Genomic DNA, 55,436 nt, shown 5'->3' with positions numbered 1-55,436 from the left:
TCCTCTCCGAGGCCGCCGGGGCCCCCGTGTCCGTCTCCGGCGCCACCACCGACGGACTCGGCTTCCCCGGCCGCGGCGAAGGACTGATGGCCGTCGCCACCGCCCTCGTCGTCCGGACCGACCGGGACTGACCGTCCTCCGCGCGGGACAGGGGCGCCGACCGCTCGGACCGCGGAACCGCCGTCCGCGCGGACCGGGGCGGTCATCCGTGTGGACCGGGTCGCCGTCCGTGCGGACCGGGGCCGCTGTCCGCGCGGGTCGTGGTCGCCGTCCGCGTCGACCGGGACGGCCACCCGTGTGGACCCGGACCGACCGAAACGCCGGGTGGGCACCGTGGGAAAGGGGCATGAGGCACCGCCCCGGGCCGACTACCCTGGAGGGGTGACTATTCGCCTGTACGACACCAGCGCCCGGCAGATTCGTGACTTCACCCCGCTCCGGCCGGGTTGCGTCTCGATCTACCTGTGCGGTGCCACCGTGCAGGCGGCACCGCACATCGGGCACATCCGCTCGGGGCTGAACTTCGACATCATGCGCCGCTGGTTCGAGTACCGCGGCCTGCGGACGACGTTCATCCGCAACGTCACGGACATCGACGACAAGATCATCGCGAAGTCCGCCGAGCAGGACCGCCCCTGGTGGTCCATCGGCTACGAGAACGAGCGCGCCTTCACCGACGGCTACCAGGCCCTCGGCTGCCTCCCCCCGACCTACGAGCCGCGCGCCACCGGCCACATCACCGAGATGGTCGAGATGATGCGCGGCCTCATCGAGCGTGGCCACGCCTACGACGCCGACGGCAACGTCTACTTCGCCGTCACCTCGTTCCCCGAGTACCTGGGGCTGTCCAACCAGGAACTCGACAACCTTCTCCAGCCGTCGGGCGAGGGGGAGACCGGCAAGCGCGACCCGCGCGACTTCGCCATGTGGAAGGCGGCCAAGCCCGGCGAGCCGAGCTGGGAGTCGCCGTGGGGCCGCGGGCGTCCCGGCTGGCACCTCGAGTGCTCGGCGATGGCGCACAAGTACCTCGGCACCGTCTTCGACATCCATGGCGGCGGCCTCGACCTGGTCTTCCCGCACCACGAGAACGAGATCGCCCAGGCCAAGGCCTACGGCGACGAGTTCGCCCGGTACTGGGTGCACAACGCCTGGGTCACCATGAGCGGCGAGAAGATGTCGAAGTCGCTCGGCAACTCGGTGCTCGTCGGTGAGATGGTCAAGCGCTGGCGGCCCATCGTGCTCCGCTACTACCTCGGCACCCCGCACTACCGCTCGATGATCGAGTACAGCGAGGAGGCCCTGCGCGAGGCGGAGTCCGCGTTCGCGCGGATCGAGGGCTTCATCCAGCGGGTCGGCGAGCTGACCGGCACCGCGGGCGCCGTCGAGCCGGCCGCCGAGGTGCCGCTCGCCTTCGCCGAGGCCATGGACGACGACCTCGGCGTGCCGCAGGCCCTGGCGGTGCTCCACACCACCGTCCGGCAGGGCAACAGCGCGCTGGCCGCCGACGACAAGGAAGCGGCCGTCGCCCGCCTCGCCGAGGTGCGTGCCATGCTCGCCGTCCTCGGCCTGGACCCCCTCGACGCGCACTGGGCCGGCGGCGCCGACCGCGGCGACGATCTGCACGGCGTCGTCGACACCCTCGTCCGCATGGTCCTCGACCAGCGCGAGGCCGCCCGTGCCCGCAAGGACTGGTCCACCGCGGACGCCATCCGCGACCAGCTCGGCCAGTCCGGACTGGTCGTCGAGGACGGTCCGCAGGGACCACGCTGGAGCCTCGGCCCGCGCTGACGCGGGCACACGGCCGAAGCACGACCGCGGCACAACCGCAAGATCGAGTGTGCCGTCCGGGCCTCCGGGCGGCACACTGCATAGACGTAACACCGACACGCCGGCACACCGGCGCGACACACGCGACACCGACGTGGGTACGCAGATCCGTACGCACGCACGACTTCATGGAGACGGGTACATCATGGCCGCGAACAACCGCCGCATGTCCGGCAAGAAGGGCGCGCAGGTCGGCAGTGGCGGCCAGCGGCGCCGGGGCCTGGAGGGCAAGGGACCCACGCCCCCCGCCGAGATGCGCAAGGGACACGCCAAGCAGCGCATCGCCCAGGCGAAGACCCGCCGGGCCGTCGGACGCGCCCCGCAGCGGCGCGGCGGCGGCCGTTCGACCTCCGAACTCGTCGTCGGGCGCAACCCCGTCGTCGAGGCGCTGCGCGAGGGCGTGCCCGCCTCCACGCTGTACGTCCAGCAGTTCATCGACAACGACGAGCGGGTGCGCGAGGCGCTCCAGCTCGTGGCCGAGCGCGGCGGCATCAACCTCATGGAGGCCCCCCGCCCCGAACTCGACCGGATGACCAACGGCCTGAACCACCAGGGCCTGGTCCTCCAGGTCCCGCCCTACGAGTACGCGCACCCCGAGGACCTCGTCGCGGGCGCCCACGACGAGGGCCAGGACCCGCTGATCGTCGCCCTCGACGGCGTCACCGACCCGCGCAACCTCGGCGCCGTCGTCCGCTCCGTCTCCGCCTTCGGCGGCCACGGCGTCGTCGTCCCCGAGCGGCGCGCCGCCGGGATGACCGCCGGTGCCTGGAAGACGTCCGCCGGTGCCGCCGCCCGTACGCCCGTCGCGCGTGCCACCAACCTGACGCGGACCCTGGAGGCGTACAAGAAGGCGGGGATCGCGATCGTCGGGCTGGCCGCCGACGGAGAGGCCGAGATCGGCGAACTGGCGGCGCTGGCGGGCCCCGTGGTGATCGTCGTCGGCAGTGAGGGCAAGGGACTCTCCCGACTCGTCGGCGAGACCTGCGACTTCCGGGTGCGGATCCCGATGCCGGGCGGCACCGAGTCCCTGAACGCCGGTGTGGCGGCGGGGGTCGTGCTGTACGAGGCGGCACGCCGCCGCGCCTGAACGAGCGTTCGGCATCTTCACTCGTACGGGGTATTCCGCGTAGTCCGGACAGGTGGGGGACATGCTTGACGCGGTCCGGACACATCCGGCGCGTCAAAACAGTGTCCTAACGTCACGTCACTCGGTTAGATGAGTGTGGACACCAGAACACCCCGCACGCCCACGGGGGACCGCTCGTCGGGACTCGACGACGCTCCCGCGCTGAGCATGGTGAAGGTGCCGAGCGATCCGGCGCAGGTCATCGTCAATCACGCCAGCTTCCGCGTGCAGCTGGGCGTCTCGAACCGACGCGTCCAGTCCCCGCGGATCGCACGGCACCTGATCGCGGCCGAGGACACGGCCCGCATCCCCGTCGTCACCACCGTGGGCACCCCGGGCCGGACCGCGGCCCGGCGGCGCCCCGTCGTCTGGAGCGGCCGCTCGGCCCCCGACGACACCGGCGCGCACCGGCTCCTCCAGGCCGTGCGGCACGAAGGCGTCCACCACACCGACGAACCGCTTGCCGACGCCGGCGCCACCCAGGTCATCCCCCACGTCGGCGACGGTTACGGCTACGCCGAGGACCCGGCGGCCCGGACCCTCGAGACCCCCGTCATCGGCCCCCAGCGCACCCACGGCGGCCGGCAGCCCCTGCTGCCCCCCCTGCGCACCGTCGGCAGCGCCTACGACGAACCGGCGTACGGCGGCCAGGGCTACGAGGACCAGGGGTACGGCCACCAGGGGTACGGCGAACAGGGCTACGAAGGCGACGAGTACGGGGACGCCGGCGGCCACCGGACCGCCACCGACCCGGGGGACACCGGCGGCCGCCGCGCCAGGCGCCACGGCGACGACCCGGCCCGGCACGCCTACTACCCCGGCCGCCGGATGAACCTCGGGGTCGTCCTGCTCCCGCTGCGGCTCTTCCTCGGCTTCATCTCCATCTACGCCGGCATGGGCAAACTCTGCGACCCGCTCTACTTCGACGGCGGCGAGCGCGGCTCCATGGTGAAGTGGCTCACCACCCTGCGCCCCTGGGACGTCGCCCAGCCGCTCCAGCAGTTCGCCCTCGAACACCCCATCGGCGCCGGACTCGTCATCGCCTTCCTCCAGGTGATCGTCGGCGTCCTCACCATCCTCGGCTGCTGGCAGCGCGTCGGCGCCGTCATCGGGGCCCTGCTCTCCGCCGCGCTGCTGGTCACCGTCAGCTGGAAGAGCGTCCCCGCCTACGACACGCCCGACATCATCTACCTCGCCGCCTGGTCCCCGCTGATCATCGCCGGCGCTCCCGTCTACTCCGTCGACGGCCGCCTCGCCGCCCGCGCCTGGCGCCGCCTCGGACCCGGCTCCGCCATCTGGGACCTGCGCCGCTACGTGCTGCGCCGCGGTGGCCTCGTCACCGTCGTCGTCTGCGGACTCACCCTGCTCGTCGGCTCGCTGCTCGGCGGTGCCGTGCGGGACGCCGACCGCGTGGTCGTCCCCGGCCCCGGAGAGGCCCCGCGCAACGAACTCCCCGGCTCCCCGCTTCCGAAGGAGCCCGGCGAGCGCCGGAAGGAGACTCCGTCCGCCTCCACCTCACCCACCCGGGGCGCCACGTCCGGAGCCGACGGCACCGATCCGTCCGCCGGCACCACCACCCCCGGCGCGACCAGCGACACCGGCGGTGGTGTCACCGGCGCGCCCAGCCAGACCCAGGGCACCACCGGTGAGGCCCCGCCCCAGCAGTCGTCCCCGGTGGAACAGGCCCCGAGCACCAGCTCCGGCCCCACCTCGAGCGGAGGCACCACGGGAAGCGGCGGAGGCGCCCCGGGCGACGGCGCAGGGGGCGGGGACGAGGGCCCGGCGCCCGAGGAGCCCGGCCGGCTCGTGGGCGGGCTCCTGGGATAGGCCGTCAGCCCGCCGCGCACATCAGGACGGACGCGGTCACCACGACGACGGGGTCCCGCACGCAGTGCCGTGCGGGACCCCGTCGTCGTGCCGGAGGGCTGGGACTCAGCGGCTCTGGGAGGCCAGCTCCTTCGCCGCCTCCCTCAGGTCCTTCGCGGTGTCGATCGCCCGCCAGTAGGAGCCCTGCGGGATCGGGAACCCGGCCAGCCGACGCTCACGGGCCAGCCGTGGGAACGTGGTGCGCTCGTGGTCGCCGCGCTCCGGCAGCAGAGCGGCGAACCCGGGGGAGAAGACGTACACACCCGCGTTGATCTCGAACGTCGACGGCGGCGACTCGATGAAGTCGGTGATGTGACCGAACCCGTCGGTCTGTACCGCCCCCCACGGAATGCGCGGGCGGGCCAGGGCGAGGGTGGCGACGGCGTCCCGCTCGGTGTGGAAGTCCGCCATGTCGCGCAGCGAGAAACGGGTCCAGACGTCGCCGTTCGTCGCGTACCAGGGCTGGTCCGGGTGCGGCAGCCGGGCTGCGGCATACCTCAGACCGCCGCCCCGGCCGAGCGGCTCCGTCTCGACGACGGTGGTGACGGAGAGCGGCAGATCGGCGGACTCCAGCCACTCCTGCAGCACCTCGGCGAGATGACCGCAGGAGACGACGACATCCGTCACCCCCTCCTCGGCGAGCCAGGAGAGCTGATGGCCGATGATCGGGGTCCCCGTACCGGGAATCTCGACCATCGGCTTGGGCCGGTCATCGGTGTACGGACGAAGCCGGGAGCCTTGGCCGCCGGCCAGGACGACGGCTTGAACGGGGCGCGACGCGGCACTCGGATGGGTCATGAGCGCACCCTACGTGGCGCCCGGAAGGCAGGACCGAGGGCCCCGGGGCGGGACGGGCCCCGGAGCCGACCGGGTCCGGCTCAGGAGGCGGCGGAGGGCCCGGCCGGGGGCCCGGCCGGGAGCCGGGTGGAGGGCCGGGAGCCGGAAACCGGGAGCCCGGCTGAGTCGCGGGCGTGGGCCGAGCCGAGGGCTCAGCCGTGGGCGGTGAGCACCCCGGAGGCGAAGGAGGTGTCGCAGACCGGACGGGAGTAGGACTGGGCCCGGGTGGGGCCGTACATCCGGACCGCCGCCCTGCCGAGGGAACGCGCGATCGACGTGCAGTGCCGCGCCAGCGACGGACGGTCGTTCACCGCCTGCTGGAGGTGGGTGAGGGCGACGCCCGGGTTCTCCTCCTGCAACTCGACCAGGAGCGTGTCCCGCAGGACCTCGTGCGGGGCCCGCTCGGCGGCGCGCGCGGACGCGTCGGACGAGGAGGCGTCGGACACGGCGGTGTCGGCGGCGGCGAGGACCGGACTCGAAGGGCTCCCCGACCAGTTGACCCGGGCGACCGCGAGAGTCCCGGAGAACACCAGGACGACGGGCAGGACGAAGGCGAGGGTACGGCCGACCCGGCGGGCGGGGCCCCGGCCGCGTCGCGTCTGAGGGGTAGTGGAGTGCTTCACGCGTGTGAGAGTAGCGTCCGGTAATGGCATGGAGACATTCAGTCACCGGTTCGGGTGACATGACGGGGAGGATTTCCGGGTGGCGCGTTGACGCACGGTGGCCGAAATGGCGGGTATACCGGGGTATTTGCCGCCAAGGGGACGCAACGAAGAGGGCCCCGCAGCGCGCTGCGGGGCCCTCTTCATCAACTCGGGTGAATTACCCGGGCCGTCGCGTTCGAAGGCGACGACGCCCGGCTCAGTCGGACAGGCGCGCGCCGGACGACGTCGCGAACACGTGGCTCTCGCCGGCCCGCGGCACGACGTGCAGCGTGCTGCCCTTCTCCGGCACGTTGCGGCCGCCGACGCGGACGACGAGGTCCTTGGTCTCGTCGCCGACCTTGGCGGTGCCGTACACGAACGCGTCGGAGCCCAGCTCCTCCACCACGTTGACGGTGACCGCGAGGCCCAGGTCGGACTCGGCACCGGCCACGTCGAAGTGCTCGGGACGGACGCCGACGGTCACGGTCTTGTCGGTGGCGGCGGCCAGCGCGTCGCGGTCCACCGGGACCACCGAGTTGCCGAACTTCACGCCGCCGTCGGCGATCGGCACCTCGATGAGGTTCATCGCCGGGGAGCCGATGAAGCCGGCCACGAAGAGGTTGGCGGGCCTGTCGTACATGTTGCGCGGGGTGTCGACCTGCTGGAGCAGACCGTCCTTGAGGACCGCCACGCGGTCGCCCATGGTCAGGGCCTCGACCTGGTCGTGGGTGACGTAGACGGTGGTGATGCCCAGGCGGCGCTGCAGCGAGGCGATCTGCGTACGGGTGGACACGCGGAGCTTGGCGTCCAGGTTGGACAGCGGCTCGTCCATGAGGAACACCTGCGGCTCACGCACGATCGCGCGGCCCATGGCGACACGCTGGCGCTGACCGCCGGAGAGCGCCTTCGGCTTGCGGTCCAGGTAGTCCGTCAGGTCGAGGATCTTCGCGGCCTCCTCGACCTTCTGCCGGATCTCCGCCTTGTTGACGCCGGCGATCTTGAGCGCGAAGCCCATGTTGTCGGCGACCGTCATGTGCGGGTACAGGGCGTAGTTCTGGAACACCATGGCGATGTCCCGGTCCTTCGGCGGCAGGTGCGTGACGTCGCGCTCACCGATGCGGATGGCGCCGTCGTTCACGTCCTCGAGCCCCGCCAGCATGCGGAGCGAGGTGGACTTGCCGCAGCCGGACGGGCCGACGAGCACGAGGAACTCCCCGTCCTCGATGTCGATCTCCAGCGCGTCCACGGCGGGCTTGGTCGAACCGGGGTAGATCCGGGTCGCTTTGTCGAACGTGACAGTGGCCATGGTGATGGGCCCCCTTCTACCGGCAGGAACGTGCCGGACGATCCGAGTAGGAAGGTGGTGCCACGACGGGATGTTCCGTTGTGGTTCCGTGTGGTGCAGTCCACAAGGGTGAACTGGCACAGGACGGTACCTGGCGTTCACCTGTCTGTCAGTACCCGCGGCCCTGTGAACTTCGCGGAAACTTTCGGATGCCGTCCGGTCGGGTCCGGGATCACCCGTCGGTCGCGTACCGTTTGGCCAGTACCGCCACGGCCGCCGCGACCGCCCGTCGCAGCTCCGCCGGGCCGAGCACCTCCGCCTCGGTGCCGAGCCGGAGCAGGTCGCCGGTCGCGATCGCCTCCGACTCGACGGACAGCCGTACCTCGACCCACCCCTCACCGTCCGGCGGTCCCGAGTCCGCGAGCGCCCGTACGCCCGCCGCACCGAACCGCATCGGCAGCAGCTTCTGTCCGCGGGGTGAGAGCCGCAGCCGGGCCGTGCCCTGTTGCAGGGCCGCCTCCAGCCGCCGGGAGGACTCCGCCCAGTACGCGGCGAGATCGAACCCGGCGGGACGGGTGAACAGGTCGCCCGTCTCCTCCACCGCCTGGAAACGCGACACCCGGTACGTGCGTACGGCGTCCTCCGCCAGCGCCACCAGGTACCAGATGCCGCCCTTCAGCACGAGACCCAGCGGGCGCATCTCCCGGCGGACCTCGCCGCGCCAGCGCCGGTAGTGGGTGCGCAGCACCCGCCGCTCCCACACCGCCCGCGCGACGGACTCCAGGAGCGGCACGGGGTCGGCGCCCCGGAACCACGCCGGCGCGTCCAGATGGAACCGCTCGCGCACCTGCCGTGCCTGTCCGGCCAGTTCGCCCGGCAGCGCGGCCTCCACCTTCAGCTGGGCGCTCGCCAGGACGGCGCCCAGTCCCAACTCCCTGGCCGGCCCCGGCAGTCCGGCCAGGAACAGCGAACCGGCCTCCGCGTCCGTCAGCCCGGTCAGCCGGGTGCGGTACCCGTCCATCAGGCGGTAGCCGCCCTCGGGCCCGCGCTCCGCCCGCACCGGCACCCCGGACGCGCCGAGCGCCTCGACGTCCCGGTAGACGGTGCGCACCGACACCTCCAGCTCCGCCGCGAGTTCGGGGGCGGTCATCCGGCCGCGGTTCTGCAGCAGCAGGAGCAGGGAGAGAAGCCGGTCGGCACGCACGGGGCGCATTCTCCCGCGTCCCGGCCGTACCTGACAGAGGGTGTCAGGTACGGCTCCCAGGATGTGTCGTGCCGGGCCGGCGCGGGACGGTCCTCGCCGGCGGCACGACCGAAGGAGCACATCCATGCCCACCCCCCGGACCACCTCCCGGACCACCGGCCACTTCACCTTCGCCGACTGGAAGGAGGTCCCCGTGGGCCCGGAGGACACCTTCCCCCGGCTCGCGCACGCCACCGTCACCAACGCCTTCACGGGTGGCATCGAGGCCGAGTCCACGACCTGCGACTACGCGATCTCCTACCTGACCGGCACGACCGGTTCCTTCGCGGGGATGGAACTCGTCCGCGGCCGTGTCGACGGCCGTGAGGGCACCTTCGTCGTCGAGGAGCGGGGGCGCTTCGCCCCCGACGGGAGCGTCCACTGTTCCTTCGAGGTCGTCGAGGGCTCGGGCACCGGAGAGCTGGCCGGGCTGCGCGGCACCGGCGAGTTCACCTACCGGCACGGGGAGACGAAGGTGCCGTACACCTTCGCGTACGGGCTGGAGTGAGCACGGCGGCAGCGCTCAAAGCGCGTGGCCGGGCGAAACCCGCTCTGTGTACAGTGGACCCGCCTCCGCGCGCTCCGCGCGGGCGCGGCGCCTCCTTAGCTCAGATGGCCAGAGCAACGCACTTGTAATGCGTAGGTCGTCGGTTCGAATCCGACAGGGGGCTCCAGCTCCCGGGCCGGCTTTCCCGGCCCGGGACTCTCATGCCCCACGGGCGCCCAGGCGGCGGGCGATCTCCAGTTGGCGCTCGTCCAGGGGGCGGCCGTCCTCGATGTCCCAGAGGCAGTTCTGCAGCAGCCGCCCGTACGTCCACGCGCGTGCCCGCTCGCGGTCCAGGCCGAGGACGTCGGTCATCGCGTCGAAGCGCCAGCGGACGTCGTCGGCGTCGAAGCGGTTGTCCAGGGCCGGCCAGAGGTCGAAGCCGGGATCCCCGGCCAGCGGCTTGGGGTCGATGGCGAGCCAGTCGGCGCGGTCGCAGGCCAGGACGTTCTCCTCATGCAGGTCCCAGTGCAGGAGGCGGTCGCCGGGATCGTCCACGACCTCCCGCAGGGCCGCCGCGCAGTGGGCGACGATGCGGCGGGCCGCCGGGTCCGGGACGCGGTCCAGGGCCCGGGGGGTCTGCTCCAGCATGGCCCCGGCGATGTCGCCGAGGCGGCGCAGGCCCGCCGGGGCGGGGGTGGCGGTGAGATGGGCGAGGAGGCGGGCGATCACCAGGACGGCCTCGTGGGTGTCCGGGAGGCGGGAGAGCATCCGGGAGGGGTCGAGACGTTCCAGGAGCATGGTGCCGGTGGACGCGTCGTGGTCCAGCAGGCGGACCGCTCCGTCGCCGTCCCAGATCCGCAGGGCGACCGGTTCGCCCTCGCTCTCCTCGTCCAGGACCTGGAGCTTCAGCACGGCCGGTGTGCCGTCCGCGCGGTCGACGGGGAGGACCAGGGCGCTCACGCCGTGCATCGGCGCGCCGGTGACGCGCAGGTCCCAGCGCTCCAGGAGGGTGGCGGCCAGAGCGGGCAGCCGGGCGATGAAGGCGCGGCCCGCCTTTCCGTTGAACTTCTCCTGCGCCGCGGCGAGTTCCTCGGGGACATCGATCGTCACGGCACGCACGGTAGCCGGTGGGAGGCCGCTCGGGGGTCGCGCGGGATTCCCGTACGGCCTTTTCCGGTGGTGAGCCGGCCCTCCGGGGCGTGGTGGGTGCCGGGGCGGGGCCCGCTGTTCGGCCTCAGGCCCGCTCGAGGCCGGACTCGTGCCGGCCGAGGGCGAGGGAGACGGCGGTGAGGGCGCTGTTGAAGGAGACCTCGGAGAGGACGCCGGGGGCGGCGACCTGGTCGCCGGCGAGGTAGACGCCGTCGCCGCGGTCGACGGCGGGACGGTCGCGCCAGCTGGCGCCGGGCAGGTCGACGGCGCCGGTCCGCCCGTTCGCCACCGCCTCCCGCCGCCAGGTGACGCGCTGCCGCCAGCCCGGGTGGCCCAGGTCCAGCAGTTCCTCGGCGCGGGTCACCCCGTCGGCCCTGGTCTCGTGCGGGGCGATGGGGATCTGGCCCTGGAGGAGCTGTTCGCCGGCGGGGGCGAGGGTGCGGTCCTGGGCGGTGAACCGTTCCAGCCAGCCGGGTGCGTCCAGGTCGGACACGACGAACGCGTCGCCGCGCCGGGTGCGCAGGGCGAGGTCGACGAGGACGGTGCGGCCGCTCGGCCAGGCGAGGGCGGGGTCGCCGAGGAGACGGCGGGCGGCGTCCAGGGAGGTGGCGACGACGACCGGGGTGCCCGTGGGGAGCGTGTCCACGCGGGACAGGGTCTCCGTGCGGACGCCCAGGTTCCGGGCACGGGAGGCCATGCGGTCGATGAGGCCGCCCCAGCCGCCGCGCGGGTAGTGGGCCTCCGGCGGCAGCCTGGTGGCGCGGCGCAGGCGTTCCTGGACGAAGGCGGCGGAGAGGGAGCCGGGGTCGTGATGGAAGAGGGCGACGGCGGAGTAGTGGGCGGCGGCGCGCGCGCCCTCCTCGCCGGCGACACCGGTGGCCCAGGTGCGGAAGTCGGTGTCGACGGGGGCATGGGCATGGGCGCGGCGCAGCAGCTTCAGCATGGAGAGGGGCGGGACGCGGTGCAGCGTGCCGTGGTGGCGGAGCCGGAGGCGGGCGGCTTCCAGGGGCGGGAGGGGAGCGAGGGGGCCGATGAGGTCGCGTCGCCGGAGCCAGGACCAGTGCGGGCCGCCGTCGTAGAGGGCGTGGGGGCCCTCGTTGGTCCGGTAGGGGCCTTCGGCGGTGCGGGCGCGGCCGCCGAGGGTGTGGTGCGCTTCGTGGAGGGTGACCTCGGCTCCTGCCTCGGCGGCGGTGATGGCCGCGGTCAGTCCGGCGAAGCCGCCGCCGACGACGGTGATGCGGTGCATGGCCGGGTTCTCCCTCGGTCGGGGTCGCGCCCGGCGGTTTCGGGACGGTCCCGTCTCCGATGGTTCCGGTCGCTCGTGGCTACGACGGCCCGTGGCCCCAGGATGTGACAGGTCCGAGGCCTTGGCAGGTCGGGCCGGTTGTCCGTGGTTGTCAGTGGGGGAGTGCAGGATGAGGGCATGGTGAGGCGAGCGGGGCCGGCGGGCGGTACGGGGGTGAGGGGCGCACGGCGTCCGGAGCTGCGGCTGCCGGAGCCCGAGCGGTACGAGGGGGGTGAGCTGGAGCCGGACGGGGATTACGACGGGCTGGAGTTCTTCGAGGCGGATCTCTCGGCGCAGGACGGCGCGGGGGCGCGGTTCATGGACTGCGTGCTGACGGGATGCGCGCTGGACGGGACGCGGCTGTCCAGGGCCCGGGTGCTGGACTCGGTCCTCGCCGGTGTGCGGGGCGTGGGTACGGATCTCTCCGGGGCGACGCTGCGCGACGTCGAACTGACGGACGCGCGTCTGGGCGGGACGCAGTTGCACGGGGCGGAGCTGGAGCGGGTGCTGGTCCGCGGCGGGAAGATCGACTTCCTGAATCTGCGGTCCGCGCGGCTCAGGGACGTCGTCTTCGAGAGCTGTGTCCTGGTCGAGCCGGACTTCGGCGGGGCGAGGCTGGAGCGGGTGGAGTTCGTGGGCTGCGCGCTGAAGGACGCCGATCTCAGCGGGGCCGTGCTGACGGACGTCGATCTGCGCGGTGCCGCCCCGCTGGAGATCGCCCGGGGGGTGGACCGGCTGGCGGGGGCGGTGATCAGTACGGGGCAGCTGCTGGACCTGGCGCCGGTGCTGGCGGGAGAGCTGGGGATCCGGGTGGAGGGCTGAGGCGCGCGGGGTGAGGTGCGCGGTGGGTTACTTCAGACGCGGGTAGCGGGCCTGGAGGGTCCAGACGGCCGGGTTCTCGCCCAGGTCCTCGTGCAGATCGGTCAGGTCGGCGAGCAGGTCGTGCAGGAAGTCACGGGCCTCGCGGCGGAGTTCTGCGTGGGAGAAGGTCAGCGGCGGTTCGGCCGCCGGCAGCCACTCGGCCTCGATGTCCACCCAGCCGAAGCGCCGTTCGAAGAGCAGCCGGTCGGTGGATTCGGTGAAGTCCAGTTCCGCGTACTGGGGGCGGGAGGCGCGGGAGCCCGCCGGGTCCTGGTCGAGGCGTTCCACGATGTCGCACAGCGCCCAGGCGAAGTCGAGCACCGGCACCCATCCCCAGGCTGTGGACAGCTCCCGGTCCTCCTTGGTGTCGGCGAGGTAGACGTCACCGCAGAAGAGGTCGTGCCGCAGGGAGTGGACGTCCGCACGGCGGTAGTCGGTCTGCGGGGGGTCGGGGAAGCGGTTGGAGAGGGCGTAGCCGATGTCGAGCACGGAGGTGATGGTGTCACGGCGGAGGCGGTGGAGGGACGGCGGCGGACGGTCCGGGGGAGGGGGCCCGACGACTGCGGGGCGGCCGGGGTCGTTCCGTGGTGTGCGGCCGGGTTCTTCCTAGGATCGCGGGGTGCGCCTCCGCTCCCGCCCCCGTGCCCCCCGCCGTCCCCGCGGCTCTCGTCCGCCTGCCGTCGTCGTCGCCGTCGTCGCCGTCGCCTGCGTCCTCGTGGTCGTGGCGGTGACGGCGGCCGGGTGCGCGGGCGGTGCGTCCGGCGGGCCCGGGGGCTCCGGTGGCCCGGGCAGCGCCGGTGTGGGCGACCCGTACTTCCCCGAGGCCGGCAACGGCGGGTACGACGTCTCCCACTACGCGCTCGACCTGGCCTACGACCCGGCCGCCCACCACCTCACCGGCACCGCGACGATCACCGCCCGCGCGACCGAGGACCTGACCGCGCTGAACCTGGACCTCGAAGGGCTGGACGTCGAGCGGGTCACCGTCGACGGCACCGCCGCCCGCTGGCGGCGCGCCGGCCAGGAGCTGACCGTCCGGCCGCCGGAAGGGCTGGAGCGGGACCGGACGTTCCGGGTGGTCGTCCGGTACTCCGGCGCCCCGGTGACCGTCACCGACCCGGACGGCTCCGAGGAGGGCTGGCTGCGCACCGCGGACGGGGCGGTGGCGCTGGGCCAGCCGACGGGCTCGATGGCGTGGTTCCCCGGCAACCACCACCCCTCCGACAAGGCGACGTACACCGTCACGGCGACAGTGCCCAAGGGCCTGCGGGCGGTGTCCAACGGCGAGCCCGCGGGGGAGCGGACGACGGGGGGCCGGACGGCCTTCACCTGGCGTACCACCGAGCCGATGGCGAGCTACCTCGCCGTGCTCGCCGTCGGCCGGTACGAGGCCCGCCGCACCACGACACCCGGTGGCCTTCCCGTCCACACCTTCGTCGACCCGCGGCAGGCGGCGGCGAGCCGTGCGGTGCTGGCACGGATCCCGGACGTCGTGGAGTGGGCGGAGGGCTGGTTCGGCCCGTACCCCTTCTCCTCCGCGGGGGCGATCGTCGAGCGTCCCGAGGACGCCGGGTACGCCCTGGAGACCCAGAACCGGCCCCTGTTCCCCGGGGCGCCCGACACGCTGCTCCTGGTCCACGAACTGGCCCACCAGTGGTACGGCGACTCCGTCACACCGCGGACCTGGCGGGACATGTGGCTCAACGAGGGGTTCGCGGTCTACGCGGAATGGCTGTGGCGGGAGGACCACGGGGGCGGCACCGCCCAGGAGACCTTCGACGCGATGTACGCCGGGACGTACTTCCCCGACGCGGCGACGAACGAGGCGATCTGGTCGTTCCCGCCCGCGCGGCCGCCCGGCGCGGCACACGTCTCCGGGGTCCCCGTCTACCAGCGCGGCGCGATGGTCCTGCACAGGATCCGGCAGACGGTCGGCGACGACGCCTTCCGCGCCCTCCTGCGCGGCTGGGCGAAGGACCACCGCCACGGCACGGCGGACACCGGCGACTTCACGTCGTACGTGGAGAAGGCGGCCCCGGACGAGGACTTCGACGGAATCTGGTCGGACTGGCTGTACGGGGAGGGGAAGCCCGCACACCCCTCCGAGCCGTAGGCCGAGCCCCGGGTCAGGCCCGTACCCGTGTCCGTACCCGCGCCCGCGCCCATGCCGGAGCCCCCGGCCGCCGGGGAGGCGGGCCGGGGGCTCCGGCAGCGCACGCGCGCGGCGTCGTCCGTCAGACGTTGACGCCGAAGTCCTGGGCGATGCCCGTCAGGCCCGAGGCGTAGCCCTGGCCGACGGCGCGGAACTTCCACTCGGCGCCGTTGCGGTACAGCTCGCCGAAGACCATGGCGGTCTCGGTGGCCGCGTCCTCGGACAGGTCGTAGCGGGCGATCTCGGTGCCGCCGGCCTGGTTGAGGATGCGGATGTACGCGTTGCGCACCTGGCCGAAGTTCTGGCTGCGGTTCTCGGCGTCGTAGATCGAGACCGGGAAGACGATCTTGTCGACGTCCGCCGGGAGACCGGCCAGGTTGACGTTGATCTGCTCGTCGTCGCCCTCGCCCTCACCGGTGCGGTTGTCGCCGGTGTGGACGATGGTGCTGTCCGGGGTCTGCTTGTTGTTGAAGAAGACGAAGTGACCCTCCGAGTACACCTTGCCCTGCGGGTTGACCGCGATCGCGGAGGCGTCGAGGTCGAAGTCCGTGCCGGTGGTGGTGCGGACGTCCCAGCCGAGGCCCACGGTGACGGCGGTCAGGCCCGGAGCCTCCTTGGTGAGCGAGACGTTGCCACCCTTGGACAGGCTTACAGCCATTGTTGGGAGTCCCTTCCCTCGTGTACGTACGGCTACGAAGCTACAGCTACCTCCTTGAACGCGAGAGGAGCACGCGAGGTTCCAGGTGGCTTTACTTTCTTTACCCGGGATATTCGGGTGACGCGGACCGGCCGGGGGAGGGACCATGGTCGGCATGTCCGGTCCCCATCGGGGGTCTGGGGGGCTGTCCCCCAGAGCTCTCAGTATTCGCGGCTCCGTCCTCCTGCCCGAGGCCGAGCTCATGTGGCGTTTCTCGCGCTCCTCGGGGCCCGGCGGGCAGCACGTGAACACCACCGACTCGCAGGTCGAGCTGCGTTTCGACCTGGCCGCCACCCAGGCGCTGCCCGAGGTGTGGAAGCAGCGGGCGCTGGAGCGGCTGGCGGAGCGGCTGTCCGACGGTGTCGTCACCGTCCGGGCCTCCGAGCACCGTTCCCAGTGGCGCAACCGCGAGACCGCCGCCGTGCGCCTCGCGGCGCTCCTCGCCGAGGCCACCGCGCCCCCGCCCCGGCCCCGCAGGCAGACCCGCGTCCCGCGCGGCATCAACGAACGCCGGCTGCGGGAGAAGAAGCAGCGCTCGGAGACGAAGCGGGGGCGCTCCGCGCGGGACTGGGGGTGACCCGCGCGGGACCGGGCGCTCCACGGGACGGTGACGGGGCAGCCGGCCGTCAGGCCAGGTCCAGTACCCCGACCGTCTCCCCCTCGACGACCTCCCCGTTCCTGCGGAAGCCCAGGCCGAGGTAGAAGTTCTCCGGGCCCCTCCCGCCGGGGTGCCAGCTGACGTGGCACTCCTTGCCGCCCCGGGCGCGGATCCGGTCGGCGACCGACTCCACGGCGAAGCGGCCGTAGCCCCTGCCCTGCTCCTCGGCCGCGATGTTCAGCCGCCACAGGCCCGAGCGCACGACGCTGCCGCCGTCGTCGTGCCAGTCGATGTCGAGGAAGGCCATCAGGAAGCCGACCGCGCGGTCGCCGTCCACGATCAGGCGGGGCCAGGCGGAGCCGGGGTGGACGTATGCCTCGGCGAGGGACTTCACGACCGGGGCGACCGCGAACTCCTGGTCGGGGCGGACGCGTATGCCGAGGGCGGCGTCGAGGTTTTTCGGGGTGATCTCTTCGAGGCGGGGAGCTGTGGTCTTCGTCACCCGGGCAGCGTAGATTCGCAATTCCCGTTCGGTAAAAGGAATTTCCGTTTCGGGAAGTTCGGGAAGTTCGGGGGCCTCGGGGGAGGGGCCGAGGAGCGCCCGGGCGGCTCAGGCCAGGTGCCGGTAGCGGCCCCGGAAGTAGGTCAGCGGCCCGCCGTCCGCGCTGGGCACCTCCGCCGCCAGGACGCGGCCGATCACCAGGGTGTGGTCGCCGGCCGGCACCCGCTGCTCGGTGCGGCACTCCAGGGTGGCGAGGGCGCCGCCGACCAGGGGGGCGCCGCTGTACTCGCCCCGCACGTACGGGATGTCCTCGAAGAGGAGGCGGTCGCTGATCCGGCCCTTCATCGCGAAGCGGCCCGCGATGTGCCGCTGGCTCTCGGACAGGACCGACACCGACCACAGCGGCTGCTCGTCGAGCAGGTCGTCCATGCGGGAGCCCTCGCGCAGGCTGACCAGCACCAACGGCGGGTCCAGGGACACCGACAGGAACGCGGTCGCGGTCATGCCGACGTCCTCGCCGGCCGGTGCCCGCGGGTCGTCCGGGTCCAGCGGCGGCTCCTGCGCGGTCACCAGGACCACACCGGCGGCCAGACGGGACATGGCTGCGCGGAACTCGTCGTTGCTCACCCCCTCAGCATGCCGGGCGGCGGACGCGGTGGTGATCGTGGACGGGGGTACGGGAGTCTTCGGCACACCGGAAACGCTAGTCTCCGCTCCGTACGCACCACATCGGGCCTCCGTCCGAGCGGGGACCTAGGACCAGCGGCGGACTCCGGCGTTCCACGGGCGTGGGCGGGCGGCCACGGGCCGAACTCCGTGGAAGGGCCGAGGAATTCACATGCGGCGCATGCCGCGCATTCGGCATTTCCGGTGAAGGAGCCGGATAAACCGCGGAAAGGTCTCTCAATTGTTCACGTTTGGTTGTGACTTGAGTCACAAGGGGAGATAATTGTTGACCCTGTGTACCGAGTGGGCAGCGCGCTGTGATTCAGTGGCGGGGAGACTGCCAGGACGATACGCCGATGAGAACGCCTGATTCGCCGCGAGGTCCCGGGGGGAGGGTGAGCATGGAGGCCGAGTCGGAGCCCTACGTCCGCCTTGCCTCCCTGCGGCAACTGCACCGGGGCATGGCCGACATGAACACGGCCCGCAGCCTGGCCGACACCCTCCAGACCGTCGCCGACGGCGTCGTCGACGCCCTCGGGTACGAACTGGCCTGCGTCAACCTCGTGCGCCCCGACGGCGACCTGGTCGTCGCCGCGTTCTCGGGCAACGCGGCCGCGGAGGCCCTCATCACCGGCCGGGTCGGTTCGCGCGAGTCCTGGGAGCGCCGCCTCTCCATGGGGGAGAGCTGGGGCGACCTGATATTCATCCCGCACACCGAGGGCTGGGTCCTCGACGACGACGACGTCCCGCAGTGGTACACCGACGGCCCCGCCCCGCGCTTCGAGGACGAGTGGCACCCCTCCGACCGGCTCTTCGCCCCGATGTACGCCCCCGGCCCGCAGGGCGGCGGGGCCGGCGAACTGGTCGGCGTGCTCTCCGTGGACCGCCCGCGCAACGGCCGGCTGCCCGGCGCCTGGGGCCGCGAGGCGCTCCAGATGTACGCCTTCCAGGCCGCCATCGCGATCAGCAACGCCCGGCTGCGCTCCAACATGCAGCGCGCCCTGGTGCGCCTGGAGCGCGAGCAGCAGGCCCTGCGCGCCAGCGAGGAGAGCTTCCGGCAGGCCTTCGAGTACGCCCCGTCCGGCATGGCCGTCGCCGAGATGGGCGGCGACCAGCACGGCCGCATCCTGCGCACCAACGACGCGCTGTGCCGGCTGCTCGGCCGCCCCGCCTCCGCGATGCGCCGCTACTCCTTCTCCGACCTCGTGCACCCCGAGGACATCGGCACGCTGCTGCGGACCTCCGCCGAGGGCGGCCGCGCCGAGCTGCGGCTGGCCCGCCGGGACGGCACCTACGTGTGGGTGTCCCTGCGCAACTCCGTCGTCGCCGACGCGGCCGACGGGCCGCGCTTCCTGCTCAGCCACGTCGAGGACATAGAGGACCGCAAGCGCCGCGAGCTGCACCTCGCGCACCGCGCCTCCCACGACTCCCTCACCGGCCTGCCGAACTCCGCCGAGCTGCGCGCCCGGCTCTCCGCCCGCCTGTGCCGGCAGCGCCCGGCGGTGCTGCCCGCCGCGGTCGACGAGGCCATGGCCGCCTTCGAGTCCTTCGACTCCCAGGACGCCGCCCACGGCCCGCCCGCCTTCGACCGCGGTCACGACTTCGACTTCCCGCCCGAGGCCGAGGGGTTCGAGGGCTACGACCACCATGTGCACGCCATCGCCCCCGACGGCGACCGCGACGACGGCGCCAAGGGCCTCGCGGTGCTCTTCTGCGACCTCGACGGCTTCAAGTCGATCAACGACCGGTTCGGGCACAACGCGGGTGACGCGGTGCTCATAGAGGTCGCCCGCCGGCTCGGCAACGGCGTCCGGGACGGCGACACCGTCGCCCGGCTCGGCGGCGACGAGTTCGTGATCCTCGCCAACGGGCTCGGCCGGGCCGACGCCCAGGACCTCGCCGTACGGCTGCGCAACGAGATCATCCAGCCCATCCGGGCCGAGGGCCGGGCCGTGCGGGTCGGCGCCAGCTTCGGCATCGGATGGGCCCATTGCGGGATGACGGCGGACGAAGTGCTGAAGTCCGCCGACGAGCGGATGTACGTCGAGAAACGATCTCGTCCCAAACAGCATCGACGGGCGGGATGAACCGCAGGTCAGTCGGTTGACGCGGTCGGAGCCACCCGTTCGGTCCACCCGAAGCGGGTAGGCTCGCTCTTCTCACCACCCGTACCGCATTCGATCCGCAGCTAGGAGTACCAAGGGATGACGCCCGGCAACAACGGCGCGAGCACGCCCGAGGACGACGACCCGTTCGGCTACCTCTACGCCGACGGGCAGGCCAACGGAGCCCAGCCGCCGTCCGGGGGCTACGGCTACCCGAACTCGGTCAACCGGGTGCGGGCGGTCGGCACGCGACAGTACGGCCAGCAGGGCCCCGCGGCGCAGGCGCCGCAGCAGCAGGGGACGTACGGCCAGCCGAACGCGAACTACGCGGCGCCGGAGACGCTGCCCGGCGGCTCCTCGCAGCTGCCCGGCAACCGCGGCGGTCACGGTGGTGGCCATGGCGGCGGTCGCGGTGGTGGCGGCCGGGGCCGCGGCCCGAACACCAAGGGCCTGCTCATCGGCGCCGTCGCGGTGGTCGCCGCGGTGGTCGTCGGTATCGGCCTGGCGATGATCGGCGGCGACGACGAGGACGACAAGAGCGGCAACCAGGCCGACTCGACGCCGACCCAGTCCCAGCCCACCGGGGAGAGCAGCCCTTCGGCGAGCGGTGACGAGCAGGAGGAAGCGGCCGAACTGCCGACGATCGACGCCAAGGCACTGCGCCTGGGCGGCACCGCGGCCCTCGCGCAGGACGTCGAGGGCGCGCAGTCCGACGGCGGCGTCTATGTGGCGAACCTCAACAATCCGGGTTCCTCGGTCACCTGGACGGTCGACGGCATCCCGAAGGACGGCACCTACACCGTCTTCGTGCGCTACAGCACCACCGACGACCCCCAGTCGATGACGCTCACCGTCAACGGCAAGGAGTTCGGCTCCAAGCTCAACATGGACAACTTCGCCCGTGCCGAGGACGGCGACTTCTCGAAGGGCTGGACCCAGACCTTCGCGTGGCCCACGCTCAACAAGGGCACCAACACCCTCTCGGTCTCCTGCGCCGACGGCGACAAGTGCAACGTCCTGCTGGACCAGCTGTCGCTGAAGGAAGGCCAGGTCAAGAAGTAGAGGCCGCCGGCACGGGGCGGAACCCGCCCCGGCCCCCGGGGGCAGACCCGGGGTCCCGCCCCGGCCTCGCTCGTGACCACCGCCCCGGGCGGCAGGTCCCGTAGGCCTCGTGGCCGGACTCGCTCGCCGCCGGGGCCAGTACGGCCACCGCGGGCAGGGCCGCCGCCCGGCTGGGACGGTCCGGCCACGGCAGGTGCCCCACCAGGCCCGACGGCAGGCACGCGACAGGTGATGTCGGGCGCGGTGTCCAGCGTGACCGTGAGGGTCGCCGGGCCGCCCCCCTTGGTGACTCCGGCCCGCGACCGTGCCGAAGAGACGCCCGTTTGGACCGCCCCGTCGGCGGCACCCGCCGGGGGCCCGGCCGGTGCCTCGAACCCGACAGGGGGCGGGTCAGCCCGGTTGGGGGGAGAGCACCCATTCGCCGCGGCGCATCACGCCCTTGAGGGTGAAGTCCGCGTCGAGGACCACGAGGTCGGCGTCCTTCCCGGGTTCCAGGGAGCCGATCCGGTCGTCCATGCCCAGCAGCCGGGCCGGGTTGGCGGACAGGGCGGCGACCGCGTGCTCGACGGGCAGCCCGTCGACGGTCACCGCCCGCTTCAGGGCGCGGTCCAGGGTGAGCGTCGAGCCCGCGATGGAGCCTCCCTCCACCAGCCGGGCCACCCCGTGAGCGACCTCGACCTCCAGCGGCCCGAGCATGTAGCGGCCGTCGCCGAAACCGGCCGCGTCCATCGCGTCCGTGACGAACGCCACCCGTGCGGGGCCCGCGTGATGGAACGCCAGCCGGAGGGCGGCCGGGTGCAGATGGGTGCCGTCGTTGATCAGCTCGACCGTGACCCGCTCGTCCTCCAGCAGGGCGGCGATCGGGCCGGGGGCGCGGTGGCCGAGTGCCGGCATGGCGTTGAAGAGGTGGGTCGCGACGGTGGCGCCCGCGTCGATGGCGGCCACGGTCTGCTCGTACGTCGCGTCCGTGTGGCCGACGGCCGCGATCACGCCGTGCTCGGCCAGCAGGCGTACGGAGTCGAGGCCGCCCGGCAGTTCGGTGGCCAGGGTGAGCATCCTCGCCCGGCCGCGGGCGGCGTCGATCAGCTTGCGGACCTCCGCCGGGTCGGGCTCGCGCAGCAGCTTTGGGGAGTGCGCGCCCTTGCGGCACGGCGAGATGAACGGCCCCTCGAAGTGGACGCCGGCGATGTCGCCCTGCTCGGCCAGTTCCGCGAGCAGGCCCGCGCGCCGGGCGAGGAAGTCCAGGCCGCCGGTGACGGTCGAGGCGAGCAGGGTGGTGGTGCCGTGCAGGCGGTGGGTGTGGATGCCCTTGAGGACCTCGTCGACCGTGCCGGAGGTGAAGGACGCGCCGCCGCCGCCGTGGTTGTGGAGGTCGACGAAGCCGGGCACCAGCCAGTGCCCGCTCAGGTCGAGGGTCTCGGCGTTCTCGGCGTTCTCGGGGGCCCCGGGAGCGGCGGAGGAGGTGTTCGCGGGGGCCGTGGCGACGATCCGGGTGCCCTCGACGGTCACGCGGCCGTCGTCCACGGTCCCGGTGGGCAGGACCACCCGGGCACCGGCGAGAACCTTGGTGGGGGCCATCAGGTGGTTACCTCCGAAGGGTAGGGAGAGGAGCCGGCCGAGGAGTCCGTGGAGGAACCGGTCGCGAGGGCGGTGAGGAGATCCCGGGCGAGGAGGCCCGCGCCCAGGCATCCGGCGGTGTCCCCGAGGGCCGCGGGGACCAGGGACGGCAGTTTCTGGAAGGTGACCCGTCGCCGGACGGCCTCCCGCAGCGGTGTGAACAAGGTTTCCCCGGCCCCGGCCAGCCCGCCACCGATGATCAGAGTGCGGGGGTCCAGCAGGGTGAGCGCGGTGACCAGCCCGTCGGCGAGCGCGTCGACCGCCTCCTGCCAGACCTTCCGGGCCCGTACGTCGCCAGACTCCACGGCCCCGGCGCAGTGGGCCGCGTCCGCGCCCGGGTCGCCGCAGGCCGCCGCCCACGCGTCGCCGACCGCCGCCGCGGAGGCGTACCGCTCCAGGCAGCCGCGCTGTCCGCACGGGCAGGGGACGCCCCCGGGCCGTACGACGACGTGACCGATCTCGCCCGCGAAGCCGTGCGCGCCCGCCTCCACCCGGCCGTCGATGCCGATGGCGCCCGCGATGCCGGTGCCCAGCGGCACGAACAGGAACCGGTCGGCGCCCCGGCCCGCCCCGATGCGGCCCTCGGCGAGCCCGCCGGTGCGCACGTCGTGGCCGAGGGCGACCGGGATGCCGCCGAGCCGCTGTGCGAGCAGTGCGCGCAGCGGGAGGTCGCGCCAGCCGAGGTTGGCGGAGTAGACGGCGACGCCCCGCGTCTCGTCGACGATGCCGGGGACGGCGAGGCCGGCGGCGGACGCGGGCTCGCCGAGGTGCTCGGCGCCGTGGGCGCGCAGATCGGCGGCGAAGCCCAGGATCCCGGCCACGACCGCGTCCGGACCGCGGTCGCGCGCGGTGGCCCGGCGGTCCCGGTGCAGCACCGTGCCGTCCGCTCCGACCAGGGCGGCCTTCATCCCGGTGCCGCCCACATCGAGGGCGATGACATGTTCCACGGGGGACAGTGTGACCCCGGGACCCGCAAGAGGTCTAGTCCACTCGCGTGGTGTAGACCTTGATCCGATTATCGGAAAAGTTGGAAAAGTTTTGGAACGGATGGCGCGGAGCGCCGGAGCGGGAGAGAACAGCAGTGCAGCGGCGGGTCTTGGCAAGGACGATCGCGGCGGTGTCCGCACTGGGACTGACGGGGGCCCTCGGCGGATGCGGCGTCGGCACAGGCTCCTCCGATGTCACCCTGGAACTGGTCGCCGCCGACTACGGCACCGGCGTGGACGACAGCACGGAGAAGTACTGGGCCACGCTGACGGAGCAGTACGAGGCCGAACACCCGGGCGTGACGATCGACGTCACCGTCCACTCCTGGAACGACGTCGACCGCGAGGTCAAGGAGAGGGTCGAGGCGGGCGACCCGCCGGACATGGCCCAGATCGGCGCGTACGCCGACTACGCCGCCGACGGACTGCTCTACAAGGCCGACGACGTGCTCTCCATCCCCGTACAGGCCGACTTCGTCGCGCAGCTGGCCACCGCGGGCCAGGTCAACGGCGTGCAGTACGGCATGCCGTTCGCCGCCTCCACACGCGTGCTGTTCTACAACAAGGCCCTGTTCGAGGACGCCGGCCTCACCCCGCCGCAGACCTGGGCCGAACTCGCCGCGAACGCCGAGGTCCTGAAGGAGGAGGGCGTGAAGTACCCCTACGCGCTGCCCCTCGGCCCGGAGGAGGCGCAGGCCGAGACCATGCAGTGGCTGCTCAGCGGCAAGGGTGGCTACACCGACACCATGGGCGCCTACGCCTTCGACTCCGCGCAGAACACCGAAACCGTCACCTGGCTCAAGGACGAGCTGGTCGGCAAGGGCCTGACCGGCCCCGTCGCGCCCGGCGAACTCGACCGCGCCGACGCGTTCGCAGCCTTCGCCGCCGGTGACGTCGGCATGCTGAACGGCCATCCGTCGCTGATCGGCATGGCCGAGCAGAAGGGCGTGGAGTTCGGCACCGTGCCGACGCCGGGGGCCGAGGGCGAGAGCCCGGCCACGCTCGGCGTCGCCGACTGGATGATGGCCTTCAACAAGAGCGGCCACCGCGACGAGATCGGCGACTTCCTCGACTTCGTCTACAGCGAGGAGCACGTGCTCGAGTTCTCCCGCGCGTACGACCTGCTGCCGGTCACCACCTCCGCGTCCCGTGTGATGGACGAGTCCACGGAGGACAGGAAGCTCCGGCCCTTCCTCGACCAGCTGCCGACCGCGGAGCTCTACCCGGTCGGCAACACCTCCTGGGCCGACGTCAACGCGGCCGTCAAGCAGCGGATCGGCAAGGCCGTGGCCCCGGGCGGCAGCCCCGAGGGCGTCCTGGGCGAGCTCCAGGCGACCGCCACGCGCGCGGAGAGCGCGCGGTAGGGCACGCCGGCCCGTAGGGCCCCGGTTGTCGGTGGCGGGGGCTACCGTGCGGGTATGGACCAGGGCATGGACGAGGAGCGGGAACGGGAGCAGGAGCCGCCGGCGCGGCGCGAGCGGGACATCATCGCGCTGGAGCGTCGCGGCTTCCTCGGCCCCGGCGCGAAGGAGCGGGCGATCCGCGAGGAGCTGGGCCTGGCCCCGGTGCGCTACTACCAGCTCCTCAACGCCCTGCTCGACGACCCCCGCGCCCTGGCCCACGACCCGGTCACCGTGAACCGGCTCAGACGCGTCCGCGAGTCCCGCCGCGCGCAACGCTGACGGAACGCGGGACGGCAGAGCCGGCGGGCGGCACACGCGGGACCGGCCGGCGGAGCAGGCCGGCCGACCGCCACGTCCGCGCGTTCCCGCGGCTTTGTGACCTCGTCGCTGCCGCCGCACACCAGCGGCCCGGGGACGCCGTCCGAGCGGAGCTTGCCGACGGCGGCGTCCCCGCGGGGCGGAGCGCTGGACGCGGGCCGTCAAAGCTTGGCGGTCGGCGTCGGCGGTAGCGGTGGCGGTGGCGGTGGTGGTGGTGGCGTCAGCCGGTCGTGTCGGTGCGTGGGGGCAGGGCCCGCGCCAGCGCCTCGAGCAGGTGTACGACCCCCTCGGGGCCGTCGACCACCACGTCCGCGCGTTCCCGCAGCTCCGTGACCTCGTCGCTGCCGCTGCACACCAGCAGCCCGGGGACCCCGTCCGAGCGGAGCTTGTCGACGGCGGCGTAGGCGGGGAGGTCGCCCAGGTCGTCCCCGGCGTACAGGACGGTCCCGGCGCCGATCTCACGGGCGTACTCCGCCAGGGCGACGCCCTTGTCCATGCCGGGCGGACGCAGCTCCAGGACCATGCGGCCGGGCTCGACGACCAGACCGTGCCGCTGCGCCAGGCCGGTCAGCGGCTCGCGCAGCGCCTCCAGGGCGGTCTGGGGGTCGGCGGTCCTGCGGGTGTGGACGGCCACCGCGCGGCCCTTCTCCTCGGTCCAGGTGCCCTCCGGGGCGCCGGCCCGGTCGAGCAGCCCCGGCAGTTCCGCGCGCACGGCGGCGACCCCGGGGTGCGGGGCGGGCGCGGTGATGTCGCCGGTGGCGGCGTTCCAGCGCTCGGTGCCGTAGTGGCCGAGGACGACGAGGTGCTCCAGGCCGGGAACGCCCGCGAAGCCACCGTGCCGTACCGCCACCGCGGGCGGCCGGCCGGTGATCACCGCCACGGAGGCCATCTCAGGGGCGAGCGCGGCGAGCGCGCGCACCGCGCCGGGATGGGCGCGGGCCTGCTCGGGGTCGGGCACGATCGGCGCGAGCGTCCCGTCGAAGTCGAGCGCGATCAGCGCCCTGCCCGGCCGCGCGAGCAGCGCGTCGAGTCCTTCCCGCCCGGCCCGCGTGGCGGGCACCGGCAGGGTGCCGGAGGCGTCGGAGTGCGTGGCGTTCGGGTCCGTGGAGTCCTTGGAGCTGCCCATACCGTCAACCTATCCACGTCCGCCCGCCCTCACGCATGCACGACCGGTCGTCCAAGGAGGACGGGAGACGCCGGGAGACGCCGGAGGGGAGCCGACGGAGGGCCGGCAGGTCTCCCCCGGCTCCGCGGGCAGAGGTGTCGCACGGGAGGTCACGCCGTCGTCCACAGCCCCGCAGCCCCGCGCACCGGCCCTCGCGCACCCGCGTCGGCCGGGGCCGCCCCGACCGGAGCCGCCACCCGCGGGCGGCGGGGCGGCGGCAGGCTTCAGTTGCCGTCCCGCAGGGCGTTCAGCTGCTCCAGGAACCACTGCTGCGGCGGCAGCGCGGTCGCCGCATCGGCCAGGCGCTTGGCGCGCTCGGTGCGCTCCTGAGGGCGCATCATGAGCCCCTCGTGCAGGGCCCGCGCCGTGTCGACCACGTCGTACGGGTTGACGGTGATCGCGTCCTCGCCCAGTTCCTCGTACGCGCCCGCCTCCCGGGACAGCACCAGCGCGCAGCCCCCTTCGGACAGGATCGGGATCTCCTTGGCGACCAGGTTCATCCCGTCCCGGATGGGGTTGACCAGCGCCACGTCGGCCAGCCGGTACGCGGCCAGGGAGCGCGCGAAGTCGTCCTTGACGTGCAGGACGACCGGACGCCAGCCCGGTGTCCCGTACCGCTCGTTGATCTCGTCGGCGACCCGCCGCACCTCGGCCGTGTAGTCGCGGTACACGGCGAGATCCTGCCGGGAGGGGTAGGCGAAGGCGACGTGCACGACCCGTTCGCGCCACTCGGGGTGGTCGTCGAGGAGCTGCCGGTACGCGAGCAGGCCGCGCACGATGTTCTTCGACAGCTCGGTCCGGTCGACCCGGACGACGGTCTTGCGCGCGGTCCCGTCGGGAGCCGTTCCGATCTCCTCGCGGAGCTCGGCGATCCGCTCCTCGACGTCCGCCTCGTGCGCCCGGCCGCGCAGGAAGTCCGCGTCGGCGCCCAGCCCGTGCACCCCGATCGCGGTCTCCCCGAGCCCGTCGGCGAACCGCTCGCAGCACGCGGTGAACGCGTCCGCCCAGCGCCGGGTCAGGAAGCCGAGCCGGTCCGCGCCCAGCATCCCGCGCAGCACCTGCCCGGCGATGTCGTCGGGCAGCATCCGGAAGTACTCCGGCGGAGCCCACGGCGTGTGCGAGAAGTGGCCGATGCGCAGATCGGGGCGGAGCTCCCGCAGCAGCCCCGGGACCAGCGTCAGGTGGTAGTCCTGCACCACCACCGCGGCCCCCCGCGCGGCCTCCTCGGCCAGCGCCTCGGCGAACGCCCGGTTGTAGGCCTCGTACGCCGCCCACCGCCGGCGGAACTCCGCGTCGAAGACGGGTTCCAGCGGTGTCTGGTACAGCATGTGGTGCACGAACCACAGCACCGAGTTCGCGATGCCGTTGTACGCGTCGGCGTGCACGTCCGCGGGGATGTCCAGCATCCGCACGCCGTCCTCGCCGACCCCGCGCCGTACGGCCTCGCGGTCGCCGTCGGACAGCGCCGAGCACACCCACAGCGCGTCCGCGTCGGACCCGATGGCCGACAGCCCGGACACCAGCCCGCCGCCGCCCCGCCTGGCGTGCAGCGAGCCGTCCTCGCCCACCGTGTACGAAACGGGGCCGCGGTTCGACGCGACCAGCACCCGAGCGTTCCGAGTGTCCTGACCAGCCTGCATGGGAGCCATACGCCTCAACCTAGCCCGCCTTTGAAACGCTCAAACGTACGGATCGGCCGTACGCGGATCAGCGGACCGGCCGTATACGACCGGATGCCCCCGGAAGGTCAGGTCAAGGGCTGCGGCAGGGGCCGCGGACCGTCGTGGTCAGGCCACCCGGCGGGACTGGTACTCGGCTATGTCCGTCATCGGAGGGCGCTCCTGGGTGTCCACCGGGTGGGTGTGGGGCTCGAAGCCGGTGCCGGTGCGTTCGAACTGGGTGAGAGCGGGGCGCAGGAGATGGCTGCGGGCCAGGCGGAGATGGGCGGTGCGGTAGATCGCGGCGGCCATGCGGCCGAGGGCCTGGCCGTCCTGGTGACGGTGTCTGCGCACGCCGACGTCGACCTGCGCGAGGGCGCCCAGGCCCACCAGGTGCAGGGCGTCGACCAGCATGCCCAGCTCGACGCCGTAGCCGACGGGGAAGGGCAGCCGTTCCAGGAGCGAGCGGCGGGCCGCGTACTCGCCGCCCAGCGGCTGCACGAAGCCGGCCAGCCGCGGCCAGTGCAGGTTGAGCAGCGGGCGCGCCATCAGTTCCGTGACCCGGCCGCCCTGGCCGGCGGCGTCGCCCAGGGGCCGGTCGTACATGGCCTTCACCAGCTGCACGTCCGGCTCCGTGAGCAGGGGGCCGACGATGCCGGTGACGAAGTCGGCGGAGAACTCCCTGAGGTCCGCGTCGACGAAGCAGACGATGTCCCCCCGGGTGACCAGCAGGGAGCGCCACAGCACCTCGCCCTTGCCGGGCACGGCGGGTATGCGGGGCAGGATCGCGTCCCGGTGCACCACGGTCGCGCCCGCCGCCGCGGCCACCCGGGCCGTGCGGTCGGTCGAGCCGGAGTCCACGACCACGACCTCGTCGACCAGCGGGACCCGCAGCATCAGGTCGTGCCGGATCGTCGCGACGATCTCCCCGACCGTCGCCTCCTCGTTGAGCGCGGGCAGCACCACGCTCACCGTCTGTCCCGTGGCGCGTTTCGCGGCCAGGAGGCGTTGCACCGGGCGGTCGGTCACGGACCAGGAGCGCTGGGCCAGCCAGCGCTCGACTTCTTCCAGCACGGTCGGCGGCTCCTCAGTCCTGTGGTCCATAGATCCTCGATCCTCTGGCCCATACTCCTGTGGCGCTCCTGCGGTCCGTACACCGGTGGTCCGTACACCGGTGGTCCGTGTCCCCGTGATCCGTCTCGCGGTTCGGACGTGCTCTCTGCACCGTCCTGGCCTTCGGTTACAGTCTTGGACAACGCGGACGGCCACGCACATCGGGGTCGCGACCCTCTCCGGTCCTCGTCCGCGCCGCACGACCGCACGACACACAACCGAATACAGCTCATCCAGAGGGGCAGAGGGAAACGGCCCGATGAAGCCCCGGCAACCCTCCAGCCGGTTCTCGTAGATCACCGCCGATCGACGGTCCAGCAGCGCGCCGCGCAGTGCGGATCGCGCACGTGGCGCCGATCGTTCTCGCGAGGCTCCCGGCTAGGGAAGGTGCCAAATCCGTCTCACGGCGAGATGCGTCGTGAGGAAGATGAGGAGAAAGGGCCTCGCCTCACATGGCTGTGCAGACTGTCGCAAACACCACCGGCTCCGCCGGACCCGCCGAGCGCTCCGCTTCGGCCGCGCCCTCCGTCGATCTCGGTCCCGCCGCCGCGTTGTCCTGCCGCGAGTGCGGCCACCGCGTACCGCTCGGCCCCGTCTTCGCCTGCGAGGAGTGTTTCGGCCCGCTGGAGATCGCCTACGACTTCTCGGCCTACGACACCGAGGAACTGCGCCGGCGCATCGAAGCGGGTCCCGCGAACATCTGGCGCTACGCGCCCCTGCTGCCCGTCCCCGCCGACGTGGCGACCAAGCCGAACATCAACCCGGGCTGGACCAAGCTCGTCCAGGCCGACAACCTCGCCCGCGAGCTCGGCGTCACCGGCGGTCTGTACGTCAAGGACGACTCCGGCAACCCGACGCACTCCTTCAAGGACCGGGTCGTCGCCCAGGCCCTGGAGGCCGCCCGCGCCTTCGGCTTCACCACCCTCTCCTGCTCCTCCACGGGCAACCTCGCCGGTGCCGTCGGCGCCGCCGCCGCCCGTGCCGGACTGCGCTCCTGCGTGTTCATCCCGCACGACCTGGAGCAGGGCAAGGTCGTCATGGCCGCCGTCTACGGCGGTGAGCTCGTCGGCATCGAGGGCAACTACGACGACGTGAACCGCTTCTGCTCCGAGCTGATCGGCGACCCGGCCGGCGAGGGCTGGGGCTTCGTCAACGTCAACCTGCGGCCGTACTACGCCGAGGGCTCCAAGACCCTCGCGTACGAGATCTGCGAGCAGCTCGGGTGGCGGCTGCCCGACCAGCTCGTCGTCCCGATCGCCTCCGGCTCGCAGCTCACGAAGATCGACAAGGGGCTGCGCGAGCTGATCGGGCTCGGTCTCGTCGAGGACAGGCCGTACAAGATCTTCGGTGCCCAGGCCGAGGGCTGCTCGCCGGTGTCGACCGCGTACAAGGCGGGCCACGACGTCGTCCGGCCGCAGAAGCCGAAGACCATCGCCAAGTCGCTCGCCATCGGCAACCCCGCCGACGGCCCGTACGTCCTGGACATCGCGCGCCGCACCGGCGGCGCCGTGGAGGACGTGACGGACGAGCAGGTCGTTCAGGCCATCAGGCTGCTCGCCCGGACCGAGGGCATCTTCGCGGAGACCGCGGGCGGCGTGACCGTCGGCGTCACGAAGAAGCTGATCGAGAACGGCGACCTGGATCCGTCCCTGACCACCGTCGTCCTCAACACCGGCGACGGCCTCAAGACGCTGGACGCGGTGGCCGACACCGGCCTGACCGCGACCATCCGCCCGAACCTGGACTCCTTCCGAGAGGCTGGCCTCAGCTCATGAGCGTGACCGTTCGCATCCCCACCATCCTGCGCACCTACACCGGCGGCAGGGCCGAGGTCGACGCCCAGGGCGCCACCCTCGGCGACGTCATCGCGGACCTGGAGAAGAACCACACCGGGATCGCCGCCCGCGTCCTCGACGACCAGGGCAAGCTGCGCCGCTTCGTCAACGTCTACGTCAACGACGACGACGTCCGTTTCGAGCAGGGCCTGCAGACCGCGACGCCGGACGGCGCGGGTGTGTCGATCATCCCGGCCGTCGCCGGCGGCTGACCGCGGCTGACGACAGCTGATCATTACCATCGGTAACCATCATTACCGGGTGTTCATCGGATTGCCCCCTCCGCGAGATAAGCGGAGGGGGCAATTCCGTAGGATTGAACGCGATAGAGTCGGGGAACGCGGTTCCGACTCCCCTGTCGGGAACCATTAATTCCTGCCGCTCACCCGACTGGATACAGCCAAAGTCCGGGCCCCTTCTGCGGCGTTTGAGGGTTTTGTCCGGGCTGACTTTCCCTGAAATCGGACGAATTGCCGTCGCATTCCGGCCCGGCGGTGTCGGGATTTCTCGTCCGACTGACCTGTTGCAGAGGGCAGTTGGGCAGATACATTCAGCCGCGGTCGACGCGTTCCGGCGCACGCCCCCAACCATTTGGGGAGTGAGGTCTGACCCGGATCCGCGAAGTGCGGATCTGTGCAAGGGCCAGTAATAGGGGAGTTAGGCATGGCTCAGGGCACCGTCAAGTGGTTCAACGCGGAGAAGGGGTACGGCTTCATCGCGGTCGACGGTGGTGCGGATGTTTTCGTCCACTACAGCGCGATCCAGATGGACGGCTACCGCACCCTTGAAGAGGGCCAGCGGGTCGAGTTCGAGATCTCGCAGGGCCAGAAGGGCCCGCAGGCCGACATGGTTCGCGTCACCGCCTGAACGCGCTACCAGCAACCACAAGAATTTTCCTGCCGACGAAGGGCTCGTGTCTCCGGGGTCACCCGGGATGCGAGCCCTTCGCCTTGCCCGCGCCGCTCGCCTGCTGCCCGGCGTGGCGCCCGTCCGCGCGCCCGTCCGTCCGCGTGCCGCCCGCGCCGCTCGTCCGCCGGCCGCCCGTCCCGTCCGGGTGTTCGCGGGTGGCTGAGTCTCCCGCCGATCCTCGAAGGCGCTTGCACTCGCATGGGTCGAGTGCTAATCATTGCGTTAGCACTCTGAAGGTGAGAGTGACAACGTAAGGACCGGGTCGGTGAGGCCCGCAGGCCGGTGGGGCAAGGAACCGCCGGGTCTGTGAGCCGTCCGTCGCGGGCGCGGGCGCGGTCCTCAAGGAGTCATCACCCCCAGTCCTGGAGGGACCACTTCACATGGCCAAGATCATCGCGTTCGACGAGGAGGCGCGGCGCGGCCTCGAGCGCGGCATGAACCAGCTCGCGGACGCCGTCAAGGTGACGCTCGGCCCCAAGGGCCGCAACGTCGTCCTCGAGAAGAAGTGGGGCGCCCCCACGATCACCAACGATGGTGTGTCCATCGCCAAGGAGATCGAGCTCGAGGACCCGTACGAGAAGATCGGCGCAGAGCTGGTCAAGGAAGTCGCCAAGAAGACGGACGACGTCGCCGGTGACGGTACGACCACCGCGACCGTCCTCGCCCAGGCCCTGGTCAAGGAGGGCCTGCGCAACGTAGCCGCCGGCGCCAACCCGATGGCCCTCAAGCGCGGTATCGAGAAGGCCGTCGAGGCCGTCTCCGGTGCCCTGCTGGAGCAGGCGAAGGATGTCGAGACCAAGGAGCAGATCGCCTCCACGGCCTCCATCTCCGCCGCCGACACCCAGATCGGCGAGCTCATCGCCGAGGCGATGGACAAGGTCGGCAAGGAAGGCGTCATCACCGTCGAGGAGTCCCAGACCTTCGGTCTGGAGCTGGAGCTCACCGAGGGTATGCGCTTCGACAAGGGCTACATCTCGGCGTACTTCGCCACCGACATGGAGCGTATGGAGGCGTCGCTCGACGACCCGTACATCCTGATCGCCAACTCCAAGATCGGCAACGTCAAGGACCTGCTGCCGCTCCTGGAGAAGGTCATGCAGTCGGGCAAGCCGCTGCTGATCATCGCCGAGGACGTCGAGGGCGAGGCCCTGTCGACCCTGGTCGTCAACAAGATCCGCGGCACCTTCAAGTCCGTCGCCGTCAAGGCCCCGGGCTTCGGCGACCGCCGCAAGGCCATGCTCGGCGACATCGCCATCCTCACCGGTGGCGAGGTCATCTCCGAGGAGGTCGGCCTCAAGCTGGAGAACGCCACGGTCGACCTTCTGGGCCGGGCCCGCAAGGTCGTCATCACCAAGGACGAGACCACCATCGTCGACGGTGCCGGCTCGGCCGACCAGGTCCAGGGCCGCGTGAACCAGATCCGCGCCGAGATCGAGAACAGCGACTCGGACTACGACCGCGAGAAGCTGCAGGAGCGCCTGGCGAAGCTCGCCGGCGGTGTCGCGGTCATCAAGGCCGGTGCCGCCACCGAGGTCGAGCTCAAGGAGCGCAAGCACCGCATCGAGGACGCCGTCCGCAACGCGAAGGCGGCCGTCGAGGAGGGCATCGTCGCCGGTGGTGGCGTGGCCCTGCTCCAGGCCTCCTCGGTGTTCGAGAAGCTGGAGCTCGAGGGTGACGAGGCGACCGGCGCCCAGGCCGTGAAGCTCGCGCTCGAGGCCCCGCTGAAGCAGATCGCCGTCAACGCCGGCCTCGAGGGCGGTGTCGTGGTGGAGAAGGTGCGCAACCTCACTCCGGGCCACGGCCTGAACGCCGCGACCGGCGAGTACGTCGACCTGGTCAAGGAAGGCATCATCGACCCGGCCAAGGTGACGCGTTCCGCGCTGCAGAACGCCGCGTCGATCGCCGCGCTGTTCCTGACCACCGAGGCCGTCATCGCCGACAAGCCGGAGAAGGCCTCCGCGGCCGCTCCGGGCGGCATGCCGGGCGGTGACATGGACTTCTGAGCCTGACCCACCTCAGGTTCGGACCCGGTCCGTCAGTACCGAGGGCGGCACCCCCTGTTTCCGGCAGGGGGTGCCGCCCTCGGGCGTTTCGGGGAGCGGGGCCCGGGGCCCGAGCCCCCGGGCCGGTGTGGTGGGGGTCACAAGGGGGCGGGCCGGATGGGTGGAATGGCTTTCGGCCCCCGCCGGTTGCCGCTGGAGTGCAGTGAATGCACACGCACATACCGACCGGTACATCCAGCGAGGAGCCCCCACATGACCGTCGCCACCTCCACGGCCGCCGCCCGAGCCTCGGACATTCTGTCCCGGCCGGTCTCGATCAACGGACTGACCGTGCCGAACCGCATCGCGATGGCGCCGATGACCCGGATGTTCTCGCCGGGCGGTGTCCCCGGCGAGGACGTGGTGTCGTACTACTCCCGCAGGGCCGCCGCCGGTGTGGGACTGATCGTCACCGAGGGCACGTACGTGGGGCACGAGTCGGCCGGGCAGAGCGACCGGGTGCCGCGGTTCCACGGGGAGGAGCAGCTGGCCGGCTGGGCGAAGGTCGCCGACGCGGTGCACGCGGCGGGCGGCACGATCGTGCCGCAGCTGTGGCACATCGGCATGGTCCGCGAGCAGGGGCAGGCGCCGTATCCGCAGGCGCCGGCGCTCGGCCCGTCCGGCGTGCGCACGGACGGCACCGAGGGTGCGGGCAAGGCCATGACGCAGGCCGACATCGACGCGGTGGTCGAGGCGTTCGCGCAGGCCGCGGCGGACGCCGAGCGCATCGGCTTCGACGGCGTGGAGCTGCACGGCGCCCACGGCTACCTCATCGACCAGTTCCTGTGGGCCGGCACCAACCGCCGCACCGACGCCTACGGCGGCGACCCGGTGGCGCGGGCGAAGTTCGCGACGGAGATCGTCGCGGCGGTCCGTGAGCGGGTCTCGCCCGGGTTCCCGGTCATCTTCCGTTACTCGCAGTGGAAGCAGGACGCCTACGACTCCCGCCTCGCCGAGACCCCCGAGGAGCTGGAGGCGATCCTCGCCCCGCTCGCGGCGGCCGGTGCCGACGCCTTCCACGCCTCCACCCGCCGGTACTGGGTCCCGGAGTTCGAGGACTCGGACCTGAACCTGGCCGGCTGGACGAAGAAGCTGACCGGCAAGCCCGCCATCACCGTCGGTTCGGTCGGCCTGAACGGGGACTTCCAGGACGCGTTCCGGGGGAAGGGCGCCGAGCTGGGCAGCCTCGACAACCTGCTCGACCGGCTGGAGCGTGACGAGTTCGACCTCGTCGCCGTGGGGCGCGCGGTGCTCCAGGACCCGGACTGGGCGGCGAAGGTCCTCGGTGGACGCTTCGGCGAACTCGACCCGTACGACGCGGCGTCGCTGAAGACGCTGAGCTGATCGCGCCGTTCCGCCGGCGCCACCCGTGAGGCCCTGCGGGGCGGGGGTGGCGCCGGCGCCTCGTCGTCGCGGCGGACGGGGGGCTGCCGTCCGCGCCCGGTCCCGCGTTCACCCGATTTTAACTTGCCTAAGTCAATCAATCTCCATAAGGTTGCCCAAGTCAAGTAGATCTGAGCCACCACGGAGAACTCCCCCATGTCCGACGCACTCGCCCGGCCCGCCACGGCCGGGGACTCTGCGCCGCCCCGCCCCAACGCCGTCGTGGCCGTCCTGGCCTTCAGCGGCATCGTCGTCGCGCTGATGCAGACCCTGGTCATCCCGATCGTGGGGCAGCTGCCGCAGTTCCTGAACGCCTCGGCGTCGGACACCGCCTGGGCCATCACCGCGACCCTGCTCGCCGCCGCCGTCGCGACGCCGGTCATGGGACGCCTCGGCGACATGTACGGCAAGCGGCGCATGCTGCTGATCAGCATGAGCATGCTGATCGTCGGCTCCGTGGTCGCCGGGCTCAGCGACAGCCTGATCCCGATGATCGTCGGCCGCGCCCTGCAGGGCCTCGCCTCCGGTGTGATCCCGCTCGGCATCAGCATCCTGCGCGACGAACTCCCCGCCGAGCGGCTGGGCTCGGCCACCGCGATGATCAGCGCCTCGCTCGGTGTCGGCGGCGCCCTCGGCCTGCCCGCCGCCGCGCTCATCGCCGACAACTTCGACTGGCACGCGCTGTTCTGGATCTCCGCCGCCCTCGGCGTCGTCGCGCTCGCCCTGGTGGCGGCCCTCGTACCGGAGTCGAAGGTGCGCACCGGCGGCCGGTTCGACCTGCCCGGCGCGATCGGGATGGCCGCCGGCCTGATGTGCCTGCTGCTCGCGATCTCCAAGGGAGCCGACTGGGGCTGGGGGAGCGGCACCACGCTCGGCCTGTTCGCGGCGGCCGTCGTCGTCCTGGCCTCCTGGGGCTTCTTCGAGCTGCGCGTCACCGAGCCGCTGGTGGACCTGAGGGTCTCGGCCCGTCCCCAGGTGCTGGTGACCAACGCCGCCTCGGTGGCGATCGGCTTCGCGATGTTCTCCATGTCCCTGGTCATCCCGCAGCTGCTCCAGCTGCCGGAGCAGACCGGCTACGGCCTGGGCAGATCGCTGCTGACGGCCGGCCTGGTCATGGCCCCCTCCGGCCTGGTGATGATGGCGCTGGCCCCGGTGTCCGCGCTCGTCTCCCGCGCCAGGGGGCCGAAGGTGACGCTGATGACCGGCGCTCTGATCGTCGCCGCGGGCTACGGACTGAACGTCGTCCTCATGGCCGAGGTCTGGCACTTCGTGCTCGCGTCCTGCGTCATCGGCGCCGGTATCGGCTTCTGCTACGGGGCGATGCCCGCCCTCATCATGGGCGCCGTGCCCGCCTCCGAGACGGGCTCCGCGAACAGCCTCAACACCCTGATGCGGTCCCTGGGCACGTCCGTCGCCAGCGCCGTCGCCGGTGTCGTCCTGGCACAGATGACCACACGGCTCGGTTCGTTCGCGGTGCCGTCGGAGAGCGCCTTCCGTACGGTGCTGGCACTCGGCTCCGGTGCCGCGCTCGTCGGGTTCGTCGTGGCGGCCTTCATCCCGCGCGAACGGCCGGCGGGCCGCACCGCGGCGAGCGCGGAGGGCCCGACGGCGGGCGAGCCGGCCGCGGTTTCGACCACCAAGGCGTAGTCACCCGGAGCAGGGGACTACAGGTTCCCCATCGGCTCGATGTCGGCGCGGACCGGTGTTCCCCACACGCGCAGTACCTCGTAGTCGGTGAACTCGTGCACGAGCCGGTACGCCATGGCCGCCCGGGGCCCGCGCCGCTCGGCCGCGATGAACAGTTCGGCCTCGCGGCGGTCCCGGCGCGGAGTGCCGCACAACTGCCACGCCCGACCGTTCCACAGCTCCGGCAGCCAGCGCTGCTGGGGCTGGTGACGGTCGCCGTGCATTCCGTACCGGGACGGGGCGGGCCCGGTGGACGCGTGCTGGGGCGCCGGCCCGTTGAACTCGGCGCGGCGGGCCGTACGGCGCCGGGTCTCGCACAGCAGGCACAGGTCGGGGGCGCTCTTGTCGACCGGGCCGGTGGGGTGCTCGGAGCAGCGCGTGCTGGGCGCGGCCGTGGCGACGCTCTCCTCCAGCTGGTCCAGCGCACGCCTGAGGTCCGCCCGGACCTCGTGCAGCTTGGCGTCCGGCGTGTCACCGGTCAGCGCCTCGCCGTGCTCCCCGAGGACGCGCAGGGCGCGGCCCAGGGCGGTGAGCTGCGCGTGGTTCATGTGGTTTGTCTCCCTGTGGGGGTCGGGTCCAGTATCCCAGCCGTCACGGCCGGCCGGCGGCCGCCGCCAGCGCCGCGCGCAGGTGGCCGTTCGCCTCGTCGAGCAGGCGGGCCGCGGTCGGGCCGTCCACGTCGGCCAGCAGGACCAGGACGGCGTTCTTCACCTCGCCGTCCGTGACGGCCAGCGCACGCTCGACGTCGGCGTCCGCCGCCCCCGTCGCGAGGGCGACGATACGGCGGGAGCGGGCCCGCAGCTTCTCGTTGGAGGCCCGTACGTCGATCATCAGGTTCCCGTACGTCTTGCCCAGCCGGATCATCGTGATCGTCGAGATCATGTTGAGGACGAGCTTCTGGGCGGTGCCGGCCTTGAGGCGGGTGGAGCCGGTCAGCAGCTCCGGGCCGACGACGACCTCGATGCCGTGCTCGGCCGCCTCGGCGAGCGGGCTGCCCGCGTTGCAGGCGAGCCCCACCGTCAGGGCGCCCCGCGCGCGGGCGTGCGTGACGGCGCCGACGGCGTACGGGGTGCGCCCCGAGGCGGAGACGCCGACCACCGTGTCGTCGGCGGTCAACACCAGCGCGTCCAGGTCGGCCGCGGCCGGCTCCGCGGAGTCCTCGGCGCCCTCGACCGACGTGACCAGGGCACCGGGACCGCCCGCGATCAGGCCGACGACCTGACCGGGGCCGGTGTTGAAGGTCGGCGGGCACTCGGAGGCGTCCAGGACGCCCAGCCGGCCGGCGGTGCCCGCGCCCGCGTAGACCAGCCGGCCGCCCCGGGCCATCCGGTCGGCCACGGCGTCGATCGCGGCGGCGATCCGGGGCAGCTGCTCGGCCACGGCGACGGCCACGGAGGCGTCCTCGCCGTTCATCAGCCGGGCGATGCCGAGGGTGGGCAGCAGGTCGACGTCCGCCAGCTCCGGCCGGAACGCCTCGGTGGTCAGGGTCTCCAACTCGGCGCGGAGATCGCGGTGGTGGGAGGTGGGAGTCATGGCGGGTCTTTCCGGTCGGAGGGTCGGGCGGCCTGCCCCAGGAGCGCGGGGAACTGCGCGATCAGCCACAGACCACCGGCAGATCCCCACGACGATCCGGCTACGGCCCCTTGCGAGCCGCCCGGTGCCGATGCGCCAACGCCTCGTACGAAGCGGCCAGCGAAGGTGCCGCCGACGCGTAGGTGCGCTGGGCGACGCCCACGAACAGGCAGTCCACCACGAGGAGCTGACCGGTCCGGGAGGACATCGCGGCCGGGCGCAGCTCGCTCTCGCGGGCCGTGGACGTGATCAGCACGTGGTCGGCGTACCGGGTGACGGGCCCGCCCGGACGGCCGGTGACCGCGATGGTCGTCGCCCCGCGCTCGAAGGCGACCCGGAGCGGTTCGACGACGTCGCCGGTGGACCCGGAGTGCGTGATGGCGACGGCCACGTCACCGGCGCGCAGCTGCACCGCGTTGGTCACGGCGAGGTGCGGGTCACCGGGGGCGTGCGCCATCAGCCCTATGCGCAGCAGTTTCTGGGTGAGGTCCTGGGCGACCAGGCCGGAGGCGCCGATGCCGTACACGTCCGTCCGGCGGGCGCCGGCCAGGGCGGCGACGGCCGCGCCGAGCTGGCCGGTGTCCAGTCCGGCGGCCGTGTCGGCGAGGGTCTGCTGCTCGTCGTGGGCGAGCTTGGCGACGACGTCGGCGAGGGGGTCGTCCACCGTGATGTCGGTGGTGAGGGCGGGGGCGCGCCCGGACTCCTGCTGGGCGGCGAGCCCGGCGAGGGCGAGGCGCAGGTCGCGGTAGCCGGGGTAGCCGAGCAGGCGGGCGGTACGCACGACGGTGGCCTCGCTGGTGCCGGTGAGTTCGGCGAGACCGGTGACCGTGAGGGCCGCGCAGCCGGCCGGGTCGCCCGCGACGGCCTCGGCGACCCGCTGCATGGAGCGGGTCATCGACGGCGCCAGCGTCCGCACCTTGGCCGCGAGGGCGGCGGGAGCGGGCGGAGCGAAAATTTCCTTCACCTCTCGGGTCATCATTGAAAGATATTTTCGTTTCGGTGGCGCGGTCAAGAGTGCGCACAATGGGGGCATGCACCCCCACGGCGACCCTCGCGACCCCGACGACACCCCCGCCGCCCCCGCCGCCCCCGTCAGCCCCCTGGAGCAGGCGCTGCACGCGGCACGCGCCCTCGTGCTCGCCGACCTGGTCGCGCACGAGGTCGCCGAGGCGGAGATCGTCTCCCTCGTCGAGGAGTCCGTGGCGCAGCGCCGCTGGTGGGTCGAACAGTGGCCACAGGGCGCCGGGTTCGTGGCCGGTCTGGTCGCCCAGGACGTACAGGACGCCCTGCTGGACCGGTACGGCCGCTGGCCGCTGTGCCCGGTGTGCGGCTCCGGCGACCCGCACGCGCTGGAGGTCGAACCGGAGCTGGGCCCCGACCCGCACTGGGTGTGCCATCAGTCGGGCGTGAAGGTCGCGGCGGTGGGCTCGCTGAGCGGGGCGGCCCCGGCGTGACGGTGTACATCGACCCGCCCACCTGGCCGGGACACGGCCTGCTCTGGTCCCACCTGGTCAGCGACGTCTCCTACGACGAACTGCACGCCTTCGCCGCCGCCCTCGGCGTCCCCCGCCGCGCCTTCGAACGCGACCACTACGACATCCCCCGGCACCGGTACGCGGACGTCGTGCGGGCGGGAGCGGTGGAGGTCGGCAGCCGTGAGGTGGTGCGGCTGCTGCACGGGGCGGGGCTGAGGGTGCGCAAGAGCGAGGTGCGCGGGGGCGCGCTTCAGCGGCGCAGTTCGTAGACGTACTCGCCCTCGCTCTCGCCCCCGGTCTCGGCGGTCCGGGTGAATCCGGCGCGGGTGACGACGTTCTGCGAGGCCACGTTGTCGCGCTCGATGACGGCGGTGACGGTCCGCGCCCCGCCCTGGCCCAGCGCCCACGCCGACAGGGCGCGCAGCGCCTCGGTGGCGTAGCCGTGGCCGCGGGCGCCCTCGACGAGGTCGTAGCCGATCTCCACGCGTCCGTCCCCGTCCGGAGCACTGTGGAATCCCATCGCGCCCACGGCGAGGTCGTCCTCCCGCCGGACCAGCACGTACGCGGTCCACTCCGGCCGGAACTCCCCTGCCTCGTACTGCTCGACCATCATCCCGGCACCCACCCGGGTGCCGTCGGCGGGACCGGAGCCGACCCACGCGAAGCCGCCGTCGCCGCCCGTCGACAGATCGGACGCGACCGCGGGAGCGACACTCACCAGGACAAGGCGTTCGGTGGGTATGCGGCTCGTGCCCGCTCGCCCGTCAGGCCTTGTCATCCTCGTCCCCCGTGTCGTCCGGTACGACCGACACGACGGCGCAGGTCGGGGGAGCCGGGTGCGGAAGGTGAACGTACGTCACGGACAGGGCGGGGCAGTCCGCACGGGCTTCGACACGTGTCACCCGGACCTCCGCACCCTGGTCGAGTACGCGGACGCGAGGGCCCAACTGCTGCTTCCGTTCCAGCTCCGCACGCAACGCCTCGACGACCGCCCCGGCGGCGGGGCCCAGCAGGTCGAGGCGCTTGCGTGCGGTGTGCGTGATCTCCACGACGGCCGTCGGATCGGTCAACGGGGGTTCTCCGGTTTCAGCGCACGAGCCAGCTCGACGCCCTCGGCGAGGGAGGCCTCGAAGTCGGGGTCGCAGCGGGTCAGGACATGCCCGCGATACGTCGCGATCAGCTCGGACACCTCGCGCAGGTCCGTGAAGTCGACACGGTTGAGGGTGGCCGCCAGTTCGGCTTCGAGGCGGGCCAGGTCGCCCGGGAAACCGAGCCCGGCGGCAAGGGCGGCCCGGACTTCGCCGAGGGTCCGCATGGGAGGTGGCTCGACAGGTGCTTCCGGGTGGACAGGATGTTCGCTCACGGAGTGTGATCCTTCCTGCAGAGAGCCGCTCCACGACGCTACTCCGGCCGGCCTCGTCCCGTCAGCAGTTCCAGCTCACCGCCGATGTTGTACCGGGCCGTGGCCTCCCAGCGCTCCCGCCCGTACGGCGTGCGGAACAGATGGGGCAGCTCGAGAAGTCGGCGCAGCACGGCGGCCCGCCCCTCGCGGAAGGCGTCGCCGGGGACGAAGTGGTACTCCTCGCGGACGGCGACGGTGTAGGCGGCGTACGCGGACGGCGGCGAGGCGAGGACGGCCAGATCCGCGTCGCACAGCACCTGGCCGTTCCGGTCGTCGTCGGCCGGGTCGTGGGTGACGGTGAGCCGCACCAGCCGGGCCACCTCGGCGACCTTCGCCTCCGGGACCCCGGCCTCGGCCAGCGCCCGCTCGGCCAGCCGCGCCGACCGCTCCTCGTTCTCGGACCGGTCGGGCAGATAGACGGCGTCATGGAACCACGCCGCCAGCCGCACGACATCCACGTCGTCCGCGTACACCGCCAGCTCGTCGACCCGGTCGAGCACGGCGGTGAGGTGCGCGACGGTGTGATACCGCCGTTGATCCTCCTGCCAGCGGCTGAGCAGATTGTCGGCGTAGGGGGCGGGACCGGGCCCGCCCCCGGCCCCCCTGGCACCCTCCAGAGCCCGGACGAAACACTCACGCAGAACATCGGTGTCGGCCATGCGGCCATTGTTCCCGGTACGCGCCCCGAGAGGTCAGAGGTCGATCCCGGCCCGTGTGCGGTATGGAATCCTGCGGGCACAGGCGTTGTCCCCTGCCGAATCCGTGTGCCACATCGAGAAGTTGCTGCAAGGAGACCTATGGACACCGAGCAGTCACAGGCCCAGTCCCTCCACTGGTTCAAGTCCAGCTACAGCGGCGGTTCCGGTGGCGACTGCGTCGAGGCCGCCGCCCTCCCCGCCTCCGTCCACGTCCGCGACTCCAAGGACACCGGCCGGGGCACCTTCACCGTGGCCCCGGCCACGTGGTCCGCGTTCATCGCTCACGCACGCCACGCGCACTGACCGAAAAACGCCGTCGGAAATGGCGTGGCGGTCGGCTTGGCCCGCTTCCGTCGGCCCTGGCAGCATCGGCGGTAGCGGACAGAACGGGGTGCGTACGGCTGCACCAGGTCCTGGGGCCGCTCCTTCGGGGGCGGCCCGAGCCTTTCCGGCAAGGATCGCCGGATCGCACACACCTGTCCGTATGCCGCCCTCCCGGGCCCCGCGCCCGACCGGCGAGAGCGCGGCCGACCGGTGAGAGCGCGGCGTGCGTGCCGCCGGTACCGTGGGAAAGCAGAAAGTGAGCCGCCAGGTGCAACCGACGTTCGTACTGGTCCACGGAGCCTTCGCGAACTCCTTCTCCTTCGCGCCGCTCCAGGCCGAGCTGGGTCTGCTCGGGCACCGTTCGGCCGCCGTCGACCTGCCCGGCCACGGCTTCGCGGCGACCTACACCCGCGCCTACCAGGCACCACAGGATCCCGAGGGTCTCGCCACCGCGTCCGGTGCGATCAAGGGCGTCACGCTCGCCGACAACGCCGCGCACCTGATCGGGGTCCTGGAGCGGGCCAAGCGGAACGGCCCGGTGGTCCTCGTCGCCCACAGCCGCGGTGGCGTCACGGCCACGGCCGCGGCCAACGCGCGGCCCGACCTGATCGACCGCATCGTCTACGTCGCGGCCTGGTGCCCGGTCGCGCTCGACGTCGGCGACTACTACGCCGAGCCGGAGATGGCCACGGTCGACGCCGCCTCCCTGGGACTGGCGATGGCCGGGAACCCCGCCGAACTCGGCCTGCTCCGCGTCAACTTCCGCACCGCGGACCCGGCCGCCCTCGCGGCGCTCAAGGCGGCCTTCCTCGCCGACGGCACCGACGAGGAATTCCTGACCTTCCTGAACACCTTCCAGCCCGACGAGAACCTGGACGTCGGCACCTTTGCGGACCGGGCGCAGGCGGCGACCTGGGGCCGGATCCCGAAGACCTTCGTCCGCCTGGCCGACGACGCGAGCATGCCGCTCGCCCTGCAGGACCGGCTGATCCGCGAGGGCGACGAGCTGACGCCGGACAACCCGTACGACGTCCGCACGCTCGCGGGCAGTCACCTGAAGTGGCTGGTCGACCCGGCGCCGGCGGCCCGGATCCTGGGCGAACTCGCCGCGCTCCCGGCCCCGTCCGCGGGGTGACTCCCGCTCCCGCCCCGGAACGTTTTCCCTCCCGGGGACAAAACCGCCGCTAGCGTGGCCCGCATGACGACTCCTGCTGATGTGCACGGCGTGCGTGAACCCGGGCTTCCCGGGCGGTTGTTGACCGTTGAGCGGGACGCGCTGGTTCCGTTGTTGCGGGGCCGGGCGGAGGAGGACTTCGGCCGGCCGGTCGTGGCCTGCCCGGGGTGGACCGTGCGGGATGTACTGGCGCACTGTTCGGCCGCGCTCACACGGGTGATGGAGAGCCGGTTCGAGGAGGGCGTGTTCTCGCCCGCCTCGAACGAGCGGGACATCGCCGAGCGGGGCGCCTGGAGCGATCAGCGTGTCGTCGACGAGCTGGAGCGGGGGATGACCGAGGCCGGGGCGGTGATCGCCAAGGCCGGTGGGGTGCTGGACGTGCTCGCGCTGGGCGAGTGGGTGCATGCCGGTGACGTGCGCGAGGCGCTCGGGGTGCCCGGGGCGTACGCGGGGGCCGGGCTGCCGTACGCGCTCGACCTGCTGGCCCACGTCACGGGGGTGATGGGGCATCTGCCACTGCACGCCGATCTCGACGACGCCGACGAGCCGCTGCGGCTCGGGAAAGCCTCCGGGGAGCGGCCTTCGGCGCGGTACACCGGAAACGGGGCGACGCTGGTGCGGCTGTACGCGGGGCGCTCGGTGGACGGGGTCCCGTACGAGCTGGCCGGGGCAAAGGCCGCGGAGCTGAACATCTTCGGGGGGTGAGACCGGCCTCGGGGTGTGGGGGCGCGGATCGCCGGTCGGCGGGCGTAGGCTGGATTGGACTAGACCTCTAGGTCCTGGTGGTCGATGTTCCAGACGTCGTCGACGTCGTCGATCCGTGCCCTTGATGCCGAGGAATGGGGTTCCATGAGCAAGCGTGCCGTCCTGGAGGTGATCGCCCTCGACGTCGGGGACGCCGTTGCCGCGCGGGCGGGAGGTGCGGACCGGCTCGAGCTGGTCACCGACATGGCCGCCGACGGGCTCACCCCGTCCGCCACCACCGTCGCCGCCGTCCGCGCGGCCGTCGGCATCCCGCTGCGGGTGATGCTGCGCCTCGCCGACGGGTTCGCCGCCGGCGACCTCGACCGGCTGGTGGGAGCGGCGCGGGAGATGCGGGACGCCGGGGCCGAGGAGTTCGTCCTCGGGTTCCTCGACGGCGACGGCCGGGTGGATCTGGACGCCGTGGAACGGGTCGTCGGGGCGCTGGGCGACTGCCCGTGGACCTTCCACCGCGCCATCGACCGCGCCGCCGACCGCGACGCCCTCCGCAAGCAGCTCGACGGGCTGCCCGGCCTCGACACCTACCTCACGGCCGGCGCGCCCGGCGGCGTGGCCGACGGGCTGCCCACCCTGCTGGCCGAGGCCGGGCGCGGGGACGAGCCCGGGTACCAGCAGCACCTGCTCGTCGGGGGCGGCCTGCGACTGGAGCACGTTCCCGCGCTGCTCACCGCCGGGGTCCACGCCTTCCACATCGGGGGCGCGGCCCGGCCCGGCGGATGGACCGGGCCCGTCTCGGCGGAAGCCGTCGCGCAGTGGCGCCGGGTGGTGGACGGGGCGGTCGAGGAGGCGGCCGACGTGGGCTGACGCCGTCCCGCCGGGTCGGCTCAGTCCGGCAGCAGCTGCTCCGGCAGGGGCGCCGCATGCGTCACGATCAGGCCCGAGACCGCTCGGGTCAGCGCCACGTACAGGCGGCGCAGGCCGGTGCGTTCGTCGGGCTCGCCGTCGACCACGGCGCGTGGCTCGTCCAGGACCACGTAGTCGTACTCCAGGCCCTTCGCCAGCGACGCCGGGACCAGGGTGAGCCGGGTGCCGTACGTCGTCTCCTCGCCCGGCGCGACGTAACCGGCGCCCGCCTCCGTGAGGGCCTTCGCCAACTCCGGGATCCGGGCGTCGGCGGCGATCAGGCCGACCGAGCCCTCGTGGGCCAGCAGTTCGCGGCAGGCCGCGAGCACGTCGTCGGTTCCGTCGGCCGGCCGGACGGTGAACAGGCCCGGGTTGTCGCGGATCGACGCCACCGGCGCCAGCCCCGGCGCGATGTGCGGGAGCAGCCGGGAGGCGTACGCGATCACGTCCGCCGGGACGCGGAAACCGGCGGTCAGCTCCTCCACCACCGCGTCCCGCTTGCCCAGGTGGCCCAGCGCCTCCTCCCAGCTCCGGGTCGCCCACGGCGTGGTGCCCTGGGCCAGGTCGCCGAGGACGGTCGCCGAACCGGTCGTGCAGCGCCGGCCCACCGCCCGGTACTGCATGGGCGAGAGGTCCTGCGCCTCGTCGAGCACCACGTGCCCGAGGGACGGGGTGCGCCGGATCAGATCGGTGGCCTCGTCGATCAGTACCGCGTCCGCCGCCGACCACTTCGCGGACTTCACCGACCGCGCCGGCTTCGCCCGAAGGACCGCCTTCTGCTCGTCCTCGTCCAGCAGTCCGGCCGCGTGCCCGGCCAGGAACTCCGGGTCCGTCAGCAGGCGCAGGACGAGCTTCGCCGGATCGACGGCCGGCCAGAGAGCCTTCACCGCCGCCTTCACCGCGCCGTTGCGGGCCACCGCGTCCTGCACCCTGTCGTCCGGCGCCTCCCCGGCCCGCTCCATCTGCACCAGCACGGCGTGCGCGATGCGCTGCGGCAGGGCCTCGCGGGCGGCGCCGTAGCGGATGTCCCGGTCGAGCAACTGGCGTACCAGGTCCTCCAGTTCGTACGCCGCCACCCGCCAGCGGCGCGAGCCGCGCACGACGACGACCGGTTCGGTGGGCATGGTCACGTGTGCGTAGAGGGCCCGGCGCAGGACCTCGGCCATCCTCGCGTCACCCTTGACGAGCGCGGTCCGCGCGTCGTCCGTCCCGCGCACCTCGACATGGGCCACCAGGTCGTCCACCGTCGCCTGTCCGACCGCCAGTTCGCCCAGCGCGGGCAGCACCTGCTCGATGTAGTGCAGGAAGGACCGGTTCGGGCCGACGACCAGGGTGCCGGTGCGGGCCAGCCGCTCGCGGTGGGCGTACAGGAGGTAGGCGACCCGGTGCAGACCCACGGCCGTCTTCCCGGTGCCGGGGCCGCCCTGTACGCAGACGCTGCCGGTCAGGCCGGACCGTACGATCTCGTCCTGCTCGGGCTGGATCGTGGCGACGATGTCGCGCATCGGACCGACGCGCGGGCGTTCGATCTCCTGCTGGAGCAGTCTGCTGGTGACGGCGGCCTCGGAGGGATCGGACAGGTGCTCGTCCTCGTACGCCGTGAGGTCGCCTCCGGTGTAGCCGAAACGGCGGCGCAGCGCGACGTCCGCCGGGTCCTTCCTCGACGCCCGGTAGAACGGCTGCGAGACCGGGGCACGCCAGTCGATCACCATCGGGTCGCCGTCGGCGTCGTGCACATGCCGGCGCCCGATGTAGAACCGCTCGCCCTCGGCCCCTTCCGCCTCCTCGGCGCCCGGGGCGTGCAGGTAGTCGAGGCGGCCGAAGAACAGAGGGGTGTCGCTGAGGTCGGCCAGCGCCTTGACGCGGTCCCCGATCTGTCGCTCCAGGATCTGCGCGTTGACCCAGTTCGCGGTGACGTCGCGGATGTCGAGGGCCTCCACGTCCTCGCGCATCGCGCGCAGGGCGGTACGGGACGCGGTGAGGTGGGCGCGCTCGCGGGCCAGGGGGCCCGTGGCGTCGGTGGCGGGAGCGGCTGTGGCGACGGGTTCGGGGACGTGCGCGGGCACGGGGCTGCCTCCGGCTGGTGCGGGCGGTGATGCCGTGCGGTCACGGCATGGCGGACCACCCGGTTTCCGTCCGGGCGGCGGCACTCCGGCGAGGGAGGCGGGAGGGCCCCGGTCGGCCACCGTTCCGGTGGCCGGGGCGAACGGGAGATTCTAGTCGGCTCCCGCGCACAGGGCGAACGATTGGCGAATGCGCGGTGTTCCGTGGTCCTCGGGGTCTCGGGGGGTTCTCGGGGGCGCGGGTCCTCCTCGAAGGGGACACCGTGCTTCTCGGGGCGTACACGGCGGGACGTGAAGTCGGGCCCCAGGACCGATGCCCCGAACGGGTGATATGGCGCACTCTGGACACATGAGCACAGCGACCTTCATCCCAGGCAACCGGGCCCGTGACCAGGGCGCCCCGCATGGTGCCACCGCCACCGGCTCCGTCCACCACTCCCCGCACCGTGTCGGCAACGCCCTGCGCGCGGTCCGGATCTTCGCCGAGAGCCTCTTCTCGGTCGCCGTCCTCGGTGAGTACAACGAGGAGGCGGGCGTCCGCCGCCGCTGACCGCACAGCACCCGGACCCGGCCCCGGACCCGGCCCCGGTCAGGGAGCCGTGCGGTGGTCCTCCACGGGAAGCAGACCGGCGACGACGTCCAGGGGCCAGCGGCCGTACGGCAGTGCCGGCTCCGGTACCGCGGCGGGGGCGGTTCCCGGTGCCGCGGCCCGGGCCGACCCCGGCGGTGTCCCGGGGATCCGTTCGACGAACGGCGGGAGATCCTGCGTGCACCGCGCGCCCTTCGGCGGCAGCGCTCCCGTGAGGAAGTAGCGCACCGCGTGCCGCCCCACGCAGGCGCTCGGGTTGTCCAGCGCGGTGTGGCCGTGTCCGTCGACCGTCAGCAGCCGCGCGTCGCGCAGTTCCTTCGCCATGCTCACGGCCGCCGCGTAGGGGGTGGAGGGGTCGTGGGTCGTGTTCACCACCAGCACCGGATGGGCGGTCGCCCCGTCCCACGGGCCGGTGTACGGAGCGGCGGCGCGGGCCGGCCAGGCGGCGCACGGCTCGTTGGCCCACACCCACCAGCGGGCCAACGCCCCCGCCTGTGCCACCGCCCGCTCCTCCAGCTCCGGGTAGAGCAGCGGCGAGCGAGGGTTGGGGCTCTCCGCGCACAGCACCGCGAGCGGCTGCTCGAAACCCGGATAGCGTGCCGGGACCGCCGGATCGCTGAGCGGAATGAGCGGCCGGCCGCTCCACAGCGCCTGCAGCAGGTCGGCGACCCCGGCCCAGCCGGGGTGCACGGTGTAGAGCCCGCCGCGCACCTCGCTCACCGCCCTCGCGAACGTCGGGTCGCCCGCCGGACGCCCGGCGAGGCGCGCCATGAGGGTGTCGTACTTGTCGCGGGTGGCCGCCGGGCTGCCCGCCGAGAAGACGCAGCCGGTCACGGGCGCGCGTCCGCAGTGGTCGAGGAACTGGGCCAGCGTGTCCGCCGACCCGAGGTGGGAGCCGAGCCGCAGGAAGGTGTTCAGCCCGGCCGCCGCGCCGGCCTCGCCCACCGCGCCGGCCTCGCCCACCGTCTTGTCCGCGGCCGCAGCGGGCGCCGCGGCCGCCGGGGCGCCCGCCCGGCCCACCCAGGCGAGCGGATCCACGTTTCCGTCGAGGACGAGCCGTCCGGCCCGTTCGGGGAACAGGTTCGCGTAGGTCGCGCCGAGGAGGGTGCCGTACGAGACGCCCCAGTAGTGCAGTCGCTCCTCGCCGACCGCGGCGCGCAGCAGGTCCAGGTCGCGGGCGGTGTCGGCGGTCGAGACATGGCGCAGCAACTGCGGATCGCTCCGCTCGCAGCGCTCCGCGAGATCGGCGTACGCGGCGATGTACGCCTGCTGCGCCTGCTCGCCCACCGGGAACGGCGGGAGGTCCGCCTGCCGGTCGGCGGCCTCCTCGGCGGTGCCGAAGCAGCGTACGGCCGTGCTCTCGCCGACGCCGCGCGGGTCCCAGCTGACGATGTCGTAGCGGTCCCGCAGTTCGTCCGGGAACTTGTCGTACAGCTCCGGGAGCCCGACGGTGCCGGGGCCGCCCGGACCGCCCGGGTTGAAGAACAGCGTGCCGACCCGCTTCTTCGGAGCCGCGGCGCGGTGCCTGATCACCGCCAGCTCGATCGTGCGGTCGCCGGGGCGGGCGTGGTCCAGGGGCACGTTCGCCACCGCGCACTCGAACCCGGTCCGCGTCACGTCCCGGCAGTCCTGCCACCGCAGCACCACGCCGCCGCCGGACTCACCGCCCCCGCCGCCCGGTCCACCCGGCCCGCCCGCGGCCACCGGCCCGGCCGCCCCGAGCAGCAGCACCAGCGCCCCGGCCGCCGCCCCCGCGGTCCTGGTGAGCGGTATCCGTGTGGCGGTGGCGGTCCGTGACATGGGCAGGCCCTTCCCTCGCGGCAACCGGGAGACGGGCCCGCGACAGCGGACCCGCTGTCATACCATCGGCGGCCCGCCGACCGGGCAACCGGCACGCGTCCGTTCGGGTGCTGAAGTGAGTACCCCGCACCCGCCCGTCCGAGTACGTACGCCGATGCCCGGCCCCCGGTCACGCGGCTTGACCGGCTCCATGAGCCGGAACCACTTCGCGCCCCTGATGCCGGCGGTGCCCTACCCGCCCGACCGGGACCGCTGGGCCTGGGTGGCGCCCACCGTCGTGACCGCGCTGCTGGTGTTTCTGGTGCCCTCGGCGTTCCTGTTGGGCGCGATGTCCGCCATGGCGACCGACAGCTGCGGGCCCGACGAGTGTTCGCAGGCCCTGACGACCTCCCTGAACGTGGTCCACGGGGCCATGCCCGTCGGCGGCGTGCTCACCTTCTGCGCCTGGCTCACGTCCTGGGTGCTGCCGTGGCGGGCCCGGTGGCCGGGCCCGCGCGCCTGGCTGGCAGCGCTCTCCCTGCTGCCGCAACTGTTCGTCATCCTGCTGGTGTTCAACCTCCCGCAGGGCCAGGGGGTGTTTCGAAGGCCCTGTGCGGGACTTTCGAAACACCCCCTGGAGGACTCACCAAGATCTTCATGAGTCCTCCAGGCGTGTCCGGGGCAGCCGGCGAGCCCTAGTTCTCCGCGAGCAGCTCGTCCGCGTCCATGATCCGGTACGCGTACCCCTGCTCCGCCAGGAACCGCTGGCGGTGGGCCGCGAAGTCCTGGTCGATGGTGTCGCGGGCGACCACGGAGTAGAAGTGGGCCTGGTGGCCGTCCGCCTTGGGGCGCAGCACCCGGCCCAGCCGCTGGGCCTCCTCCTGCCGGGACCCGAAGGTGCCCGACACCTGGATGGCCACGGTCGCCTCCGGCAGGTCGATCGAGAAGTTCGCGACCTTGGACACGACCAGGACGCTGATCTCGCCCTCCCGGAACGCGTCGAACAGCTTCTCCCGCTGCGCGTTCGACGTCTCGCCCTTGATCACGGGCGCGTTCAGGTGCTCGCCCAGCTCGTCCAGCTGGTCGATGTACTGCCCGATGACGAGGATCTGCTGCCCCGCGAAGCGCCGGACGATCGCCTCCGTCACCTTCCGCTTGGTCGCGGTCGTCGCGCAGAAGCGGTACTTCTCCTCGGTCTCCGCGGTGGCGTACGCGATGCGCTCGGAGTCGGTGAGGTTGACCCGGACCTCGACGCAGTCGGCGGGCGCGATGTAGCCCTGCGCCTCGATCTCCTTCCACGGCGCGTCGAACCGCTTCGGCCCGATCAGCGAGAACACGTCCGACTCGCGGCCGTCCTCCCGTACGAGCGTGGCCGTCAGGCCCAGCCGCCGGCGGGCCTGGAGGTCCGCCGTGAACTTGAAGACGGGGGCGGGCAGCAGGTGCACCTCGTCGTAGAGGATCAGGCCCCAGTCCCGGGAGTCGAACAGCTCCAGGTGCGGGTAGACGCCCTTGCGGCGGGTCGTCAGCACCTGGTACGTGGCGATGGTGACGGGCCGGATCTCCTTGCGCGTCCCGCTGTACTCGCCGATCTCCTCCTCGGTCAGCGAGGTCCGCTTCACCAGCTCGTGCTTCCACTGGCGGGCCGAGACCGTGTTGGTGACCAGGATCAGCGTGGTCGACTTCGCCTGCGCCATCGAACCGGCACCGACCAGCGTCTTGCCCGCGCCGCAGGGCAGGACGACCACGCCGGAGCCGCCGTGCCAGAAGTTCTCCACGGCCTGCTTCTGGTAGGGGCGCAGCGCCCACCCCTCCTCGCGCAGCTCGATGTCGTGCGCCTCGCCGTCCACGTACCCGGCGAGGTCCTCGGCGGGCCAGCCCAGCTTCAGCAGCACCTGCTTGATCTGCCCGCGCTCCGAGGGGTGCACGGCGACGGTGTCCGGGTCGACGCGGACGCCGACCAGCGGGGCGATCCGCTTGGAGCGCAGCACCTCCTCCAGGACGGGCCGGTCGGTACTGGTCAGCACGAGACCGTGCGCCGGGTGCTTGAGCAGGCTGAGCCGGCCGTAGCGGTCCATCGTCTCGGCGATGTCGACGAGCAGCGCGTGCGGCACGGGGTAGCGGCTGTACTTCACCAGCGCGTCCACGACCTGCTCGGCGTCGTGTCCGGCGGCCCGCGCGTTCCACAGGCCGAGCGGGGTCACCCGGTAGGTGTGGATGTGTTCCGGCGCCCGCTCCAGCTCGGCGAACGGGGCGATGACACGACGGCACTCACCGGCCTGCTCGTGGTCGACTTCCAGGAGAAGCGTCTTGTCGGACTGGACGATGAGCGGACCATTCACGCGCGGCTGCCTTTCTGCGACGGACTCGGCACGGGCATGCACGGGCACAGCACGGCCAAACGTCCAGTTTGCCTGATCGCCCGCCGCCCGGGGGCCGGAGTGACGGTGACCACAGCAGGGACGGCGAGGACGGCGAGGACGGCGAGGGCAGGGGGCAGCGGCGGCCCGCGTCCCTCCGGGCTTCAGCTCTCGTCGTCCGCCAGTTCCGCGACCCCGGTGATCCGGTGCAGCGGGTACGTCCGCACCTCGTCGGCCGTGTGGTCGTACGCGGTGACGAAGCCGCCCTCGACACGGACCGGGGCGACGACGCGCCGGCCGGCGGCGCCCTCGGCGTTGACGTAGCCGATCCACAGTGCCTCGCCGGTGAGGACGGCGGCCTGCAGGGTGGCGAGGGTCTCGGCGGCCCCGGTGCGCGGCAGCGCACCGCTCCCCGCCCCGGGGCCGTTCGTCTCCCCGGCCGTGGCCTCGCGCGGGGCCGTGGCGGCGAGGTCGCCGGCGCGGACGGCGCGGACCACCGCCGTGAGCAGGGTGTCGTCGGGCACCGGCGGCCCCTCCGGGACCGGCTCGGGTGCCGTGCGCGGCGGGGTGCGGCGGGCGTCGGCGCGGGTGATCAGGACATCGCCCTCGGCGGACTCGGCGGCCGGCGCGAACCCCATCTGGCGCAGTCCCTCCAGCAGGCCGGCCGGATCGGCCTGCGCGGCCAGCACGGTCGGCGCGAGCCGGCGCAGGCCCAGAGCGGCGGCCCGCTTGTCGGCGAGGATCTCGTTCAGCACCGCGTCGTCGTCGCAGCGCACGTAGGCCGAGGCCGCGCCCACCCGCAGATGCCCGTGCCTGCGGGCCACGTCGTCGATCAGGTACGTCAGCGGCTGCGGCACCGGCGTACGGGAGTGCGCGGCGAGGAAGGCGTGCAGGTCGGCGGCGGCCCGGCCGGCGTCCAGGGCACGGCGTACCGAGCCCGGTGTGAACCGGTAGACGGTCGCCCCGCCCTTCGACTCCACGTCCGCCAGCACCCCCAGCATGTCCGCGAGCGGCCGCTGGAGTGGACCGGGCGCGACCGCCGTCAGGTCGGCCTGGAGCAGGACGTGGTCCAGCGGTTCGGGCAGCAGCGGGGCGAGCAGCCGGCCGGCGGAGGAGGACGCGGCGGCCTGCTCGGCGGGGGTGAGGGCGGTGGGGGCGGGGGAGAGCGGGGGCGGGGCGGACGGCCGGCGGTGGTGGACGGGGAGACGGTCGCCCGGACCCGTCGGCTCCGACGGGGATCCCGACTGCGACTGCGACCCCGGCTCCGGCGCGGGGGCCGTCCGCTCCGCCTGTGCCTTCGGCGCGGGCAACCCGAGCAGGGCCCGGCCGTGCGCGGACAGCGCGCCGCGGCCGGTGATGCCCAGCATCTCCGCCTCGGTCAGCGTCCACCGGGCGAGCCGCGAGCGCAGATCGTCGCCCTCGCCCCCTCCGACGGAACCGGAACCGGAACCGGCCGCGCCGCCCGCCGGGCGCGGCGGCCGTTCCCACCGCAGCCGCTCCGACACCGACCCGGAGTCCGGCGCCGCCCCCTCCGGCAGCTCCGCCAGCAGGGCCAGCACCCGGCGCCGCACCTCGGGCGCCGCCGACCGGTCGAGCCCCGGGCCCAGGGCCGCGAGGGTGTGGTCCTTCGCGTCCCGCCCGCCCACCAGTCCCGGCGTCCGGGTCGCCGCCAGCCACGCCGCGGCGAGCGTCGTCCAGCGCTCGGCGGCGGGCCGCTCGATCCAGGTGTCGTACGCCGGAGTCGCGGCGTACCGCTCGTCGGCCTCGCCGTCGGAGGCCACCAGCCCGGCCGCATACGCCAGTTCGACCCAGAACGCGGCGACCGTCTCGGGCACGTCCAGGGCGACGGCGGTCCGCTTCAGGTCCCGCACGCTCAGCCCGCCGGACCGCAGCACCGCCGGGCCGCCCTCGTCCCAGTCCTTCAGCAGTTCCCCGACGGTCGCCAGCGCCGTGTACGCCTGCCCGGCCGCCGTCGCGTCCACCACCTGCGGACGGTGCGTGGCAGCGGCCCCGACCGGCGGCGGCACCGGCTCCGTGGTCCGGTGCGCCCGCCCGCCGCGCAGATGCAGCGCCACCTCCCGCGGCAGGACGACCGTCCCGGGCGCGGTCGGCAGCAGCAGGCCGCGGTCCAGCAGCCGGCGCAACCGGGTCGCCGGATCGGCGGTCACCTGACCGTAGGGCGGCCCCCAGACCAGTCGCTCCAGCACCTCCACCGACTCCGGCGGCACCTCGGCCAGCAGCGCCGCCATCCGCACCCGGTCCGTGAACAGCCCGGTCAGCGCCGCCACGGCGGAGACCGAGTCGTGCGTGGAGGGCAGTCCGACCGCCGTGACGATCTCCTGGATCCGCCCCGGGGACATCCCGGCCGTCGCCTCCCGCACGGTCGGGCCGAGGCCCGTCGGCGAGGGGTGCTGCGGGGACGGGGAGAGCAGCTCACGGGCCGTACGGACCAGCCGCAGCCGGTCGTCGTCGCCCCACACCAGCGCCTGCTCGCGCAGCGTCCGTACGGCACCCGGCAGCGCGGCGGACACCGCAGGGTCGCCCCCGTCGCCCGCGAGCAGCCCGAGCAGTTCGCCGTACGGCGCCGGATCCGCCGCCACGGCCAGCGCCTGCGCGGTCTGCGTCGTGAACCGGTCCAGCCGCTCCAGGGCGCGGACGACCGAGGCGCGCGTACCGGCCCGGGTGGCCAGCTGGGTGAGGTCGGCGGGCACGGGCGTGACGAGATCCGGCCGGCTGCGCAGGAGTGCGGCAAGCCCGGCGTCGTCCCGTGCCCGGAGCGCCTCCGCGAGAGATCGGGGGGCCGCCGTGGGCTTCTCCTCGGTGCTCATCCGCATCACCGTAGCGGGTGGATCCGCCGGTGGGGTGCGTGGAGTTGGGCCGGCCGGCCGGACTCGCGGTACCGTCGTGCGACGTCGTCCGTCAACGCATCCGCCCCGGAGGGGACTTCGTGGGTATCGAGAGTGACCAGGTCGTCTACGAGTATCTGAGCCGCGTCGGCGACGTGGCCCAGCAGCGGCAGCTGCCGTCGGCGACCCGCATGCGTCTGGTCGCCGGGCTGCGGGACGAGATCGACCGGCGCCGGGCGAAGGCCGTGGTCGACTCCCCGACGGCCGTGCGCCGCATCATCTCCCGCATGGGCACCCCGGACGAGGTCGTGACGGCGGCCTCCTCCAGGACGTCCGGCGACACCTCCGACAGCACCTTCGGCACCGGGGGGACGGCTTCCGGCGCGGAGGGGAACGGGAGTGCCCCCCTGAGCAAGCCCGCGCCGGCCCCCGCCGCGGTTCCCGCCCAGCGGGGCGGCGACCGCGCCCAGCGGGCGAAGAGCGTCCTGCGCCGCGCCGTCCCCCGCCCCCGCCCGGCCGACCACCCGCACGCCACCCCCGCGGCCCCCGCCGCCCCTGCCGCGCCCTCCGTCCCCGGCGGACCGTCCGCGCCGCACCGGGCCGGCATGGACGAACTCGGCGACAGCGCCGCCCAGCCCGACTGGTGGCGGACGGACAGCAGCCCCTTCGGCGTCGGCGACGAGGTCCCCGGCTTCGTAGGCGGCGTGGAGATCCCCGAACTGCTCAAGGCCCCGCCGGCCACGGACGACGCCCGGGGCGCCGGCGGGCGGCCGGACGGACCGGGCGGGCCGGGCGGGCCGGGCGGAAACGTACCCGCCCCCGCCTCCGCCCCCGTCGTCGAGGCCGGGAGCGAGAAGGGGAGGACCGGGTCCGTCTTCCGGCGCCGGCTCCCGCGCCTCCCGTCCGGAGGCTGGAGCAACCCGCTGCTCCTGGTCGCCGCGGGCCTGCTGGTCGTGGGCGCCGTGCTCGGCAACTGGCTCGCCCTGCTCCTCGGCTGGGCCATCGTCTACGCCTCCCGCCGCCTCAGCCAGGCCGAGATCAAGTG

The 55,436-nt window shown here is 73.1% G+C and carries 52 protein-coding genes, 1 tRNA gene, 1 pseudogene and 1 riboswitch (2 of these 55 only partly in view); of the genes and pseudogenes, 28 read left to right on the top strand and 26 right to left on the bottom strand.

The annotated features are described in order from the left end of the window. The 4 genes from ispF to ACWZEH_RS15435 all read left to right on the top strand — a co-directional run. A protein-coding gene (ispF, locus tag ACWZEH_RS15450; RefSeq protein WP_456198977.1) for a 2-C-methyl-D-erythritol 2,4-cyclodiphosphate synthase crosses the window boundary here: on the top strand, positions 1-131 show its end. Its footprint begins 388 nt before the window's first position; the window shows 131 of its 519 coding nt (coding positions 389-519); the start codon falls outside the window, past its left edge; the stop codon is at positions 129-131. A gap of 250 nt (positions 132-381) precedes the next feature. Further along, positions 382-1,788, top strand: a complete 1,407-nt coding sequence (gene cysS, locus ACWZEH_RS15445) for a cysteine--tRNA ligase (protein WP_456198975.1) — start codon at positions 382-384, stop codon at positions 1,786-1,788. Between the two features lie 184 nt (positions 1,789-1,972). Further along, on the top strand, positions 1,973-2,914 hold the full coding sequence (gene rlmB / locus ACWZEH_RS15440; RefSeq protein ID WP_456198974.1) for a 23S rRNA (guanosine(2251)-2'-O)-methyltransferase RlmB: 942 nt from the start codon (positions 1,973-1,975) through the stop codon (positions 2,912-2,914). Positions 2,915-3,043: 129 nt separating this feature from the next. Continuing rightward, the gene (locus ACWZEH_RS15435; RefSeq protein ID WP_456198972.1) at positions 3,044-4,780 is read left to right on the top strand and encodes a DoxX family protein; all 1,737 of its coding nucleotides are present in this window, start codon (positions 3,044-3,046) and stop codon (positions 4,778-4,780) included. 105 nt (positions 4,781-4,885) lie between these two features. Here the strand turns inward: ACWZEH_RS15435 and ACWZEH_RS15430 are convergent, their stop codons facing one another. The 4 genes from ACWZEH_RS15430 to ACWZEH_RS15415 form a co-directional block, all read right to left on the bottom strand. Beyond that, positions 4,886-5,617 (bottom strand): nucleotidyltransferase family protein, encoded by a 732-nt coding sequence (locus ACWZEH_RS15430; protein ID WP_456198970.1) that lies wholly within the window; start codon positions 5,615-5,617, stop codon positions 4,886-4,888. 191 nt (positions 5,618-5,808) lie between these two features. Beyond that, positions 5,809-6,279, bottom strand: coding sequence for a hypothetical protein (locus ACWZEH_RS15425; protein WP_456198969.1), 471 nt, complete (start codon positions 6,277-6,279; stop codon positions 5,809-5,811). A gap of 238 nt (positions 6,280-6,517) precedes the next feature. Then, positions 6,518-7,606 (bottom strand): ABC transporter ATP-binding protein, encoded by a 1,089-nt coding sequence (locus tag ACWZEH_RS15420; protein WP_456198967.1) that lies wholly within the window; start codon positions 7,604-7,606, stop codon positions 6,518-6,520. 211 nt (positions 7,607-7,817) lie between these two features. Then, positions 7,818-8,789, bottom strand: coding sequence for a helix-turn-helix transcriptional regulator (locus tag ACWZEH_RS15415; RefSeq protein ID WP_456198965.1), 972 nt, complete (start codon positions 8,787-8,789; stop codon positions 7,818-7,820). Between the two features lie 124 nt (positions 8,790-8,913). On the opposite strand from ACWZEH_RS15415, the gene ACWZEH_RS15410 reads away from it, so the two are divergent. Continuing rightward, a complete protein-coding gene (locus ACWZEH_RS15410; protein ID WP_456198963.1) occupies positions 8,914-9,336 on the top strand; it encodes a DUF3224 domain-containing protein in 423 nt (140 codons plus the stop codon). Between the two features lie 89 nt (positions 9,337-9,425). Then, positions 9,426-9,502, top strand: a tRNA-Thr gene (locus tag ACWZEH_RS15405). Between the two features lie 32 nt (positions 9,503-9,534). On the opposite strand, the gene ACWZEH_RS15400 is transcribed toward ACWZEH_RS15405, so the two are convergent. Together ACWZEH_RS15400 and ACWZEH_RS15395 are read right to left on the bottom strand one after the other, a co-directional pair. Next, on the bottom strand, positions 9,535-10,434 hold the full coding sequence (locus ACWZEH_RS15400; protein WP_456198961.1) for an aminoglycoside phosphotransferase family protein: 900 nt from the start codon (positions 10,432-10,434) through the stop codon (positions 9,535-9,537). A 115-nt stretch (positions 10,435-10,549) separates the two neighbouring features. After that, positions 10,550-11,710 (bottom strand): FAD-dependent oxidoreductase, encoded by a 1,161-nt coding sequence (locus ACWZEH_RS15395; RefSeq protein ID WP_456198960.1) that lies wholly within the window; start codon positions 11,708-11,710, stop codon positions 10,550-10,552. 177 nt (positions 11,711-11,887) lie between these two features. On the opposite strand from ACWZEH_RS15395, the gene ACWZEH_RS15390 reads away from it, so the two are divergent. After that, positions 11,888-12,571, top strand: a complete 684-nt coding sequence (locus ACWZEH_RS15390) for a pentapeptide repeat-containing protein (RefSeq protein WP_456198959.1) — start codon at positions 11,888-11,890, stop codon at positions 12,569-12,571. Positions 12,572-12,598: 27 nt separating this feature from the next. On the opposite strand, the gene ACWZEH_RS15385 is transcribed toward ACWZEH_RS15390, so the two are convergent. Continuing rightward, a complete protein-coding gene (locus ACWZEH_RS15385; protein ID WP_456198958.1) occupies positions 12,599-13,099 on the bottom strand; it encodes a hypothetical protein in 501 nt (166 codons plus the stop codon). Between the two features lie 130 nt (positions 13,100-13,229). Between ACWZEH_RS15385 and ACWZEH_RS15380 the strand changes: the two genes are divergently transcribed. Beyond that, positions 13,230-14,723 carry a M1 family metallopeptidase gene (locus tag ACWZEH_RS15380; protein WP_456198956.1) on the top strand — a complete coding sequence of 498 codons (1,494 nt, stop codon included), beginning with the start codon at positions 13,230-13,232 and terminating at the stop codon, positions 14,721-14,723. Positions 14,724-14,844: 121 nt separating this feature from the next. Here the strand turns inward: ACWZEH_RS15380 and ACWZEH_RS15375 are convergent, their stop codons facing one another. Beyond that, on the bottom strand, positions 14,845-15,420 hold the full coding sequence (locus ACWZEH_RS15375; RefSeq protein WP_456198955.1) for a TerD family protein: 576 nt from the start codon (positions 15,418-15,420) through the stop codon (positions 14,845-14,847). Positions 15,421-15,565: 145 nt separating this feature from the next. Between ACWZEH_RS15375 and arfB the strand changes: the two genes are divergently transcribed. Further along, positions 15,566-16,036, top strand: a complete 471-nt coding sequence (gene arfB / locus ACWZEH_RS15370) for an alternative ribosome rescue aminoacyl-tRNA hydrolase ArfB (RefSeq protein ID WP_456198954.1) — start codon at positions 15,566-15,568, stop codon at positions 16,034-16,036. Between the two features lie 49 nt (positions 16,037-16,085). Here arfB and ACWZEH_RS15365 read toward each other — a convergent pair whose 3' ends face one another. Further along, a complete protein-coding gene (locus tag ACWZEH_RS15365; RefSeq protein WP_456198953.1) occupies positions 16,086-16,559 on the bottom strand; it encodes a GNAT family N-acetyltransferase in 474 nt (157 codons plus the stop codon). Positions 16,560-16,667: 108 nt separating this feature from the next. Beyond that, the gene (locus ACWZEH_RS15360) at positions 16,668-17,186 is read right to left on the bottom strand and encodes a flavin reductase family protein (RefSeq protein ID WP_456199617.1); all 519 of its coding nucleotides are present in this window, start codon (positions 17,184-17,186) and stop codon (positions 16,668-16,670) included. Between the two features lie 440 nt (positions 17,187-17,626). Here ACWZEH_RS15360 and cdgB point away from each other — a divergent pair, with 440 nt between their 5' ends. Next, the gene (cdgB, locus tag ACWZEH_RS15355) at positions 17,627-19,312 is read left to right on the top strand and encodes a diguanylate cyclase CdgB (protein ID WP_456198952.1); all 1,686 of its coding nucleotides are present in this window, start codon (positions 17,627-17,629) and stop codon (positions 19,310-19,312) included. A gap of 117 nt (positions 19,313-19,429) precedes the next feature. Continuing rightward, the gene (locus ACWZEH_RS15350; RefSeq protein ID WP_456198950.1) at positions 19,430-20,392 is read left to right on the top strand and encodes a carbohydrate-binding protein; all 963 of its coding nucleotides are present in this window, start codon (positions 19,430-19,432) and stop codon (positions 20,390-20,392) included. 390 nt (positions 20,393-20,782) lie between these two features. On the opposite strand, the gene nagA is transcribed toward ACWZEH_RS15350, so the two are convergent. Together nagA and ACWZEH_RS15340 are read right to left on the bottom strand one after the other, a co-directional pair. After that, complete coding sequence (nagA, locus tag ACWZEH_RS15345) at positions 20,783-21,970, bottom strand: N-acetylglucosamine-6-phosphate deacetylase (RefSeq protein ID WP_456198949.1); 1,188 nt, start codon at positions 21,968-21,970, stop codon at positions 20,783-20,785. Further along, positions 21,970-22,917, bottom strand: coding sequence for an ROK family protein (locus ACWZEH_RS15340; RefSeq protein ID WP_456199616.1), 948 nt, complete (start codon positions 22,915-22,917; stop codon positions 21,970-21,972). The genes nagA and ACWZEH_RS15340 overlap by 1 nt, the downstream gene beginning before the upstream one ends. A 173-nt stretch (positions 22,918-23,090) precedes the next feature. Between ACWZEH_RS15340 and ACWZEH_RS15335 the strand changes: the two genes are divergently transcribed. Next, a complete protein-coding gene (locus tag ACWZEH_RS15335; protein ID WP_456198947.1) occupies positions 23,091-24,359 on the top strand; it encodes an extracellular solute-binding protein in 1,269 nt (422 codons plus the stop codon). Between the two features lie 54 nt (positions 24,360-24,413). Further along, positions 24,414-24,677: a DUF3263 domain-containing protein gene (locus tag ACWZEH_RS15330; protein ID WP_456198946.1), complete on the top strand. Its 264-nt coding sequence runs from the start codon at positions 24,414-24,416 to the stop codon at positions 24,675-24,677. Positions 24,678-24,936: 259 nt separating this feature from the next. Here ACWZEH_RS15330 and otsB read toward each other — a convergent pair whose 3' ends face one another. The 3 genes from otsB to ACWZEH_RS15315 form a co-directional block, all read right to left on the bottom strand. Further along, a complete protein-coding gene (gene otsB, locus ACWZEH_RS15325; protein WP_456198944.1) occupies positions 24,937-25,842 on the bottom strand; it encodes a trehalose-phosphatase in 906 nt (301 codons plus the stop codon). Positions 25,843-26,105: 263 nt separating this feature from the next. Then, a complete protein-coding gene (locus ACWZEH_RS15320; RefSeq protein ID WP_456198943.1) occupies positions 26,106-27,530 on the bottom strand; it encodes an alpha,alpha-trehalose-phosphate synthase (UDP-forming) in 1,425 nt (474 codons plus the stop codon). Between the two features lie 138 nt (positions 27,531-27,668). After that, on the bottom strand, positions 27,669-28,613 hold the full coding sequence (locus ACWZEH_RS15315; protein ID WP_456199615.1) for a glucosyl-3-phosphoglycerate synthase: 945 nt from the start codon (positions 28,611-28,613) through the stop codon (positions 27,669-27,671). A gap of 265 nt (positions 28,614-28,878) precedes the next feature. Beyond that, positions 28,879-29,086: riboswitch (SAM riboswitch) on the top strand. A gap of 18 nt (positions 29,087-29,104) precedes the next feature. Between ACWZEH_RS15315 and thrC the strand changes: the two genes are divergently transcribed. From thrC to ACWZEH_RS15285, 6 genes are all read left to right on the top strand, one after another. Next, positions 29,105-30,427, top strand: a complete 1,323-nt coding sequence (gene thrC / locus ACWZEH_RS15310; protein ID WP_456198941.1) for a threonine synthase — start codon at positions 29,105-29,107, stop codon at positions 30,425-30,427. Beyond that, positions 30,424-30,699, top strand: a complete 276-nt coding sequence (locus ACWZEH_RS15305) for a MoaD/ThiS family protein (RefSeq protein ID WP_456198939.1) — start codon at positions 30,424-30,426, stop codon at positions 30,697-30,699. The genes thrC and ACWZEH_RS15305 overlap by 4 nt, the downstream gene beginning before the upstream one ends. Positions 30,700-31,150: 451 nt before the next feature. Continuing rightward, the gene (locus tag ACWZEH_RS15300; RefSeq protein ID WP_004986573.1) at positions 31,151-31,354 is read left to right on the top strand and encodes a cold-shock protein; all 204 of its coding nucleotides are present in this window, start codon (positions 31,151-31,153) and stop codon (positions 31,352-31,354) included. 422 nt (positions 31,355-31,776) lie between these two features. Next, complete coding sequence (gene groL, locus ACWZEH_RS15295) at positions 31,777-33,399, top strand: chaperonin GroEL (RefSeq protein ID WP_456198937.1); 1,623 nt, start codon at positions 31,777-31,779, stop codon at positions 33,397-33,399. A 252-nt stretch (positions 33,400-33,651) separates the two neighbouring features. After that, entirely contained in the window at positions 33,652-34,782 is a 1,131-nt protein-coding gene (locus ACWZEH_RS15290) for an NADH:flavin oxidoreductase (RefSeq protein ID WP_456198936.1), read from the top strand. A gap of 195 nt (positions 34,783-34,977) precedes the next feature. Next, positions 34,978-36,468, top strand: a complete 1,491-nt coding sequence (locus tag ACWZEH_RS15285; RefSeq protein WP_456198934.1) for an MFS transporter — start codon at positions 34,978-34,980, stop codon at positions 36,466-36,468. A gap of 17 nt (positions 36,469-36,485) precedes the next feature. On the opposite strand, the gene ACWZEH_RS15280 is transcribed toward ACWZEH_RS15285, so the two are convergent. The 3 genes from ACWZEH_RS15280 to ACWZEH_RS15270 all read right to left on the bottom strand — a co-directional run bounded on the left by ACWZEH_RS15280 (position 36,486) and on the right by ACWZEH_RS15270 (position 39,055). Continuing rightward, positions 36,486-37,055 (bottom strand): hypothetical protein, encoded by a 570-nt coding sequence (locus ACWZEH_RS15280; RefSeq protein ID WP_456198932.1) that lies wholly within the window; start codon positions 37,053-37,055, stop codon positions 36,486-36,488. A gap of 43 nt (positions 37,056-37,098) precedes the next feature. Next, entirely contained in the window at positions 37,099-38,040 is a 942-nt protein-coding gene (gene murQ / locus ACWZEH_RS15275; protein WP_456198930.1) for an N-acetylmuramic acid 6-phosphate etherase, read from the bottom strand. A gap of 100 nt (positions 38,041-38,140) precedes the next feature. Beyond that, positions 38,141-39,055: a MurR/RpiR family transcriptional regulator gene (locus ACWZEH_RS15270; RefSeq protein ID WP_456199613.1), complete on the bottom strand. Its 915-nt coding sequence runs from the start codon at positions 39,053-39,055 to the stop codon at positions 38,141-38,143. Positions 39,056-39,110: 55 nt separating this feature from the next. On the opposite strand from ACWZEH_RS15270, the gene ACWZEH_RS15265 reads away from it, so the two are divergent. Continuing rightward, complete coding sequence (locus ACWZEH_RS15265) at positions 39,111-39,533, top strand: hypothetical protein (RefSeq protein ID WP_456198928.1); 423 nt, start codon at positions 39,111-39,113, stop codon at positions 39,531-39,533. Then, positions 39,530-39,823, top strand: a complete 294-nt coding sequence (locus ACWZEH_RS15260) for a DUF4031 domain-containing protein (protein WP_456198926.1) — start codon at positions 39,530-39,532, stop codon at positions 39,821-39,823. The genes ACWZEH_RS15265 and ACWZEH_RS15260 overlap by 4 nt, the downstream gene beginning before the upstream one ends. Here the strand turns inward: ACWZEH_RS15260 and ACWZEH_RS15255 are convergent. The 4 genes and pseudogenes from ACWZEH_RS15255 to ACWZEH_RS15240 all read right to left on the bottom strand — a co-directional run. Then, positions 39,805-40,290 (bottom strand): annotated as a pseudogene (locus ACWZEH_RS15255) (GNAT family N-acetyltransferase); the annotation flags it as partial. The gene ACWZEH_RS15260 and the pseudogene ACWZEH_RS15255 sit on opposite strands and share 19 nt — an antisense overlap. Positions 40,291-40,318: 28 nt before the next feature. After that, positions 40,319-40,624: a hypothetical protein gene (locus ACWZEH_RS15250; RefSeq protein ID WP_456198925.1), complete on the bottom strand. Its 306-nt coding sequence runs from the start codon at positions 40,622-40,624 to the stop codon at positions 40,319-40,321. After that, a complete protein-coding gene (locus ACWZEH_RS15245; RefSeq protein WP_456198923.1) occupies positions 40,621-40,917 on the bottom strand; it encodes a hypothetical protein in 297 nt (98 codons plus the stop codon). Before ACWZEH_RS15245 ends, ACWZEH_RS15250 begins: the two co-directional genes overlap by 4 nt. A gap of 38 nt (positions 40,918-40,955) precedes the next feature. Then, entirely contained in the window at positions 40,956-41,615 is a 660-nt protein-coding gene (locus ACWZEH_RS15240) for an HD domain-containing protein (RefSeq protein ID WP_456198921.1), read from the bottom strand. Positions 41,616-41,753: 138 nt separating this feature from the next. Between ACWZEH_RS15240 and ACWZEH_RS15235 the strand changes: the two genes are divergently transcribed. From ACWZEH_RS15235 to ACWZEH_RS15220, 4 genes are all read left to right on the top strand, one after another. Further along, on the top strand, positions 41,754-41,957 hold the full coding sequence (locus ACWZEH_RS15235) for a DUF397 domain-containing protein (RefSeq protein WP_456198919.1): 204 nt from the start codon (positions 41,754-41,756) through the stop codon (positions 41,955-41,957). 277 nt (positions 41,958-42,234) lie between these two features. Then, a complete protein-coding gene (locus ACWZEH_RS15230; RefSeq protein ID WP_456198917.1) occupies positions 42,235-43,113 on the top strand; it encodes an alpha/beta fold hydrolase in 879 nt (292 codons plus the stop codon). Positions 43,114-43,176: 63 nt separating this feature from the next. Continuing rightward, positions 43,177-43,857, top strand: a complete 681-nt coding sequence (locus ACWZEH_RS15225; protein ID WP_456198915.1) for a maleylpyruvate isomerase family mycothiol-dependent enzyme — start codon at positions 43,177-43,179, stop codon at positions 43,855-43,857. Between the two features lie 144 nt (positions 43,858-44,001). Further along, on the top strand, positions 44,002-44,718 hold the full coding sequence (locus ACWZEH_RS15220) for a copper homeostasis protein CutC (RefSeq protein ID WP_456198914.1): 717 nt from the start codon (positions 44,002-44,004) through the stop codon (positions 44,716-44,718). A gap of 20 nt (positions 44,719-44,738) precedes the next feature. Here the strand turns inward: ACWZEH_RS15220 and ACWZEH_RS15215 are convergent, their stop codons facing one another. Continuing rightward, entirely contained in the window at positions 44,739-46,823 is a 2,085-nt protein-coding gene (locus ACWZEH_RS15215; protein WP_456198913.1) for a HelD family protein, read from the bottom strand. Between the two features lie 346 nt (positions 46,824-47,169). Between ACWZEH_RS15215 and ACWZEH_RS15210 the strand changes: the two genes are divergently transcribed. Continuing rightward, complete coding sequence (locus tag ACWZEH_RS15210; RefSeq protein WP_456198911.1) at positions 47,170-47,370, top strand: hypothetical protein; 201 nt, start codon at positions 47,170-47,172, stop codon at positions 47,368-47,370. A gap of 39 nt (positions 47,371-47,409) precedes the next feature. On the opposite strand, the gene ACWZEH_RS15205 is transcribed toward ACWZEH_RS15210, so the two are convergent. Continuing rightward, entirely contained in the window at positions 47,410-49,209 is a 1,800-nt protein-coding gene (locus tag ACWZEH_RS15205; RefSeq protein WP_456198910.1) for an alpha/beta hydrolase, read from the bottom strand. Between the two features lie 190 nt (positions 49,210-49,399). Between ACWZEH_RS15205 and ACWZEH_RS15200 the strand changes: the two genes are divergently transcribed. Beyond that, positions 49,400-49,849, top strand: a complete 450-nt coding sequence (locus tag ACWZEH_RS15200; protein WP_456198909.1) for a hypothetical protein — start codon at positions 49,400-49,402, stop codon at positions 49,847-49,849. Between the two features lie 34 nt (positions 49,850-49,883). Here ACWZEH_RS15200 and ACWZEH_RS15195 read toward each other — a convergent pair whose 3' ends face one another. Further along, the gene (locus ACWZEH_RS15195) at positions 49,884-51,527 is read right to left on the bottom strand and encodes a DNA repair helicase XPB (protein WP_456198907.1); all 1,644 of its coding nucleotides are present in this window, start codon (positions 51,525-51,527) and stop codon (positions 49,884-49,886) included. Positions 51,528-51,709: 182 nt separating this feature from the next. Next, the gene (locus tag ACWZEH_RS15190) at positions 51,710-54,373 is read right to left on the bottom strand and encodes a helicase C-terminal domain-containing protein (RefSeq protein ID WP_456198906.1); all 2,664 of its coding nucleotides are present in this window, start codon (positions 54,371-54,373) and stop codon (positions 51,710-51,712) included. 119 nt (positions 54,374-54,492) lie between these two features. Between ACWZEH_RS15190 and ACWZEH_RS15185 the strand changes: the two genes are divergently transcribed. Then, positions 54,493-55,436, top strand: partial view of a hypothetical protein gene (locus ACWZEH_RS15185; protein ID WP_456198904.1) — the 5' portion only. The gene runs 199 nt beyond the window's last position; 944 of the gene's 1,143 nt are visible here — the first part of the coding sequence; it begins with the start codon at positions 54,493-54,495; its stop codon lies beyond the right edge, outside the window.

The sequence above is a fragment of the Streptomyces yamdrokensis genome (genome assembly GCF_053890455.1).
This window is presented reverse-complemented; position numbering and strand designations above follow the sequence as displayed.

What these genes read in the sequence shown, in the direction of transcription:
- rlmB (WP_456198974.1), top strand. Translation starts at nt 1,973, where the DNA reads ATGGCCGCGAACAACCGCCGCATGTCCGGCAAGAAGGGCGCGCAGGTC.
- ACWZEH_RS15435 (WP_456198972.1), top strand. Translation starts at nt 3,044, where the DNA reads ATGAGTGTGGACACCAGAACACCCCGCACGCCCACGGGGGACCGCTCG.
- ACWZEH_RS15430 (WP_456198970.1), bottom strand. Translation starts at nt 5,617, where the DNA reads ATGACCCATCCGAGTGCCGCGTCGCGCCCCGTTCAAGCCGTCGTCCTG.
- ACWZEH_RS15420 (WP_456198967.1), bottom strand. Translation starts at nt 7,606, where the DNA reads ATGGCCACTGTCACGTTCGACAAAGCGACCCGGATCTACCCCGGTTCG.
- ACWZEH_RS15410 (WP_456198963.1), top strand. Translation starts at nt 8,914, where the DNA reads ATGCCCACCCCCCGGACCACCTCCCGGACCACCGGCCACTTCACCTTC.
- ACWZEH_RS15395 (WP_456198960.1), bottom strand. Translation starts at nt 11,710, where the DNA reads ATGCACCGCATCACCGTCGTCGGCGGCGGCTTCGCCGGACTGACCGCG.
- ACWZEH_RS15390 (WP_456198959.1), top strand. Translation starts at nt 11,888, where the DNA reads ATGGTGAGGCGAGCGGGGCCGGCGGGCGGTACGGGGGTGAGGGGCGCA.
- ACWZEH_RS15375 (WP_456198955.1), bottom strand. Translation starts at nt 15,420, where the DNA reads ATGGCTGTAAGCCTGTCCAAGGGTGGCAACGTCTCGCTCACCAAGGAG.
- arfB (WP_456198954.1), top strand. Translation starts at nt 15,566, where the DNA reads ATGGTCGGCATGTCCGGTCCCCATCGGGGGTCTGGGGGGCTGTCCCCC.
- cdgB (WP_456198952.1), top strand. Translation starts at nt 17,627, where the DNA reads ATGGAGGCCGAGTCGGAGCCCTACGTCCGCCTTGCCTCCCTGCGGCAA.
- ACWZEH_RS15350 (WP_456198950.1), top strand. Translation starts at nt 19,430, where the DNA reads ATGACGCCCGGCAACAACGGCGCGAGCACGCCCGAGGACGACGACCCG.
- nagA (WP_456198949.1), bottom strand. Translation starts at nt 21,970, where the DNA reads ATGGCCCCCACCAAGGTTCTCGCCGGTGCCCGGGTGGTCCTGCCCACC.
- ACWZEH_RS15340 (WP_456199616.1), bottom strand. Translation starts at nt 22,917, where the DNA reads ATGAAGGCCGCCCTGGTCGGAGCGGACGGCACGGTGCTGCACCGGGAC.
- ACWZEH_RS15330 (WP_456198946.1), top strand. Translation starts at nt 24,414, where the DNA reads ATGGACCAGGGCATGGACGAGGAGCGGGAACGGGAGCAGGAGCCGCCG.
- otsB (WP_456198944.1), bottom strand. Translation starts at nt 25,842, where the DNA reads ATGGGCAGCTCCAAGGACTCCACGGACCCGAACGCCACGCACTCCGAC.
- ACWZEH_RS15320 (WP_456198943.1), bottom strand. Translation starts at nt 27,530, where the DNA reads ATGGCTCCCATGCAGGCTGGTCAGGACACTCGGAACGCTCGGGTGCTG.
- thrC (WP_456198941.1), top strand. Translation starts at nt 29,105, where the DNA reads ATGGCTGTGCAGACTGTCGCAAACACCACCGGCTCCGCCGGACCCGCC.
- ACWZEH_RS15305 (WP_456198939.1), top strand. Translation starts at nt 30,424, where the DNA reads ATGAGCGTGACCGTTCGCATCCCCACCATCCTGCGCACCTACACCGGC.
- ACWZEH_RS15300 (WP_004986573.1), top strand. Translation starts at nt 31,151, where the DNA reads ATGGCTCAGGGCACCGTCAAGTGGTTCAACGCGGAGAAGGGGTACGGC.
- groL (WP_456198937.1), top strand. Translation starts at nt 31,777, where the DNA reads ATGGCCAAGATCATCGCGTTCGACGAGGAGGCGCGGCGCGGCCTCGAG.
- ACWZEH_RS15290 (WP_456198936.1), top strand. Translation starts at nt 33,652, where the DNA reads ATGACCGTCGCCACCTCCACGGCCGCCGCCCGAGCCTCGGACATTCTG.
- ACWZEH_RS15285 (WP_456198934.1), top strand. Translation starts at nt 34,978, where the DNA reads ATGTCCGACGCACTCGCCCGGCCCGCCACGGCCGGGGACTCTGCGCCG.
- ACWZEH_RS15280 (WP_456198932.1), bottom strand. Translation starts at nt 37,055, where the DNA reads ATGAACCACGCGCAGCTCACCGCCCTGGGCCGCGCCCTGCGCGTCCTC.
- murQ (WP_456198930.1), bottom strand. Translation starts at nt 38,040, where the DNA reads ATGACTCCCACCTCCCACCACCGCGATCTCCGCGCCGAGTTGGAGACC.
- ACWZEH_RS15270 (WP_456199613.1), bottom strand. Translation starts at nt 39,055, where the DNA reads ATGACCCGAGAGGTGAAGGAAATTTTCGCTCCGCCCGCTCCCGCCGCC.
- ACWZEH_RS15265 (WP_456198928.1), top strand. Translation starts at nt 39,111, where the DNA reads ATGCACCCCCACGGCGACCCTCGCGACCCCGACGACACCCCCGCCGCC.
- ACWZEH_RS15240 (WP_456198921.1), bottom strand. Translation starts at nt 41,615, where the DNA reads ATGGCCGACACCGATGTTCTGCGTGAGTGTTTCGTCCGGGCTCTGGAG.
- ACWZEH_RS15235 (WP_456198919.1), top strand. Translation starts at nt 41,754, where the DNA reads ATGGACACCGAGCAGTCACAGGCCCAGTCCCTCCACTGGTTCAAGTCC.
- ACWZEH_RS15225 (WP_456198915.1), top strand. Translation starts at nt 43,177, where the DNA reads ATGACGACTCCTGCTGATGTGCACGGCGTGCGTGAACCCGGGCTTCCC.
- ACWZEH_RS15220 (WP_456198914.1), top strand. Translation starts at nt 44,002, where the DNA reads ATGAGCAAGCGTGCCGTCCTGGAGGTGATCGCCCTCGACGTCGGGGAC.
- ACWZEH_RS15210 (WP_456198911.1), top strand. Translation starts at nt 47,170, where the DNA reads ATGAGCACAGCGACCTTCATCCCAGGCAACCGGGCCCGTGACCAGGGC.
- ACWZEH_RS15205 (WP_456198910.1), bottom strand. Translation starts at nt 49,209, where the DNA reads ATGTCACGGACCGCCACCGCCACACGGATACCGCTCACCAGGACCGCG.
- ACWZEH_RS15200 (WP_456198909.1), top strand. Translation starts at nt 49,400, where the DNA reads ATGAGCCGGAACCACTTCGCGCCCCTGATGCCGGCGGTGCCCTACCCG.
- ACWZEH_RS15190 (WP_456198906.1), bottom strand. Translation starts at nt 54,373, where the DNA reads ATGAGCACCGAGGAGAAGCCCACGGCGGCCCCCCGATCTCTCGCGGAG.